General features: G+C 61.3%; 47 protein-coding genes (1 of these 47 cut by a window edge). 21 read left to right on the forward strand and 26 right to left on the reverse strand.

What is annotated here, in order from left to right:
* Positions 1 to 153 carry the 3' end of a hypothetical protein gene (locus tag TSA66_RS16920; RefSeq protein ID WP_040040780.1) on the forward strand. It extends 387 nt beyond the left edge of the window, so 153 of the gene's 540 nt are visible here — the last part of the coding sequence; its start codon lies beyond the left edge, outside the window; it ends in the stop codon at positions 151 to 153.
* Between the two features lie 21 nt (positions 154 to 174).
* On the opposite strand, the gene TSA66_RS16925 is transcribed toward TSA66_RS16920, so the two are convergent.
* The 4 genes from TSA66_RS16925 to TSA66_RS16940 form a co-directional block, all read right to left on the reverse strand.
* Positions 175 to 576, reverse strand: coding sequence for a DUF2721 domain-containing protein (locus TSA66_RS16925; RefSeq protein WP_040040781.1), 402 nt, complete (start codon positions 574 to 576; stop codon positions 175 to 177).
* A 42-nt stretch (positions 577 to 618) separates the two neighbouring features.
* A complete protein-coding gene (fghA, locus tag TSA66_RS16930; RefSeq protein WP_040040782.1) occupies positions 619 to 1,464 on the reverse strand; it encodes an S-formylglutathione hydrolase in 846 nt (281 codons plus the stop codon).
* A 10-nt stretch (positions 1,465 to 1,474) separates the two neighbouring features.
* On the reverse strand, positions 1,475 to 2,581 hold the full coding sequence (locus TSA66_RS16935; RefSeq protein ID WP_040040783.1) for an S-(hydroxymethyl)glutathione dehydrogenase/class III alcohol dehydrogenase: 1,107 nt from the start codon (positions 2,579 to 2,581) through the stop codon (positions 1,475 to 1,477).
* Positions 2,582 to 2,684: 103 nt separating this feature from the next.
* Positions 2,685 to 3,686, reverse strand: coding sequence for a formylglycine-generating enzyme family protein (locus TSA66_RS16940; RefSeq protein WP_040040784.1), 1,002 nt, complete (start codon positions 3,684 to 3,686; stop codon positions 2,685 to 2,687).
* A gap of 246 nt (positions 3,687 to 3,932) precedes the next feature.
* Here TSA66_RS16940 and TSA66_RS16945 point away from each other — a divergent pair, with 246 nt between their 5' ends.
* The 4 genes from TSA66_RS16945 to TSA66_RS16960 all read left to right on the forward strand — a co-directional run bounded on the left by TSA66_RS16945 (position 3,933) and on the right by TSA66_RS16960 (position 6,127).
* Positions 3,933 to 4,355, forward strand: coding sequence for a nuclear transport factor 2 family protein (locus TSA66_RS16945; RefSeq protein WP_040040785.1), 423 nt, complete (start codon positions 3,933 to 3,935; stop codon positions 4,353 to 4,355).
* A gap of 87 nt (positions 4,356 to 4,442) precedes the next feature.
* Entirely contained in the window at positions 4,443 to 4,949 is a 507-nt protein-coding gene (locus TSA66_RS16950) for a hypothetical protein (RefSeq protein ID WP_040040786.1), read from the forward strand.
* A 78-nt stretch (positions 4,950 to 5,027) separates the two neighbouring features.
* Positions 5,028 to 5,546 (forward strand): membrane protein, encoded by a 519-nt coding sequence (locus tag TSA66_RS16955; RefSeq protein WP_040040787.1) that lies wholly within the window; start codon positions 5,028 to 5,030, stop codon positions 5,544 to 5,546.
* Positions 5,547 to 5,749: 203 nt separating this feature from the next.
* Complete coding sequence (locus TSA66_RS16960; RefSeq protein ID WP_040040788.1) at positions 5,750 to 6,127, forward strand: group III truncated hemoglobin; 378 nt, start codon at positions 5,750 to 5,752, stop codon at positions 6,125 to 6,127.
* Positions 6,128 to 6,151: 24 nt separating this feature from the next.
* On the opposite strand, the gene TSA66_RS16965 is transcribed toward TSA66_RS16960, so the two are convergent.
* From TSA66_RS16965 to TSA66_RS16975, 3 genes are all read right to left on the reverse strand, one after another.
* Positions 6,152 to 6,421 carry a hypothetical protein gene (locus tag TSA66_RS16965; RefSeq protein ID WP_157691719.1) on the reverse strand — a complete coding sequence of 90 codons (270 nt, stop codon included), beginning with the start codon at positions 6,419 to 6,421 and terminating at the stop codon, positions 6,152 to 6,154.
* Positions 6,422 to 6,519: 98 nt separating this feature from the next.
* Entirely contained in the window at positions 6,520 to 7,029 is a 510-nt protein-coding gene (locus TSA66_RS16970) for a DUF1993 domain-containing protein (protein ID WP_040040790.1), read from the reverse strand.
* Between the two features lie 44 nt (positions 7,030 to 7,073).
* The gene (locus TSA66_RS16975) at positions 7,074 to 7,640 is read right to left on the reverse strand and encodes a hypothetical protein (RefSeq protein WP_040040791.1); all 567 of its coding nucleotides are present in this window, start codon (positions 7,638 to 7,640) and stop codon (positions 7,074 to 7,076) included.
* 193 nt (positions 7,641 to 7,833) lie between these two features.
* Between TSA66_RS16975 and TSA66_RS16980 the strand changes: the two genes are divergently transcribed.
* The gene (locus TSA66_RS16980) at positions 7,834 to 8,034 is read left to right on the forward strand and encodes a hypothetical protein (RefSeq protein ID WP_040040792.1); all 201 of its coding nucleotides are present in this window, start codon (positions 7,834 to 7,836) and stop codon (positions 8,032 to 8,034) included.
* Here the strand turns inward: TSA66_RS16980 and TSA66_RS25700 are convergent.
* Positions 8,024 to 9,175, reverse strand: coding sequence for a GGDEF domain-containing protein (locus TSA66_RS25700; RefSeq protein ID WP_052452391.1), 1,152 nt, complete (start codon positions 9,173 to 9,175; stop codon positions 8,024 to 8,026). The genes TSA66_RS16980 and TSA66_RS25700 overlap by 11 nt on opposite strands.
* Before the next feature lie 377 nt (positions 9,176 to 9,552).
* Between TSA66_RS25700 and TSA66_RS25705 the strand changes: the two genes are divergently transcribed.
* The 3 genes from TSA66_RS25705 to TSA66_RS17000 all read left to right on the forward strand — a co-directional run bounded on the left by TSA66_RS25705 (position 9,553) and on the right by TSA66_RS17000 (position 13,418).
* Entirely contained in the window at positions 9,553 to 10,725 is a 1,173-nt protein-coding gene (locus TSA66_RS25705; protein ID WP_052452392.1) for an ATP-grasp domain-containing protein, read from the forward strand.
* A 310-nt stretch (positions 10,726 to 11,035) separates the two neighbouring features.
* Complete coding sequence (locus TSA66_RS16995; RefSeq protein WP_040040793.1) at positions 11,036 to 12,730, forward strand: methyl-accepting chemotaxis protein; 1,695 nt, start codon at positions 11,036 to 11,038, stop codon at positions 12,728 to 12,730.
* A 97-nt stretch (positions 12,731 to 12,827) separates the two neighbouring features.
* Positions 12,828 to 13,418, forward strand: a complete 591-nt coding sequence (locus TSA66_RS17000; RefSeq protein WP_040042698.1) for a chalcone isomerase family protein — start codon at positions 12,828 to 12,830, stop codon at positions 13,416 to 13,418.
* A gap of 82 nt (positions 13,419 to 13,500) precedes the next feature.
* Here the strand turns inward: TSA66_RS17000 and TSA66_RS26335 are convergent, their stop codons facing one another.
* Entirely contained in the window at positions 13,501 to 13,656 is a 156-nt protein-coding gene (locus TSA66_RS26335; protein WP_084199673.1) for a DUF3096 domain-containing protein, read from the reverse strand.
* Positions 13,657 to 13,979: 323 nt separating this feature from the next.
* On the opposite strand from TSA66_RS26335, the gene TSA66_RS17005 reads away from it, so the two are divergent.
* Entirely contained in the window at positions 13,980 to 14,813 is an 834-nt protein-coding gene (locus tag TSA66_RS17005) for a MipA/OmpV family protein (RefSeq protein WP_040040794.1), read from the forward strand.
* Positions 14,814 to 14,891: 78 nt separating this feature from the next.
* On the opposite strand, the gene TSA66_RS17010 is transcribed toward TSA66_RS17005, so the two are convergent.
* A complete protein-coding gene (locus TSA66_RS17010) occupies positions 14,892 to 15,749 on the reverse strand; it encodes a CHASE domain-containing protein (protein ID WP_040042699.1) in 858 nt (285 codons plus the stop codon).
* Between the two features lie 179 nt (positions 15,750 to 15,928).
* Between TSA66_RS17010 and TSA66_RS17015 the strand changes: the two genes are divergently transcribed.
* A complete protein-coding gene (locus tag TSA66_RS17015) occupies positions 15,929 to 16,114 on the forward strand; it encodes a hypothetical protein (RefSeq protein WP_040040795.1) in 186 nt (61 codons plus the stop codon).
* 34 nt (positions 16,115 to 16,148) lie between these two features.
* Here the strand turns inward: TSA66_RS17015 and TSA66_RS17020 are convergent, their stop codons facing one another.
* Positions 16,149 to 16,913, reverse strand: coding sequence for a YdcF family protein (locus TSA66_RS17020; RefSeq protein ID WP_040040796.1), 765 nt, complete (start codon positions 16,911 to 16,913; stop codon positions 16,149 to 16,151).
* 155 nt (positions 16,914 to 17,068) lie between these two features.
* Here TSA66_RS17020 and TSA66_RS17025 point away from each other — a divergent pair, with 155 nt between their 5' ends.
* Positions 17,069 to 17,539, forward strand: coding sequence for a cache domain-containing protein (locus TSA66_RS17025; RefSeq protein ID WP_040040797.1), 471 nt, complete (start codon positions 17,069 to 17,071; stop codon positions 17,537 to 17,539).
* A 72-nt stretch (positions 17,540 to 17,611) separates the two neighbouring features.
* Here TSA66_RS17025 and TSA66_RS17030 read toward each other — a convergent pair whose 3' ends face one another.
* Positions 17,612 to 18,340: a P-loop NTPase family protein gene (locus tag TSA66_RS17030; protein WP_040042700.1), complete on the reverse strand. Its 729-nt coding sequence runs from the start codon at positions 18,338 to 18,340 to the stop codon at positions 17,612 to 17,614.
* A gap of 491 nt (positions 18,341 to 18,831) precedes the next feature.
* On the opposite strand from TSA66_RS17030, the gene TSA66_RS17035 reads away from it, so the two are divergent.
* Positions 18,832 to 19,038 carry a hypothetical protein gene (locus tag TSA66_RS17035; RefSeq protein ID WP_198358832.1) on the forward strand — a complete coding sequence of 69 codons (207 nt, stop codon included), beginning with the start codon at positions 18,832 to 18,834 and terminating at the stop codon, positions 19,036 to 19,038.
* On the forward strand, positions 19,035 to 19,682 hold the full coding sequence (locus TSA66_RS17040) for a DsbA family oxidoreductase (protein WP_040040799.1): 648 nt from the start codon (positions 19,035 to 19,037) through the stop codon (positions 19,680 to 19,682). The genes TSA66_RS17035 and TSA66_RS17040 overlap by 4 nt, the downstream gene beginning before the upstream one ends.
* A 61-nt stretch (positions 19,683 to 19,743) precedes the next feature.
* Here the strand turns inward: TSA66_RS17040 and TSA66_RS17045 are convergent, their stop codons facing one another.
* From TSA66_RS17045 to TSA66_RS17055, 3 genes are all read right to left on the reverse strand, one after another.
* Positions 19,744 to 20,511: an EAL domain-containing protein gene (locus TSA66_RS17045; protein WP_040040800.1), complete on the reverse strand. Its 768-nt coding sequence runs from the start codon at positions 20,509 to 20,511 to the stop codon at positions 19,744 to 19,746.
* Positions 20,512 to 20,692: 181 nt separating this feature from the next.
* On the reverse strand, positions 20,693 to 23,260 hold the full coding sequence (locus TSA66_RS17050; RefSeq protein ID WP_052452393.1) for a sensor domain-containing protein: 2,568 nt from the start codon (positions 23,258 to 23,260) through the stop codon (positions 20,693 to 20,695).
* Positions 23,261 to 23,405: 145 nt separating this feature from the next.
* A complete protein-coding gene (locus tag TSA66_RS17055; protein WP_040040801.1) occupies positions 23,406 to 24,755 on the reverse strand; it encodes an esterase/lipase family protein in 1,350 nt (449 codons plus the stop codon).
* A gap of 497 nt (positions 24,756 to 25,252) precedes the next feature.
* Between TSA66_RS17055 and TSA66_RS17060 the strand changes: the two genes are divergently transcribed.
* The 3 genes from TSA66_RS17060 (at position 25,253) to TSA66_RS17070 (ending at position 31,645) form a co-directional block, all read left to right on the forward strand.
* Positions 25,253 to 28,414, forward strand: coding sequence for an error-prone DNA polymerase (locus TSA66_RS17060; protein ID WP_040042701.1), 3,162 nt, complete (start codon positions 25,253 to 25,255; stop codon positions 28,412 to 28,414).
* Positions 28,415 to 28,562: 148 nt separating this feature from the next.
* Positions 28,563 to 30,941, forward strand: coding sequence for a penicillin-binding protein 1A (locus tag TSA66_RS17065; RefSeq protein WP_052452394.1), 2,379 nt, complete (start codon positions 28,563 to 28,565; stop codon positions 30,939 to 30,941).
* A 50-nt stretch (positions 30,942 to 30,991) separates the two neighbouring features.
* A complete protein-coding gene (locus TSA66_RS17070) occupies positions 30,992 to 31,645 on the forward strand; it encodes a HugZ family pyridoxamine 5'-phosphate oxidase (RefSeq protein WP_040040802.1) in 654 nt (217 codons plus the stop codon).
* Here the strand turns inward: TSA66_RS17070 and TSA66_RS17075 are convergent.
* Positions 31,642 to 33,792, reverse strand: a complete 2,151-nt coding sequence (locus tag TSA66_RS17075; RefSeq protein ID WP_198358834.1) for a TonB-dependent receptor — start codon at positions 33,790 to 33,792, stop codon at positions 31,642 to 31,644. The two genes, TSA66_RS17070 and TSA66_RS17075, sit on opposite strands and share 4 nt — an antisense overlap.
* Before the next feature lie 297 nt (positions 33,793 to 34,089).
* Here TSA66_RS17075 and TSA66_RS17080 point away from each other — a divergent pair, with 297 nt between their 5' ends.
* Genes TSA66_RS17080 through TSA66_RS17095 form a run of 4 tightly spaced genes read left to right on the forward strand, consistent with a single transcriptional unit; the run spans position 34,090 to position 36,137 of the window.
* The gene (locus TSA66_RS17080) at positions 34,090 to 34,290 is read left to right on the forward strand and encodes a (2Fe-2S)-binding protein (protein ID WP_040040803.1); all 201 of its coding nucleotides are present in this window, start codon (positions 34,090 to 34,092) and stop codon (positions 34,288 to 34,290) included.
* Between the two features lie 9 nt (positions 34,291 to 34,299).
* Positions 34,300 to 34,983 (forward strand): energy transducer TonB, encoded by a 684-nt coding sequence (locus tag TSA66_RS17085; protein ID WP_040040804.1) that lies wholly within the window; start codon positions 34,300 to 34,302, stop codon positions 34,981 to 34,983.
* Positions 34,984 to 34,992: 9 nt separating this feature from the next.
* Positions 34,993 to 35,721, forward strand: coding sequence for a MotA/TolQ/ExbB proton channel family protein (locus tag TSA66_RS17090; protein ID WP_040040805.1), 729 nt, complete (start codon positions 34,993 to 34,995; stop codon positions 35,719 to 35,721).
* Positions 35,721 to 36,137: an ExbD/TolR family protein gene (locus tag TSA66_RS17095; RefSeq protein ID WP_040040806.1), complete on the forward strand. Its 417-nt coding sequence runs from the start codon at positions 35,721 to 35,723 to the stop codon at positions 36,135 to 36,137. Before TSA66_RS17090 ends, TSA66_RS17095 begins: the two co-directional genes overlap by 1 nt.
* Before the next feature lie 285 nt (positions 36,138 to 36,422).
* Here TSA66_RS17095 and TSA66_RS17100 read toward each other — a convergent pair whose 3' ends face one another.
* The 10 genes from TSA66_RS17100 to TSA66_RS27390 all read right to left on the reverse strand — a co-directional run.
* Positions 36,423 to 36,695 (reverse strand): DUF6587 family protein, encoded by a 273-nt coding sequence (locus tag TSA66_RS17100; RefSeq protein ID WP_052452395.1) that lies wholly within the window; start codon positions 36,693 to 36,695, stop codon positions 36,423 to 36,425.
* Positions 36,695 to 38,581, reverse strand: coding sequence for a ferrous iron transport protein B (gene feoB, locus TSA66_RS17105; protein ID WP_040040808.1), 1,887 nt, complete (start codon positions 38,579 to 38,581; stop codon positions 36,695 to 36,697). The genes TSA66_RS17100 and feoB overlap by 1 nt, the downstream gene beginning before the upstream one ends.
* Before the next feature lie 21 nt (positions 38,582 to 38,602).
* Positions 38,603 to 38,902, reverse strand: a complete 300-nt coding sequence (locus TSA66_RS17110) for a FeoA family protein (RefSeq protein WP_040040809.1) — start codon at positions 38,900 to 38,902, stop codon at positions 38,603 to 38,605.
* A gap of 143 nt (positions 38,903 to 39,045) precedes the next feature.
* Positions 39,046 to 39,528 carry a hypothetical protein gene (locus tag TSA66_RS17115; protein WP_052452396.1) on the reverse strand — a complete coding sequence of 161 codons (483 nt, stop codon included), beginning with the start codon at positions 39,526 to 39,528 and terminating at the stop codon, positions 39,046 to 39,048.
* 3 nt (positions 39,529 to 39,531) lie between these two features.
* Positions 39,532 to 40,347: an FAD:protein FMN transferase gene (locus TSA66_RS17120; protein WP_040040810.1), complete on the reverse strand. Its 816-nt coding sequence runs from the start codon at positions 40,345 to 40,347 to the stop codon at positions 39,532 to 39,534.
* The gene (locus TSA66_RS17125) at positions 40,344 to 40,880 is read right to left on the reverse strand and encodes an FMN-binding protein (protein WP_040040811.1); all 537 of its coding nucleotides are present in this window, start codon (positions 40,878 to 40,880) and stop codon (positions 40,344 to 40,346) included. Before TSA66_RS17125 ends, TSA66_RS17120 begins: the two co-directional genes overlap by 4 nt.
* 15 nt (positions 40,881 to 40,895) lie before the next feature.
* A complete protein-coding gene (locus tag TSA66_RS17130) occupies positions 40,896 to 42,179 on the reverse strand; it encodes a porin (RefSeq protein WP_040040812.1) in 1,284 nt (427 codons plus the stop codon).
* A gap of 22 nt (positions 42,180 to 42,201) precedes the next feature.
* Complete coding sequence (locus TSA66_RS17135) at positions 42,202 to 43,425, reverse strand: cytochrome-c peroxidase (protein WP_084199675.1); 1,224 nt, start codon at positions 43,423 to 43,425, stop codon at positions 42,202 to 42,204.
* Between the two features lie 270 nt (positions 43,426 to 43,695).
* On the reverse strand, positions 43,696 to 45,141 hold the full coding sequence (gene ccoG / locus TSA66_RS17140; RefSeq protein ID WP_232429485.1) for a cytochrome c oxidase accessory protein CcoG: 1,446 nt from the start codon (positions 45,139 to 45,141) through the stop codon (positions 43,696 to 43,698).
* 251 nt (positions 45,142 to 45,392) lie between these two features.
* A partial coding sequence (locus tag TSA66_RS27390) for a uroporphyrinogen decarboxylase family protein (RefSeq protein ID WP_040042707.1) occupies positions 45,393 to 45,976 on the reverse strand: 584 nt, incomplete at its 5' end.

The raw sequence follows: 45,976 nt of genomic DNA on the forward strand, positions 1-45,976 counted from the left end.
ATGATCAGCTTGCTGTCGCGCATACGCAATCCGATCATGCAGGAACACCGGGCTCCCAGCCAATCCGCATTCGACAAGTTCACGCAGGAGATGTCGGATGCGATCAATCATTTCCATGAAGAGCTGGCCAAGCTCTACGAGGGGATCACCTGAGGGTGGCAAAGGCGCATCGCCTCAACGGAATTTCTTCCAGTTCCTCTCGATCTCGCCCAGCTCGATCTCGATCGCCCGGGTGCTGATCATGATTTCGTACAGCGAGAACAGCAGGGATACGACCAGGAATAGCAGGCTGAGGCCGAACACGTATTGCGCGAGCGGGATCACCTCGATGAAAACCAGGAACATCGACAGCGCGCACAGCAGAAAGCTCGATACGCCCATCGCCTGCATGCGGCGGATCAGCGTGACCCGCGTGCGCAGGTTGGCGATCTGGCCGATCACGGCATCGGTCAGGTTTTCCTGATTCTGGCTGTGCAGGTGCCGGATCAGTTGCGTGAGGACGATGAAGCGGTTGGTATAGGCCAGCAGCAGCAGTGAAATGGCCGGGAACAGCAGGGCGGGTGTGGTCAGGGTCATGGAAGGGCAACGGAAAAACGGAAATCGCGCTGCCGCCGCATTTTACCCGCCTAGTATCTTCCTGTGAAACGCCAGATGGTCTTCGATGAAACTGGCGATGAAATAGTAGCTGTGGTCGTAGCCCTCGTGCAGGCGCAGCGTGAGCGGCTGGTTGGCTTGCAGGCAGGCTTGTTCGAATGCCAGCGGCAGCAGCTGGTCTTTCAGGAATTCGTCGCCCAGTCCCTGGTCGATCAGAATCCCTTCGGGGAAAGGCGTGTTGCGCTTTTTCATCAGCTCGCTCGCGTCATGCTCCTGCCATGCCTGCATGCGGTCGCCGAGGTAGTTCGAAAACGCCTTGTGCCCCCACGGGCAGCGCATCGGCGACGAGATCGGCGCGAACGCCGACACCGAGCGAAAGCGGTCCGGGTGGCGCAGCGCCAGCAGCAGCGCGCCGTGCCCGCCCATCGAATGGCCGAAGATGCCGACCTTCTGCTCGTCGGCATTGAATTCCCGCAGGATCAGGTCGCGCAGCTCGATAGCGACATACGATTCCATCTTGAAATGCGCACTCCATGGCGGCTCGGTTGCATCCAGATAGAAGCCGGCGCCGTGGCCGAGCTGCCAGTCGCCGTCGGCACCGGCGACGCCGGTGTTGCGCGGACTGGTGTCAGGCGCCACCAGCATGATGCCGTATTGCGTAGCGAGCCGCTGCGCGCCGGCCTTGATCATGAACGTCTCTTCGTTGCAGGTGAGTCCGGCCAGGTAGAACAGCACCGGCACCATCTGGCTTTTTTCGCCCGGCGGATGGAATACCGAAAACTGCATCGGCAGCCCGATCTTTTCCGAATCGTGCCGGTAGAACGCCTGCACGCCGCCGAATGCGCGATGTTCGCGTAGAACCTCCAGCATCACTCTCCCTTCAGTAGAGAACAACGGAGCGGATCGATTCGCCGCGCTTCATCAGGTCGAAGCCGTCATTGATCTGATCGAGCGACAGGCGGTGCGTGATCAGCGAGTCGATATCGAGCTTGCCTTGCATATACCAGTCGACGATCTTCGGCACATCGGTGCGCCCGCGCGCGCCGCCGAACGCGCTGCCCTTCCACATGCGGCCGGTGACCAGCTGGAACGGCCGGGTGCGGATTTCCTCGCCGGCGCCGGCTACGCCGATGATGACCGACACGCCCCATCCCTTGTGGCAGCACTCCAGCGCCTGGCGCATGGTGATGGTGTTGCCGATGCATTCGAAGCTGTAATCGACACCGCCGTCGGTCAGCTGGACGATGGCATCGACCACGTTGCCGTCCTGCTGCGGGTTAATGAAATGCGTCACGCCGAAGCGGCGTGCGATATCCTCGCGCGCCGGATTGAGGTCGATGCCGATGATCTTGTCGGCGCCGACCATGCGCGCGGCCTGTGCCACGTTCAGCCCGATGCCGCCCAGTCCGAAGATCGCCACGTTGGCCCCGGCTTCGACCTTAGCCGTAAACAGCACGGCGCCGACGCCGGTGGTCACGCCGCAACCGATGTAGCACACCTTGTCGAAGGGCGCGTCGGGGCGGATCTTCGCCAGCGCGATTTCCGGCACCACGATGTGGTTGGAAAAGGTCGACGTGCCCATGTAATGGAACAAGGGCTTGCCGTCCAGGGAAAAGCGGCTGGTACCGTCCGGCATCACACCGCGACCCTGGGTGGCGCGAATTGCCTGGCACAAGTTGGTTTTGCGCGAAAGACAGAACTTGCACTGACGGCATTCCGGTGTGTACAGCGGTATGACATGGTCCCCGGGCCGTAACGAGCTCACCTGCGGCCCGGTTTCGAGCACGATGCCGGCGCCTTCATGTCCCAGTATCGACGGAAAGATTCCTTCCGGATCGGTGCCGGACAGCGTGTAGTAATCAGTATGGCAAATGCCGGTGGCCTTGACCTCGACCAGCACCTCGCCCGCGCGCGGTCCCTCCAGCTCCACGTCGGCCACTTCCAGCGGCGCGCCGGCTTTCCATGCGATGGCGGCTTTTGTTTTCATCAGGCACCTCGTAATCGGATGCCTGATTGGATGGCATTTGCACCGATAGATTCCGATGCGCGGATAGACGGCGATTAAGGTCGATGCATGCCGGCTATGGTTGCTACTCCGCTTCGCGCAACAGCCGCATGCCGACCAGCGTGTAGCGCGTATCGGGATTGTTCCAGTTGCGATACGACGCGCGCGCATACAGTGCCCAGGTATGCCACGAACCGCCGCGCCGCACGCGCACGCTGCCATCGGCCGGGCCTTGCGGATCGTCGAGCGGCGAACCGGCGTAATAGTGTTCGTCGTACCAGTCCGCCACCCATTCCCATGCATTGCCGTGCATGTCATACAGGCCGAAGGCATTCGGCGCGAAGCTGCCGACCGGCGCGGTGAAGGCAAAGCCGTCGTGTCCGGCCAGGGCAAACTGTGTCCACTGCGGCCATTTCTTTTGCGTATCGGCATCGAAGGTGTTGGCGACTTTCAGGAGCGACTGCGGAGCGTCGCCGCTGCAATAGCGTGTACGGCTGCCGGCGCGGGCCGCGTATTCCCATTCCGCTTCGGTCGGCAGGCGGTAGCGCACGCCTTCCCGCTTGCTCAGCCACTCCGCCATGGCCACGGCATCATTCCAGGTGATGTTGACGACCGGATGGTTGTCGTCTTGAGGAAATCCCGGATTGCGCCAGGAATACTTCGGATGGCGGCCGTCGAAGGCATCGCCGCGCGGCGAGGAGCGCGGATCGTAATCCGGGTTGTAGCCATAGCCGCCAGTGCCGTCGGCCACCGACTGCGGCACATAGCCTGACAGTGCCAGGAATTTCTTGAACTGGCCGACCGTTACCTCGTATTGGCCGAGATAAAACGGATGCGTGATGCGCACCCGGTGCACCGGCGCTTCATCGGACAGCTCGACGAAGCGCCGGCGCTCGTACTGCGGATAATCCTTTGCCAGCGCCTCGGGTGTTTCATCGCTTCCCATCAGGAATTCGCCGGCTGGCACCAGTACCAGCCGCATGCCCAGCACGTTATTCCGGTGCGCAGGCAATGCCGCCGGTTCGCCGGCACCGGCGGACGCGGCGATCAGGAGGGCGAGAACGAAGCTGGAAAGGCATTTTTGCATGATGGATCGCAACCGGAAAAAGGGGGAGGCCGACTGGCCGGGAAAGCATACTTTAACGTAAGTGTTGCACTGGAAAACAGGAGATTGGAAAGGTCTGTCTTCAGCCGCTACATAGCGGGTAATGCACCGCTGCATGATAGCGCGCTCCACCTCCGTATTTGAGATTGCGCAAGCGTTGCCATGCCTGGTGTCCTATGTTGAACCGATCGGGAGGCCCACGCGGCGGCACAACGACAGGAGGCGATCATGAACGAGCAGGAGAACGTGCAACTGGTCAGGCAAGGCTATGACGCCTTCAAGAAGGGCGACATTCCGGGACTGCTTCAGCTGTTCGCCGACGACATCGCGTGGACGCTGGACAAGATCGAACAAGTGCCGTTTTCCGGCCAGCGCCGCGGCAAAGACCAGGTAACGGAATTCTTCAAGCTGCTGGATGAAAACATGCATCCGCTGCAATTCGACCCGCAACAATTTATCGCGCAGGATGACAAGGTGGTGGCCTTGGGGCACGCCGTATGGAGCGTCAAGTCGACCGACCGGCGTTTTGAAAGCGACTGGGCGCATGTGTTTTCCGTTCAGAGCGGAAAAATCACCAGCTTCCGGGAATACACCGATACCGCCGCGAGCGCCGCCGCCTTCCGCGAGCCGGGGCCGGATGTGGCAATTTGATTGATATGCGGATTGCATGTCGGATGGCGCTGCCTATACTGAAAGCCGGCGATGCAACGCCGGTTTCTGCAGCGAGAGGAGCCCGTCATGAGACACCGACTTTATTACCTGCTTCCCGATATTGAATGCGCGCGTCGCACGCTGGATGATTTGTTGCTGAGCAGGATAGAGCAGCGATATGTCCATTTCCTCAGCCTGGGCGCGCCGCTTCCGTCCGACCTGCCCGAAGCCAACATCCTTCATCGAACCGATGTGGTGCATGGGGCCGGCAACGGCATGCTGATCGGTGCCGCGCTGGGCCTGGCCCTCGGGGCCTTGCTGGCTATGAATGTCGACCTCGCGTCGCCGTCGGCGGTGGTGGTGGGCACGACGCTGCTGGGCCTGATCTTTGGCGGATGGGCTGCCAGCATGGTCGCGGCCGCCTTGCCCAACACGCGCCTGAAAGCCTTCTACCCCGAAATTGAAAAAGGCAAGGTGCTGATGATCGCGGACATCCCGGCGAGTCGCATCAAGGAAATTGAAAAAGTGCTGGAGGAGCGCCATCCCGAAATGCGCTTCAGCGGCGAAGACCCGCGCATTCCGGCATTTCCGTAACGCTGTCCGGCGCCAAGGGCCGGGGTCGCCGCCGACTCCGGTGGCGGCGTCTTCGAGTTTGCATTGCTGGAGACCGACATGGAACTACACATGCGTTCGCACCGCTGGGATGCGCGTGCGCCGGACTGGACGGCAGCGGTTGCCGCCGGATTCGTCGCCGGCGCAGTCCTGATGGTGCTGGAACTGCTCTGGACGACCAACCTGATGGGGGCCACTCCGTGGACCATTCCGCACAAGATCGCTGCCATCGTGATGGGGCCGGAGGTGGCGCGCACGCACGACTTCAGCATTGCCGTCGTCGGCGTGGCCTTGGTCACCCATTACGTGCTGGGCATCGTGTTCGGCCTGATCCTGGCAGCGGTGATGGCACCGTTTCGTTTCGATTCCAGCTTGGGCATGGCAGTCGCCGTTGGCGCGGTATTCGGGCTGTTGCTGTACCTGCTCAATTTTTACGCGATGGCCCGCGCCTTTCCCTGGTTTATCGACCTGCGCGGCTGGCCGAACCTGATCGGGCATTTGATCTTCGGCATGTCGGCCGCCTTCATGTACTGGAAGCTGGAAGGCGCGCGGTCATCGGCCCGCATCGACGCACTGTAAAAACAACGCGACAAGACAACAAGCAGCGGGCATGACCGTGAGTCGGTAAAACGCAGGCTGCATGCTGCGGAATCTTTCCTTGCTTGCGGCAAATGCAACGTTGCAGTGGGGGCTTCACGCTTGATTTGGATCATTCAACTATTCATAATCGCCGAATAGTCAGAAGGGCTAGGTCATCCCTGGCAGCAACAAGCGAGAAGCAAATGGAAAACGGGAATGCGGTAAGCGAAGCATCGATCAAGGTCATGGTCGACAGCTTTTATGCAGAAGTGCGCAAGGATGAGGTGCTGGGGCCGGTGTTCGAGCACGCATTGCACGGACAATGGGATGCGCACATGCCGCGTATGTATGCATTCTGGTCCACGGTGCTGCTCGGCAGCGGCAGTTTTCAAGGCAACGTGTACGGCAAGCACATGGCGCTGCCCGGCATTACCAAGGAGCACTTCGTTCGCTGGCTCGCGCTGTTCAAGGACACGGTCAACCGGCTCTGGGCACCGGAGGCAGCGCAGGAAGCCATGCTGGTCGCCGACCGTATCGCGGGCAGCCTGCAATACGGATTCTTCGGCAAGCGGCTGGCTTGATAACATAGGCGCCGGCAGCGCCGCTTAACCGGGCGGCGCGTCCTCGTCCGGTTCCTCCGGCTCCTCGTTGTGCAGGTATGAAAAGCGCGGCTTTTGTTCTTCCGCCGAAGGGCGCCGGTCCGCGTACTCCTGTTCCTCGACCACGTCGAGATACTGGCTGCCGTCGATCGGGTGCGTCCTCAGCGTGCCGTCGACGGCGGTTGTGTCTTGCGTTATGTCTTGCGGTGTTTCTTGCCGGGGCGACTGCGTATGTTCATGCTTGTCGCGCAACGGATGCCTGGTCTGCTGTTCCATGACGTCCTCCTTTTCCATCCGACTGCGCACACAGGAAAAGTTCCTTCATTCAGTGCAGGCAGAATAATCCGGCATGCGCGGGAACTGGCAATGTCGCCCTAAAACGTGCCGACGAAGTCGCGCTTGCCAATATTCACGCCATTGTGGCGCAGGATCGCGTAGGCGGTGGTGACGTGGAAAAAAAGCTGCGGCATTCCATAGTGCAAGAGATACGTCATTCCGGAAAACTGTTTTTCCCGCGCCGTGCCGGCGAACACGACGATGTCGCGTTCCTCGCTGCCGTCGATCTGCTCCGGCGTCAGGCTGTCGACAAAGGCGAGCGTCTTGGCGATGCGTTCGCGCAGTTCGGAAAAACTCTGCTCCGTATCTTCATGCGACGGCACCTCGACGCCGGCCAGCCGCGCCGCGATACCCTTGGCAAAATCGGATGCGATCTGGACTTGCCGGGTCAGCGGAAACATGTCTGGGAACAGGCGCGCGCCCAGCAGCGCATCGGGGTCGATCTTTTTTTCGCTGGCATGGCTTTCCGCCTTGTGCAGGATTTCGATCAGGCTGTGAAGCATTTGCCGGATGACGGGAACGGATGCGGTATACATCGAAATGGCCATGGTTTCTCCTCAACGTAGACGATCAGCGATTATAGGCGGACGCTTCAGCGGGCGCTGCGCAAGGTGTCGCGCTGCGCGGTGGCTTGCCTGAGTGCGGCCTCCGCCTGCGCGACTTCCTTTTCCAGCGATTGCTGGCGTGCCCAGTAAGCCTCGTTCAGTCGCGAGCCGCCGCCGACATTGCCGGTGCGTTCACCCGGCAAGGGCTCGATGCCGGCTTGGCGCCGCTTGCGTGCATCTTCCACCAGCATTTCCGCACGGATCACATCCGACGTCGCTTCTTCGAGAGTCTTTTGGCGACCCGTCGCCGGAACCGAATTCACCCGGTTGATCGGCGTCGGCTTGACTTGCGGAGGAATGGCCGGCTTGTTGCGCGATTCCGTGGTCCACGGATTACCCTTGACCGGCGGCTCGACCGTGATCGTCTCGTCGAGCTTTCCGCCCTTGAGGACCTTGTCGGAGTAGACGATACGGCCGTCCGGCATCACCTGGCGATACACGGTAGTGCCGCCTTCCGCGTTTCGCGCCGGTGTCGCGCCGCTGTCGGCAAGGGCCGGCGCGGCGGCGCAGGCGGCAACGATTGCAAGGATGGCGTGCAGGCAGGGTCGTATCATGGGAAGCTCCTTGTCGGTGCAGTGACGGACGGGGTCTGCATAGCATGGCAAGGACCGGCATAGGCGTATTGAAGGCGGTCACGAAAACGTCATTTGGGCGCTACTTTTGTGCGCCGCATTGCCGTCATCATGCTGTCATCTCACCACCGTAGCATGACGATCTCGCATCGACTGATGGAGCGGGGGAACTGAGATGAGCCCAGATATATTGATCATTCGGGATGGCAATGGTTATCGCGTGCTGCACGGGCACCTGCGCCTGGCCAGCGAGCTGAGCCTGCGCCAGGAAATCGTCGTCGATGTGCCAGGCGAGGGGCGGATAAGGGTGGTGCGCACGCGGCAAGGCGATTTCGCCGCCGCCGGCAGCCAGCGCTTGCCCATCCTCAGGCACTGAGACTGTCGTGCTGGTGGCCGGCTTGCTCGACCACGCAGCGATTGCGGCCGCTTTCCTTGGCGCGGTACAGCGCATCGTCGGCCTTCTTGAAGGTGGCCGCCGGCTCAGTCCGGCGCACATGCTCGGCGATACCGATCGAAATGGTGACCCGCAGTTCGGCGCCGATATCGGGAAAGGTCAGCCGTTCCACTTTTTTCCTCGTCCGTTCCGCTGTGATCAGTGCGCCTTCGCTCAAGGTGTCGGTCAGCACCATGACGAATTCCTCGCCGCCGATGCGACCGAAGAAGTCGGTCTGGCGCATGCTTCCCGCCACCGTTGCGGCGACGCTGCGCAATACTGCGTCGCCGGCCGGATGGCCATAGGTATCGTTGATTTGCTTGAACAGGTCGATGTCGACCATGCAGATGCAGAAGACTGAGCCATTACGCAGGCAGCGCTGCGCTTCTTCTGCAATCCGTTCCATCAGGTAGCGCCGGTTGTAGACGCCGGTGAGTTCGTCGCGGATAGCCATGTCGCTGATGCGTTGCAGAGCCACTTCCAGTTCCATATTGCGCTTGGCTAACTCCTGATTGTTGACATGCACCTTGTGCCGCAGGCGGCCGATGTAGCCGGCCAAAAAAGTGAACTGGGCCAGCGTCACCAGCAGCGCCATCCATTGCAGGATCTCGACCTTCAGCACCACGTCGTCGGGACGCTGGCGCAGCAGCAGTGCGATCAGCACCGTGTAGCCGCACAGGATGAACAACGCGAGATAGGCGAAGTCGCGGGTCTTGAAGCGAAACAGGCCGAACAGCAGCATCGACAGCAGCAGCACCAGGTAAGTATTGCGTGCGTCGCCTGAAAAATACATCAGGTTGAACACCACTAGCGTGGCCGCCGCCATCTGCGGAAAGGTCAGGCTGGGGTCGGCCAGGCGCTTGTTCAGTCCGCTGCGAATGATGCAATAGAACATCAGGTTGAGTGTCACCATCAGCGCCGCGTAACGCGTCACGATAGTCGTGCTGAAATACCCCATGCGCCAGCACACCAGCACGAATACGGAATTCATGAGATAGGCGGCAATCCCAAGGAAAAAGCGCTTGAGCCGCAGCTCCTGTTCAGGGTCGTTGCGGGGATAGATTCCGAAGCTATGTGCAGCCATGACGTCTCCCTCGTTGCGCTGTCTGCCGCAGCGCCGAGCGCTCGTCGCGGGCCAAAAGTGACATGCGCAGGTTAACTTTTGGTATGGATTTATTTATATCCAAATGGTAATCCATTAGACACTATTCAGTCTGCAAAGAAAGCAGCCATTTCCCACCCATCTCCGCGCGTTGCCGCGCTGCGTCGGCATGTCTTTCATGCACGCTAGCCTGTGCAAGGGCGATCATTCTTCTTTCCGGAAAAATTTGTCCTTCACTTCCAGTTACATGACGCTGTGCACCTTGCGTGCGCTCAACGCGGCAAAACGGCTGCGGCGTACATTAGTTCCATGCCCGGAAAGGTTGTTTGACATTCATAAACAAAGACAGGCGGATAGAGATGATCAACTTTATCGTGGTGGGGAAATGCAAGCGCGTCGTATCCGCAGTGCTGCTGGCGCTGCGCAGTTTTACCGATGCCAAATGCGTCGTAATCGGATCGGAAGCGACTGCGGTATTGCGCTGGTCGTCGCTATGCAAACGGCAATTCACCATGGATATGCAGGGAAGCGACGACGGACGTTTTGTGCAAACCGTCCATGCCATCGTCAAGCGCACGCCGCACGTGGTGCTAATCCCTGCCGATTGCGATGCCATCCGGCTCGTCAACCGGGTGCGCAGCCAATTGCCGCTGCGTGTGACGCCGATCCCGGACCTGGCCACGCTCGACATGTTCGACAATAAATGGCTGTTTTACCAATTCTGCACCCGGCATGGCTTGCCGGTGCCTGACACGCGTTTCGTCAGCGCGAAGTCGGCCCTTGATTACGATGCCATCGCGGCGGAATTCGGCGTGCCGTTCGTGGTCAAGCCGCTCAACCAGGCTGGTTCGACCGGCGTCCAGATCATTCGCAGCAAGGCCCATTTCGAGACTGCCATCTTGCATGATGACGGCTACGACTACGGTCCGCTGATCGTGCAACGCTACATCGACGGCAAGGATATCGACGTCAGCTTTTTGGCCATCGGCGGGCGGCTGTGCGCCTATGCGGTCCAGCAAAGCGCGCCCTCGGAAATCGTCTTCGTATCGCATGCCGAACTGGAGGCCCTGACTGCAAAGCTGTGCCATGCCGGCGCCTACCACGGCGTCATGCACGTCGATGCGCGCATCGATGCCGCCAGCGGCAAGGTCTATCTGATCGAATCCAATCCGCGCTTCTGGGCCACCTTGACCGCGTCGGTCTGGTGCGGCCTGAACTTTGTAGCGGAAAGCATTGTGCAGGCGCCGCGCACCAATGGCGTGCTGTGCCTGACGTCGGGCGCCGCCAATACTCGCCATCCGCTGCTTCGTCCGGCCGCATGGCGACAGCTCGTCGGCGATGTCGGCTGGCGCGGCAGGTTGTTGCGCGCCGTTGCCTTCGACTTGCCGACCTTGCGGGATTTTGTGCGGGAACTGCCCGTGGCGGGCATGCGCTTCCTGTCTAGGCGGACAAGCATGCTTCTCAAGGGGCCGGACTCCATGACGGCAATAGCGGAGTTGCACGGCAACCCAATCGACGGCGCGGCGCGCTGATCAGCGGATTCGCTGCGCCGCAACACGGCCATTCCAGTATTTTCATTTCATTATCCGCTACGGCTGCCTTGGCAGTCGTAGCCGGCATCCCGATCGATCGCCAGATCGTCATTTTTCTATTTGTGGGAATGTCTGTCGTTTTTCTTACGATTAGAGTGGTTTACCCACAAATGAAACAAAGAGATTGTCACAAATTGCAACACTGCAATACTATGTGTTAATTGGTACACTTGGTTGCAAAAGCGTTGCTGATTTTTTCAGAGTTTTATGCTCGCGTGCTAACAGTACCGTTTGGGTGGGAGACGAATTAATGAATATTAAAAAGATCCGTATTGGACAACGGCTTGCCCTCGGTTTTGGCATAGTCATCGCCTTGTTGATCATGCTGGCGGGGCTGGCGTATTTCCGCATCATGAGCCTCAACAGCGAAATGAATTTCATGGTCAAGGATCGCTATCCGAAGACCGTGCTGGCCAACGGCATCAAGGCCGATGTCAGTGAAACCACGCGCAACATGCTCAACGTACTGGTCATGACCGATCCGGGCCAGATGAAAAAAGAACTCGCCAACATCGAGCAAAAGAACAAGAGCATCGACGAGTCGATCGCCACCTTAAGCAAGATCATCACCACGCCCAAAGGCGTGGAGTACGTCAAGGCCATCACCGAGCTGCGGGACAAGTTCGTGCCGGCACAGACCAAATTCGTCGCCCTCGTCAACGACGACAAGAAGGACGAGGCGATGGTGAAACTGATGTTTTCGATCCGGCCCCTCCAAGCCAAGTACTTCGAGCAGATCGACGGCTTCATCAAGTACCAGAATAGCGAGATGGAATCCTCCGGCGCCGAATCATCGGAAGCGGCCAAGCGCACCGAACTCCTGATCATGGCGCTGGCAGTCGTCGCCAGCGCCATCTCGGTACTAGTCGGCTTTCTCGCTACCCGCAGCATTACCCGCCCGCTCAATGAAGCAGTCGACGTCGCCAAGCGCGTGGCTGATGGCGACCTGACCAGCGACATTCAGATCAAGACCCAGGACGAGACCGGCGAGCTGATGCAGGCGCTCAAGGACATGAATGAAAGCCTGGCGCGGATTGTCGGCGAAGTGCGCGGCGGCACCGACAACATTGCGATGGCATCGAGCGAGATTGCCAGCGGCAATGCCGAACTGTCCGCCCATACGCAGGACCAGGCTAGCTCGCTGCAGGAAACGGCGACCTCGATGTCGTCGCTGACCGACACGGTGCGCCAGAACGCCGACAACGCGCGCCAGGCCAATCAGCTGGCCGCTTCCGCATCGGAAGTGGCGGTCAAGGGCGGTGACGTGGTGTCGCAGGTGATCGACACGATGGGTTCGATCAACGCTTCGTCCAAGAAGATTGTCGACATTATCGGTGTCATCGACGGCATCGCGTTCCAGACCAATATCCTCGCGCTCAATGCCGCCGTGGAAGCTGCACGCGCCGGCGAGCAGGGCCGCGGATTTGCGGTGGTTGCCGCCGAAGTGCGCAATCTGGCGCAGCGCTCGGCGTCCGCCGCCAAGGAGATCAAGACCCTGATCGGCGACTCGGTGGAAAAGGTCGAGGTCGGCAGCAAGCTGGTCGGACAGGCGGGCATCACGATGGATGAGGTCGTCAACAGCGTCAAGCGCGTGACTGACATCATGGGCGAGATCACCGCCGCCAGCCAGGAGCAGAGCCTGGGTATCGAGCAGATCAACATGGCCATCAACCAGATGGATGGCGTGACGCAGCAAAACGCCGCTCTGGTGGAAGAGGCGGCCGCTGCGGCGGAATCCATGCAGGATCAGGCAGCCACGCTGGCGCGCCTGGTCAGCGTGTTCAAGGTCGGTGGCCAGCATGCGGCCACCCGGCCGTTACCGGAGCAATCCGTGCCATCCGCAACGGCAAAACCGGCTGCGGTTCGAATTGCTGAATCGGCGTCCGGCGCACTGCAACAAGTGCGCGCCAAGGCGGCCAGCAGCGACGAATGGGAAGAGTTTTAAGGTAGTTCGTTCGGCACAGTTGTGACAAAAAAATTTGCAGGAAGACGGGTCAGACGTCGATTCAGCGAATTCACTAAATAGACTAATGGGAGGCAAGATGAAATTCGGTATGCGTATCAAGCAGTTGTTGATTGTGGGTGGCCTTGTGGCCGGTTTTTGCCAGGGAGCGTCGGCAGCGGAAGTGGCCGGCGTCAAGTTCGAAGACGCCGTCAAGGTCGGCGGCAAGGAACTCAAGCTGAACGGCGCCGGCACGCGCGCCTGGGCTGGTCTCGTCAAGGTGTATGCCATCGGCATGTATCTGACGGAAAAGAAAAATACTCCTGCCGATGTCCTGGCAATGACGGGGCCGCGCCGTATGAAACTGGTCCTGCTGCGCAAGGTCAACAATGAAGAATTGGGGCAAGCCTTCATGGACGGCCTGAACAAGAATTCCGACAAGGCTGAAAAATCGAAATTCGTCGATCAGACGGTCAAAATGGGCGAGGTCTTTGCGTCGATCTCCGACCTGGACAAGGGTTCGGTCATCGTCACCGATTACATCCCGGACGTCGGCTTGCAAGTGTATGTGAACGACAAGAAGCTCGGCGAGCCGATGACCGGCCTTGCATTCGCGAACGCGTATTTCAAGATCTGGCTGGGCGACAAGCCGGCCGACAGTTCGCTGAAGGAAAAGCTTCTCGGCAATTGATCGCGGCGGAGCGCCGCGCCAGGCCGAAAGCCGCACAAGCCATCCTGCACAACGGGATGGCTTTTTTCTTTTGGGGCGCAGCTTAATGAAAGCGTATGTTCCCCATGCCAAACAAGCCAATCAAGCCGATCACGATCAGGTACAGCGCAACGATGTAGTTGAGCAGCCGCGGCATGATCAGGATCAGGATGCCAGCGATAAGCGATGTCAGTGGAACGATGGACAGATGCAATGACATGTTGTTCCTTTCTGCAGCCGGATGGGCTTGCGATTCCAGTATAGGCGACTAAAATAAATCCAAGTCAGTGTGTAGTTGCATCTGCGGGAGCGGATTCGGTGAAAGCTGATGGCCCCTGACAAAGGGCAGAGATCATGTTGAGGAACAACCCGTTGACGCATGATCACGAAGAGCCGCGATGTTGATTGTCGTCGGCTCCCGCGCATACAATCTCGTCGCTGGGCGCGATGACCGGCCCGATACCTGTACTGGTATCGGGCCTTTGTTTTTGGACAATCGCAAAGCGCGCAGTTCTTTGCAACTGAAAAAATGACAAGGCGTGAATGAAAAAGATGTGTCAAGCTGCAGCACTGCTTCTGCCGGGCGTGCTTGCATTCTCGTGTAACGCGGCACCGCTGCCGTTATGGGAAGTCGGTGCCGGGCTGGGTGTAATCAGCGTGCCCGATTACCGCGGCTCCGATGTGCGCAGCAATTATGTGCTGCCGGTACCGTACCTGATCTATCGCGGGAAAGTCCTCAAGGCCGACCGCAACGGCGTACGCGCCGCGCTGTTCTATAACGATGTACTGGAAGTCAATCTAAGCCTGAATGGCACGCTTCCCGCCAATAGCAAGGACAATCCGTTGCGGCGCGGCATGGCTGACCTGAAGCCGACGGTCGAAGTCGGGCCGACGCTGGATTTCAATCTGTGGCATTCGGACGACACCAAGAAGAAACTCGATTTGCGCCTGCCGGCGCGCGCCGCAATCACGCTGCAATCCTCACCCACGATCATCGGCTGGCTGTTCTCGCCTAACCTGAGCTTGAATGCGCGCGACCCGGCTGGCATGGTAGGCTGGAAGGGCGGTTTATCGGGCGGGCCGATTTTCGCCACGCGCCGCTACAACGGTTACTTCTATTCCGTCGCACAGGACGAAGCGATTACTGGTCGACCCGCTTACGCCGCGCCGGGCGGTTATGCTGGCACACAAGTGACTATATCGTTGTCGAAACGGTTTTCACGCTACTGGGTGGGCACGTTCCTGCGCTACGACAATCTGTCCGGTGCCGTTTTCAGCGACAGCCCGCTGCTGCAGCGGCACAGTACCCTGTCCGCTGGTATTGCCGTTTCCTGGGTGTTCGGTGCTTCATCGACCCTGGTGGAAGCACCGGAGTGAACTATCGCGCCCTTGACTGCGCCGGCTATGCGTGTCGGAAGCAGCGAAATCCCAGTGACAACGCTGCTTTGCTATCGCTTATTTCGCAACGAGGGTGCGCCAGGAGGCGGTGGCGAGCAGGGCAATGAAGAGTGCGATCGCCGCCTTCATCGCCAGCATGGCGGGACTGATCCAGCCGCCGCACGGTGCGACGCTCAGGGTCCAGCTGGCATTCGGCACTTGCACTGCGCGGTTCACCGGGTCGATCAGCGGAGTGCTAGACGACGACACAATCATCTGCCTGCGCCCGGTATCGGGATGAACGCGCCAGAGCGCGTAGTCGTATCCGCGTTCCACCAGTGCCGGCAGGCGCGCAGGGCCAAGCAAGCCGGGAAAATGGATCAAGACGATAACGAAGCCCCAGAACCGGCGCTGGCCTTTTTCATCGCGCAAATACACCGGCAGGCGGCCTGCTGCGCCTTGTCCGCCTTGCACCAGGTTGAACGGGCCGGCCAGGGTGAGCTTGCCGGTTTCGCGCGCCAGGAAGGCTTCCTTGTCGCGCTCCGGATCGGTCAGCAAGTTGTGGCCGAGCGCTTTTTCATTTCCAGCCAAGGGGGAAATGTCGCTGACCACGCCGCCCGGCGCCAGTTCCAGCGCTGCAATGCCGGGATAAAAGGAGCGCAATGCGGCGGCGGTGGTGGCGAAATCACGCCTGTTGCCATGATTCAGTTCGATCATGGTCGCCAAGGCATAGGTGGCGGACAAGGCATTTTCGATGTTCATCTGCAGCGCGAGGGCATATTCGCCCGCCAGGTTCGAGACGCGGCTGCGTTCCTGCTCGATGCGGCTGGTTTCGGTAAACCAGATGAGCACTGCTGCGGCCAGGGCGCAGACGATGAAGACGATAGCGGTACTTGTCGGCGATCGGCGGTAGGCGATACTGTTGGCAGGCTGCATGAAGCCCAATCGAAAAAGATGCGCCGGTATAAAAGCCCGCCTTATCGCAGGCAGGGCAGGTTCACCGGTCCTATGTTAACTACCCGTAGTGCGTGGTTGTGCGCGAGTGCGAGTGGAATCTTTCGCGGCGCGGCGATGTCTACTCCGGGTATTCCATTATCGGACAACCGAGGCAGATCATGGTGAATGTGAAGCATACTCCGGATAACCAGAGCAAGGCAGGCGAAAAGACCGAGGCTGAGGTCAAGTCGTTCGATGGCCAGGCCGGCCGCAGCAAGAAGAGCAGCCACGATACGATGAGCCACCTGAAGGCGAATTCGCACGAGGGGGCAGGTGGCGGCAAGAAGCAGCACCGCCACCATTGAGATCATTCGCGCGGCGCGCCTGACGAGGAGTAAGCTAGCGCGGCCTGATCGCATTCCATGCAAGGCCGATCCACTCGTGCAATGCGTAGTGGGCGCGGGATATCCCCTCGTCGCTGGGCAGGAAGTCGGTCGCCTGCAGCGGGCTGTGGCTGCGTAGCGAAGCGGGAGCGGCGACCACATCGAGGCCGGTTTGTGTGAACAGCGTTTGCGCACGCGGCATGTGCATGGCATCCGTCACCAGCAGAATCCGTTGCACGCCTGCTGCTTGCAGGATGGCTGCCGAGAGCACAGCATTTTGCCGCGTATCGTCGGAGCCGCCCTCGACCCAGCGCACTGGCACGCTGAAATCCTCGCGCAGGCTGCGTGCCATGATGGCCGCTTCCGATTCGGCTGCGCCATCCGGTGCCCCGCCCGACACCAGCACCGGCAGCCCCGTTTCGCGGTACAGCTGCGCGGCGTAGCGCAGCCGCACGAGAGGAATGGGCTTCGGGGTGTCACGACCGCCATATTCCGGCGCATTCCTGATGCGGCCACCGCCGAGCACGACGATCGCCTGCGCGCCGGCGTGTTGTGCCGACATCAAAGAGGAGCTGCGGTGTTCGAGCGGTGCCACCAATAACAGCGCGCCGGCGGGCGTACTGATGACTGCCAGGGTAACCAGCGCGAAGGCGCTTATAGCGCGGCCTAGGCGCGGCCGACGAGTGTGCAGCAGCAATCCAATCGTGCACAGCAGGATCAGGTTGAGCGGGGGCAGCAACAGGGCACTTACGGTCTTGGTGACAATCAGGCTGAGATTCATCTTCAGTTATCAAATAAACAGGATTTGCGGCAGGGAAGCGACAGGCCACTGCCTGCCTTCTATTTTATTGCTTATGGGCAATGACGCTTCAGCTGGTCAAAGGTACAATCGGTTGACCCGGAATCATTCGGGGATTCAGATTTTACGGAGACTACATGAAACACTTGCTCAATCGCCTGATTTTTGCCGCTGCAGCGTTCATCGCCGTGGCCCCCGCCATGGCCGCTTCCGACAAGGGTTCGGCTGAAGAAGCGACCGCGCTGGTCAAGAAAGTGATCGCTTATTACAAGGCCAATGGCAAGGAAAAGACATTCGCCGCCATCAATGCGCAAAACCCCGATTTCAAGTTCAAGGACCTGTATGTGTTCGGCAGCACCGCGAAGGAAGGCATGCCGCTGAGCGCGCACGGCGCCAATCCGAAGATGGTCGGCAAGGACATGGGCATGCTGAAAGATGCGGAAGGCTTTCCTTTCGCGAAGCGGATTATCGAAATCGCGACCTCGAAAGAGGGCAAGGGCTGGGTCGATTACAAGTGGCCCAATCCGGTGACCAAGGCGATCGAGGCGAAGAGCACTTATGTCGAACGTGTCGACGACGTGTATTTTGCGTGTGGCATCTACAAGTAAGCGTCTAGGGCGTCATTGGCCCTTGAAAAAGCCGCATGTAACAGACATGCGGCTTTTTTTACGTCCGCGCACTCACCATGCGATGCCGTCGAGCTGTTCGAAGATGTCGCGGAAGATGAGCTTGACGCGCTGCTTTTCCATCACGTTGAATTTGTCCGATTGCAGTACTTCATCGAGCGTCAAGCGCGCGGTATTCATTTTCTTGAGATCGGCGCCAAAGGTTTCGGAGCTGCGCTCGGACAGCTTGACGTGGCCCCTGACCTTGTCGGCGTGGTCCGTATAGGTTTGCGATTCGGTGAACAGGCGGCCCGACGGCGTCTGCAGCAGGCCGAAGTGTTCGTTTTCCCACAGGATGATCGGGGCATTGGTTTTTTGCGCGGTGGTGGCAAAACCGGATGCCGTGTCATGCAGGGTATCGCCGCCGCCGACTATCGAATGGATGAACACGCGCCGGCCGGATTCGCGCAGCAGATCGAAGCAGGCATTGTCGATCAGGTAAGCCATCAGCGGCGAAAAGGTGTTGGCGCCGTTGTCGACCACGCAATTGCCATCCGCTTCCAGGATATCCATCATCAGCGCATCGAAGCGCTTCGGCTCGATGGTGCGGGCCTCGGTCATCACCGCAATATGCTTGACGTTCAATGCCTTGTAGCGCGAAAACGTCGTGTTTTCCTGGTCCGTGTCATAGCAGCGCAGCGCGTCGGGCGCCTTGGCTTTGACCCATTGTGCAAGGATAGTTGAAACCAGCGTCTTGCCGACGCCGCCTTTGCCTTGCAGCACGAAATGAACGGTGTTTTGCATGCGGTTATCCTCGGTCTGCGACGTGGGCTGCCTGGAGGCGGTTTCTGCCGCACTGGGCGCGGAAGGCGTATCGTCTTGCTGCGAAGCAGGATGATCAACAGAATCTTCTTGCGGGCGGCGCAGAATCGATTTCAACATTGATATTTTCATATCAAGAAGACCTCCCTTTAGGCAACGAAATGAGCAGTAAGAAGGGCATTGTGGCGGGAGTAATTCCAAGCGTCAACGCCGCCGTCGGGACGAAGGCGTTAAGGAATGGATTTAGAGGGTTTGTTCCTAAAAATAAACCTCGCTGCAGGGGTTACCGGCATGAACTAGCGGTCTGGTTTAAGTACTAATATTTGTCAACGTGTCATCCGGATAACCAGCATCAGGCGGGAGCAGTCATGCACAGGGAAAATCCATCTACGCTACACTCATTGCCAGCCAGTCACGGGCTGCACGATCTTTCTTTTGATCAGCAGTCAGCCGACGAGCCGCCGGCGCCGGATATGCCGGATATCTCCAGCGAGGCCGGGAGCATGTTCGGCAAGCACAAGGGCAAGCTGGCCGTCGGCGCGGCCGCGATGCTGGGCATTGCCATCTTCTACAAGTGGCGCGAACACCGGCTGGCCAAGGATGACCCGGAAGAATACGCGCGGCTGCAGCGCCTGAAGCAAGCCGTCAAGAATGAAGAAAGGACGCACCAGGAACCATGAGCAAGCCACTCAAGATTGATTTTGTTTCCGACGTATCCTGCCCGTGGTGTGCCATCGGCTTGAAATCTCTCGAGCACGCGTTGCAGCAAGTCGGCGACGGTATCAGCGCCGAACTGCATTTCCAGCCGTTCGAACTCAATCCCCAGATGCCTGCGGAAGGGCAGGACATCGTCGAGCACTTGACCGAAAAATACGGCATCACGCCGGAGCAGGTGCAGCGCAACAGCGACCTGATACGGGAACGCGGCGAATCGGTCGGTTTCGAATTCCGCATGGAGCGGCGCAACAGCGTCTACAACACCTTTGACGCGCACCGCCTGCTGCACTGGGCCGAACTGGAGGGGCGCCAGCGGGAGCTCAAGCATGCGCTGCTGCGCGCCTACTTTACCGAGGGCGACAATCCCGCCTCGCACGAGGTGCTGGCGCGGCTGGCCGGCGAAGCCGGGCTGGATGTGGAGCGCGCCCGTGACGTGCTCGCCTCCGGCGCCTATGCCGAGGAGACGCGCGCGCAAGAGCGCTTTTACCTGGAGCAGGGCATCCATTCGGTGCCGGCGGTAATCATCAACGACCGCTACCTGATTTCGGGCGGGCAGCCGGCCGAAGTGTTCGAACAGGCCTTGCGGCAGGTGGCGGCGCAGGCGTGACACGCTGAAGCACTAGCCGGAGTCACGGCAATCGGCATGCGTACGCGAGCGTGCCTCTGTATCAGGCCAGCGCCAATGTGCCTGTCATCGGTTTCGCGAACAGATATCCCTGCTGATACCGGATGCCGAATCCGTACAGCGTATCCCGTTCCCCTTCCGTCTCCACGCCTTCGGCGACCAGGGTAATGCCCAGCTGCCCCGCAGTGAGCGCGATGCCGCCGACGATGGCTTGCCGCACTGGGCTTGCATGGATATTGCGCGTCAACTCCATGTCGATTTTGAGCACATGCGGTTGGAATTGCGCGAGCAGGTTCAGGCCCGCATAGCCTGCGCCGAAGTCATCGATCGCCGTCAGGAAGCCGCGCTTGCGGTAATCATTGAAAATCCCGATCAGATGATCCGAGTCGTCCACCCGCTCGCCTTCCGTCACCTCGAACATCAGCCGGTCCGATGGAAAGCCGAAACGCTCGCACGCTTCCAGCGTCGACCGGATACAGGCTTCCGGCCGATAAATCGCATTCGGCAGGAAGTTGATGCTGAGGCGGCACTGGTCCAGCTTCTGCAACCCGAGCCCCGCCGCCAGTTCGATTGCCTTGACGCGGCACGCCTGGTCGAAACGATAACGGTTTTCGTCGTTCACCTTGGCGAGGATATTTCCCGCTCCTTCGCCATTGATGCCGCGCACCAGCGCCTCGTAAGCGAACGGGCGCATGGTGTCGAGGTCGAGGATGGGCTGGAACGCCATGGTGAAATCGAAGCCCAGCGTCTTCGGGTTGCGGCACTCTTCACAGCCGGCGCTGCGAAACGGTTGGGGGAAGGTGACGGGCATGATGTGGATTTTTAATTCATTGATTGGCAGCGGTATCGCATGCCCACATCGTAGCGGAGATCGGAAAGGTGGATCTCGCAAGAAGAAGGCCCGATTGGCCTTTAATCGCATTTTTAGGGCGGCGCAGGAAAACGCAGAACTACCGCCCCTTGCTGCATCCGGCGCATGGCATCATGCACGGTTACAGGGGCAGCCAGTCGGCCTGCATGCGCTGCGCAAATGCTTCGGAGGTGAGCGGCTTGCCGTAGAAATAGCCCTGCGCCATGTGGCAATTGCGCATCGTCAGGTAGGCGGCCTGTTCTGCGGTTTCCACGCCTTCGGCGATCACTTGCAGGTGCAATCCCTTGGCCATGCCGATGATGGCGTCGGCAATGGCCATGTCGTCCTGTTCCTTGCCGATGCCGCAGACAAAGGAACGGTCGATCTTCAGCACATCGACCGGAAACCGCTTCAGGTAGGACAGGCTCGAATAGCCGGTGCCGAAGTCGTCGATCGACAGGCGCACGCCCATGTCCGACAGCCGCTGCAGCGTCGCCATGTTTTCGCCGCTGGGCTGCATCAGGATGCTTTCGGTGATTTCCAGGTCGAGCAGGTCGGCGCGCACGCCGTACTCGCGCAGGATTTGCTCGACCATGCCCGACAGGCCGAGCTGGGACATCTGGCGCGTCGACAGGTTGACGGCCATGCCGAGGTCGCCCCAGCCGGCCGCTTGCCAGCGCTGCAGCTGCGCGCACGCTTCGCGCAGCACCCACTCGCCGATCGGCAGGATCAGTCCGGTCTCTTCGGCAATCGACACGAATTCGAGCGGCGACACCAGCCCGTGATCGGGCTCGCGCCAGCGCAGCAGCGCCTCGGCCGACAGGATGCGTCCGCTCGCCATGTCCACCTGCGGCTGGTAGTGCAGCTCGAACTCGCCGCGCGCCAACGCCTGGCGCAATTTGTTTTCCACCGTCAGCCGGCGCTGGATCGCCACGTTGAGTCCCTGGGTAAAGAACTGGAAGTTGCCGCGCCCGCTTTCCTTGGCATGGTACATCGCGGTATCGGCGGCGCGCATGAGCGTATCCGCATCCTCGCCATCGGCCGGATAGATGCTGATGCCGATGCTGCCGCCCGCATGCAGCTCATGCCCCTCGACTTCGATCGGCGGCGCGAATGCCTTGAGGACCTTATCCGCCACCAGCGCGGCTTCGTTCGGCTGCGCTACCGGCGACAGGATGATGACGAACTCGTCGCCGCCGATACGCGCCAGCAAGTCATCGCGCCGCAGGCAGGACTGCAGCCGCCTTGCCACCTTCTGCAGCAGCACGTCGCCGATATGGTGGCCGAGAGAATCGTTGATGCGCTTGAAATTGTCGAGGTCGATGAACAGCAGCGCCACCAGGCCCTGCTGGCGCTGCGCATGGAGAATCGCCTGGCTCAGGCTGGAGCGCAGCAGCAGGCGGTTGGGCAAGCCGGTCAGCGCGTCGTGATGCGCAATGTAGCTGATGTGCTCTTGCGCCTGATGCCGTTCGATCGCGATGCCCGCCATATGCGCGGCCACACCGGCCAGGTACAGGTCGCCCGACTGCGGCTTGCGCGGCTCGCGGTAATACATCGCGAACGAGCCGAGCACCGTTCCCCGCGACGAAAAGATCGGCGTCGACCAGCAGGCGCGCAGGCCGAACTGTGCCGCTGCGGTACGGTAGCCGGCCCACAGTTCGTCTTGCATGATGTCGGTGACGATCACAGGCTTGCCGAAGTACATCGCAGTGCCGCAAGAGCCGGCCTGCGGCCCGATCGGCTCGCCATTGAATGCGTTGATGTAGTCGAAAGGCAGGTTGGGGGCAGTGCCCTGGCGCACGTGCACGCCCTCTTCGTCGAGCAGCAGGACCGAGCCGTACATGCCGGACGTTTGTGATTCGATCAGGCGGATCAGCTTGTCGAGGATGCCGTCCAGCGGCGCGCCGGCGGCAATCATTTCCAGCACTTCGTTTTGCCCGTGGCGCAGCAAGTCTGCTTTCTTGCGCTCGGTGATGTCGCGCGCGATGGCCGTGAAATAATAGCGGTTTGAAAGATGGAACTGGCCGATCGAGATTTCGAGCAGGAGCTCATGCCCATTCCGATGGAGGGCGTGGGCTTCCAGGCTGGCTTCGGAAGGGGACTTGTCGCTGCTGTTTTGCATCAGCAAGGCCTTGCGCCCATGCCACAGGCAGTCGGGAATCAGCGTGCTTAAAGGCTGGCCAAGCAATTGCGCTGCCGGGTAACCGAAAATTTTCTCGACGGAAGGATTGACGTAGACGATCATGTTGCTTTCGTCAACGGTGACGATGGCATCGCTGGCTGCCGCCGTGACGATGCGATAGCGTTCCTCGCTTTCGCGCAATGCCTGTTCCACCCGCCGGCGTTCGCTCAAGTCCACTACGAAGGCGATGCCATTTTCTTGCGACCCGGTGAAAAATGTCCCGCCGATCAAGACTTGCACGCGTTCGCCGCTATCGCGGATGAACTCCTTTTCGTAGGGCATCGCACTGCCGGTGCGCATCAATTCATCCATCGCCTGCCGGTCGGCATCGAGATATTCCGGCGGCGTGAAATCGCACCACCTGATCATCTTCGACAGGAGGGTATCGCGGGAATGGCCGATGATGCGGCAGAACGCATCATTCGCATCGGTAACATAGCCATGGATATCCCAGCAAAATATTCCGATGACGTTCGAATCGGCAAGACGTCTGACGAGGGCTTCGTTTTCGCGCAATCTGGTAATCACAGACTTGCTCCATGCGTGCCCGCAACAGTCCGCAAGATCGGACCGCCGCAGACACTCAGTAGATTATAGGCCGCCTGCAGGACATCTGAATCCGATATTGTCGATGCCGAAGCCGCCAGGCGGCTCCGGCATCGCGGTTAATCGATTACAGGCCGAACAGGATCGTCGAGATGTAATCGTAGATTGGATAGACTGCATAGCCCGGTAATTGCCAGCCGATCACGTCGAAATGGTCGTACTGGTTGTAGTAGCCGAGATAATTCCAGGCGCCGCGCACCGAGGTGCCGTCGTAGTAGCGCATCGGCTGTCCGGCCGGCGACTTCATGCTGATCGTGTTGACCACGCCGTCGTTGGCGAACCAGTTGCTGTCGATAATCACGCGGCTCGGATCGGTCTGCGTATACGACCCCATGCCGCGCACGAAGAGCGACGGCACTACCCATTCGCCGGCCGTGTTCTTCATAAAGAAGATCATGTCGTCGCGCGCGTACTGGTAGCTGGAGCTCTGGAACGGCGCAATGAGGCGGTCGGTCGAGTTGCAGCACCAATGCCCCTGCTCGGTCGCCTTGCTGCCAATCGAGTAGTAGTACACGTTGGACGAAGTCTTGACCCAGTTGTTCAGCTCCTTGGCGCCATCCGGGCCAAGCTCCCACTGTGCCGAATCGCGGTTGGACAAGGACCAGAACGGCGCGCCCTTGATACGGTCGAGGAATTGCCAGAAGGTTTCGGTCGGCTTTTGCGCCAGGCCATACTGTTCCAGGCGGAACTTGTAGATCGGATTACTGCTGCCGCCCAGTCCGGCCACTTCGACGATCTTGCCGGCCCATTCGGATACTCTAGGCACATAATCGATGATCACGTCGCGCAAGGTGGTACCGTTTTGCGGGGTGGAGATGGTGGTGGCGCTTTTGACCCAGCCGATCTTGCCGCCGGTATAGAGTTCGCTGCCGCCCTCGTCGCCGTTGGGCGAACCGTTTTCCAGCAGCTGAATCAGGGTGCGCACGGTTTGCCCGCCCTGGCTGTGCGACACCAGATGGATTGGGTGGGCCGCATCCCACTGCGGATACAGTGCGACCGGGTAGTGGTTCGGGTTGTTGTTGGGATCGGCGGCCCAGCATTTCCCGGCCGGCTTCTGGATCTTGCCGTAGGAGGCGAATTGCGCGGTGCGCTTGGCACCGTAGTCGGCGCAGCCGCCCTTGATCTGGTAGTACAGCTCGACGGCGCGGTCCCAGTTCGAGCTGACCGGGCCGACGGCAGCGGTATACACCTGGTGGCTGCCGTTGTACGTCTTCATGTGGGCTTCGACATCATTGAAGCCGCCCCAGTACTTGAAGCCGGTGCCCTGCAGGTCATCAGGACCGAAGCCGAGGAAGCCGTGCACCAGCACGACAGGATCATTGTTGGCCGCGAACGCCGCATGCCCCGCCATGAATGCGGATATGGCAACCGTTACTTGCGCAAGTAACCCGACTGCACGCTTGAATGCAAACGCCATCTTGCTCTCCTTGATTGGGATAAATGCTGCTTTGTGCAGCCGGCTCTGTTGACCGAGCCTTTATCAACGCCCACTTGCAAACAAGATGCTTTCGCTATCCCGGTTGTCGAGTGCGGAAGAAAGATGGCGATGTGCAAGGGGGCTGCAAGGATGGCGCGAGGACTCGTGCAAGTCTCATGGTGTTGTCTCCTGAGTGAATCGGCGATGGTTTTATTATTTTTTTAACAGCTACGCACTTGAACGAACGCTTTCCACTGCACACGAACAAGTCTGAATGATTTCACCATATCTAGAGTGCATCCTCGACATCTCCTGCCGATTCACCAAGCCAACGCATTGACATCGCAAGCCAATATTACTTGCATAGCAACAATGACATAAAAAATTGTGTTATCGGAATTAATTAAAAAACAACTTATTTCCTTTAATTAACGACGCCGTGGCAAAGAGGCATGCCTGTCGTTATACTGTTTTTATATACAGTATTTCATAACACCATGCCCACCGCATCCCCACCGCCGCAAGCCCTACCGGACTACGCCGAGCTGCAGTGCGTAACGAATTTCACCTTCCTGCGCGGCGCCTCGCATGCGGAAGAGATGGTCATCCGCGCGGCTGCCCTCGGCTACACGGCACTGGCCATTACGGATGAGTGCTCGCTGGCAGGCGTGGTGCGGGCGCATGTCGCAGCCAGGCAGATGGCACTGCAGCTGATCATCGGCAGCCAGTTCCGGCTGGTGGACGAGGACGGCAACCCGGCCTTCTCGCTTATCGTTCTCGCCCAGAACCGCAACGGCTACGGCAACCTGGCCGAGCTGATCACGCTGGCGCGCACGCGCGAAGACGTGCGCAAAGGGTTTTACCGCCTCACGCCGGCGGACATCGCCGCGCCACAGGCAGAGTATGCGCATCTGCGCGGAATGCCCGACTGCCTGGCCATCCTGGCGCCGGAGCACGGCATTGACGTCGACAGGCTCGCAACGCAGGCGCAGTGGCTGCAGCAAACCTTCCCGCAACGCGCATGGCTGGCACTCACGCTGCTGCACCGGGCCGGAGACGAACAGCATCGCGCAACGCTCGAACAAGCAGCCCAGGAACACGGCTTGCCGCTCGTCGCCACCGGCGATGTCTGCATGCATGTACGCTCGCGCAAACCGCTGCAGGACACGCTCGCCGCGATCCGCCTGCGCATGCCGATTGCCGAATGCGGTTACGCGCTTGCGCCGAATGCGGAACAACATCTGCGTTCGCGGCTGCGGCTGGGCAACATCTATCCGCCGGCCGCGCTGGCCGAAACAGTGCGCATCGCGAAGCTGTGCACGTTTTCGCTGGACGAATTGCGCTATGAATACCCGGACGAGCTGGTGCCGCCGGGCGAGACGCCAGCCAGCCATCTGTGCAAGGAAACCTATGCCGGCGCGAACATTCGCTACCCCGCCGGCATTCCGCCCCATGTATGCCGGCAGCTGGAAAATGAGCTGGCACTGATCCAAGAGAAGCAATACGAGCCGTATTTCCTGACGGTGTACGACATCGTGCGCTTTGCACGCAGCAAACGCATCCTCTGCCAGGGCCGCGGCTCCGCAGCCAATTCCGCGGTCTGCTACTGCCTGGGCATTACCGAGGTCGATCCGTCGCGCAGCCATACCTTGTTCGAGCGCTTCATCTCGCGCGAGCGCGACGAGCCGCCCGACATCGACGTCGATTTCGAACACCAGCGGCGCGAAGAAGTCATCCAGTACATCTATGAAAAATACGGCAGGCTGCGCGCCGCGCTGACCGCGGTCGTCATCAGCTACAAGCCACGCAGCGTGTTGCGCGATGTCGGCAAGGCGCTCGGCGTGGACTTGGGCATCGTTGACCGGATCGCCCAGTCGCACCGCTGGTGGGACGGCAAGACCGGCCTGGCGGCGCGCTTTACCGAATGCGGCATGGACCCGGATACGCCGCTGGCGCGGCAGTGGGCCGATATCGCGGAAAAACTGATGCGCTTTCCGCGCCACCTGTCGCAGCATCCGGGCGGTTTCGTGATTGCGCGCGGCAAGCTGTCGCGCCTGGTGCCGATCGAGAATGCCGCAATGGAAAATCGCAGCGTGGTGCAATGGGACAAGGACGACCTGGACGCGCTCGGCCTGCTGAAAGTCGATATCCTCGCGCTCGGCATGCTGTCCATGATCCGTCGCGCGCTCGACATGATCGGCGCGCGGCGCGGCCAGCCCTTTGCGATGCAGGATATCCCGCGCGAAGACCCGGCCACCTATGACATGATCAGCAAAGCCGACACCATCGGCGTGTTCCAGATCGAAAGCCGCGCGCAGATGACCATGCTGCCGCGCCTGCGTCCCAACAAGTTCTACGACCTGGTGATCCAGGTCGCGATCGTGCGCCCCGGTCCGATCCAGGGCGGCATGGTGCATCCGTATCTGAAGCGCCGCCAGGGACTGGAGCCGGTCACCTATCCGAAGGATGAAATCAGGCCGGCGCTGGAGCGCACCTGCGGCATTCCGATCTTCCAGGAACAGGTGATGCAGATCGCGATGCTGGCCGCGGATTTCAGCGGCAGCGAAGCGGACCAGCTGCGCCGCTCGATGGCGGCTTGGCGGCGCAAGGGAGACCTTGCGCGGTTTCAGGAAAAGCTCAGGCAAGGCATGGCGGCCAAGGGTTACGAACCACCGTTTATCGACACCATCGTGCGCCAGATCGAGGGCTTCGCCGAATACGGCTTCCCGGAGAGCCACGCGGCCAGCTTTGCCCTGCTCGCATATGCGAGTTCATGGATCAAGCGCCACGAACCGGCGGTGTTTCTCGCGGCCTTGCTCAACAGCCAGCCGATGGGCTTTTATTCACCGTCGCAACTGGTACAGGATGCGCGGCGCCACCAGGTTGACGTGCGCCCGGCCGATGTCATGCTCAGCGATTGGGATGCGACGCTGGAGCCGGCGGCCGGCGCGCAGCCGGCGGTGCGGCTGGGCCTGAACATGGTGCGCGGGCTGTCGATTGATGCCGGCTTGCGTATCGAGCAGGCGCGCGTGCAGCGTCCTTTTTCCGACCTGGCGGATTTGGCGCTGCGTGCGCAGCTGACACGCCACGACTTGCAGATGCTGGCCGACGCGAATGCGCTGCAGGCGCTGGCCGGCAACCGGCGCCAGGCGTTGTGGCAGGCAGTGGTGAGCGCAGCCGACAAGGGATTGCTGAAACAGGCGCCGGTGCGGGAGGATGCGCTGCAATTGCCCCCGCCAAGCGAAGGCGAAAGCATCGTCGCCGACTATCGCTCGCTCGGCCTGACGCTGGGACGCCACCCGCTGGCGCTGCTGCGGCCGCTGCTGGCGAAACGGCGTTTCCTGCCGGCCGAGGTCTTGAACACCTTCGCCGACCGCCAGCTGGCGCGCGCCTGCGGCATCGTCACCGTGCGCCAGCGGCCGCAGACGGCCAGCGGCACCGTGTTCGTCACGATCGAAGACGAGACCGGTTTCGTCAACGTGATCGTGTGGCCGGCCCTGGTCGAACGTTATCGCACGGAGCTGCTCGCCTCCCACCTGCTGGGCGTATACGGGATATGGCAATGCGAGAGCAATGTTCGTCACCTGGTGGCGAAACGGCTGGTCGACATGTCGGCGCTGCTGGGAGACCTGGCCACGCGCAGCCGGGATTTTGCGTAAAAGCAAACAAGCATGCCGCAACCGTGATGGCGAGGTAACGAGTTGTTTCGATTTGAAACATGGCTTCGGCTTTTTCCGCAGCGGGGCTTAGAGTCCGGTTCAACATGAGACATGGGGGATCGCAGTGCGACGGGCTTCACTGCTTTTATTGCACATAAGGAATTGGCGGCAGCGGCCGCTGAAGCGCCGCATCATCGAGGCCGTGCTGGCGCTGTTCGCCTCGGCCGCAGTGGGCGGCGTGCTACTGGCTGCCTATGCGCTGCTGATCGTCGCGCCTAGCCTGCCGCCGCTCGATGCGCTCACCGATTACCGGCCCAAGATTCCGCTACGCGTCTATACCGCCGACCTGGTGCTGATCGGTGAATTCGGCGAGGAGCGCCGTGATTTCGTGCCGATCGCCGAAATGCCCGCAGTAATGAAGAATGCGCTGATCGCCATCGAGGACGAGCATTTCTACGAGCACAGCGGCGTGGACTACACCGGCATTCTGCGCGCCACCCTGGCCAACCTGTGGCGCAGCCGCTCGCAAGGCGCCTCTACCATCACGATGCAGGTGGCGCGCACGTTTTATCTCAGCCGCCAGAAAACCTATGCGCGCAAGATCCAGGAGATCATGCTCGCGCGCAAAATCGAACAGACGCTGTCGAAAGACCAGATCCTCGAGCTGTACATGAACCAGATCTATCTGGGGGAAAAAGCGTATGGCTTCGGCAGCGCCGCGCGCATCTATTTCGGCAAGACCGTGCAGGAGCTGACCATCGCCGAAGCCGCGATGCTGGCCGGCCTGCCGAAGGCGCCGTCGAGCGCCAATCCGGTGGTCAACCCGACGCGTGCCGCGCAGCGTCAGCAATACATCCTGAAGCGCATGCGCGACCTCGGCTACATCACGCCGAAGCAGCATGCGCAGGCAGTGCAGGAAAAGCTCGCCCTACGCGACAAGGGTTACCGCTTCGAGACGCATGCGGAGCACGCGGCGGAAATCGTGCGGCAATACATGTCCTCGCAATACGGCGACGACATCTACACCCATGGCTATACCGTCTATACCACGCTCAACAGCGCCGACCAGGACGCCGCCTACAGCGCCGTGCGGCGCGGCGTGCTGGAATACGAACGGCGCCACGGCTACCGCGGCCCGGAAGCCTTTGTCGCGCTGCCCGAGGACGAGGACGAGCGCGAACAGGCCATCGCCGACGCACTGCTCAAGCATCCCGACAGCGACGAACTGCGCTCGGCGGTGGTGCTGACCGCATCGACGAAAGCGGTGAGCGCCATGCTGCTGTCGGGCGATGTGATCAATATCGGCGCCGACGGCCTGCGCTTTGCAGCGCCCGCGCTGTCGACCAAGGCGCGCAACCGGATCAAGCCCGGCGCGGTCATCCGCGTGGTGCGCGACGCGAAAAAGCACTGGGCCGTCACCCAGCTGCCGGAAGTCGCGGCCGCTTTCGTCGCGCTCAATGCGAAGGACGGCTCCTACCGCGCCATGGTCGGCGGCTTCGATTTCGCGCTCAACCAGTTCGATCACGTCACGCAAGCCTGGCGCCAGCCCGGCTCCGGCATCAAGCCCTTCATCTATTCGGCCGCGCTGGAAAAAGGCTACTCCCCATCGACGCTGATCGATGATGCGCCGCTGACCATCAATGTGTCGGCCGGCAGCCAGGCATGGACGCCGCAAAACGACGACGGTCGCTACGACGGCCCGATCACCATGCGCACTGCACTGAAGAAATCGAAGAACATGGTTTCGATCCGCCTGCTGCAGTCGATCACCCCGCCCTATGCGCGCGAATACCTCACGCGCTTCGGCTTCGACGCGAACCGGCACCCGGACAATCTCACCATGACGCTCGGCACCGGCACGGTGACACCGCTGCAGATGGCCTCCGCCTATGCCGTATTCGCCAACGGCGGCTACCAGGTCGCGCCCTACCTGATCGAGAAAGTGCTCGACAACCGCGGCAACGTGCTGGTGCAAAGCACACCGGCCATTGCCGGCGACGAAGCGGCGCGCGTGCTCGATCCCCGCAATGCCTTCATCATGGACAGCATGTTGCGCGACGTGGTCAATTCCGGCACCGGCTACCTGGCTAGCCAGCGCCTGGCACGGCATGATCTGGCAGGCAAGACCGGCACCACCAACGACGCCATGGATGGCTGGTTCGCCGGCTATGGTGGCGATATCGTTGCGGTCGCCTGGATGGGTTACGACAAGCCGCGTTCGCTGGGCAACCGCGAATTCGGCGGCACGGTGGCGCTGCCGATCTGGACCGACTACATGCGCAGCGCCCTGCGCGGCGCGGCGCCCTTCCAGCGAGCGCTGCCGGCAGGAATTGCACAGGTCGACGGTGACTGGATGTACAACGAGTATGTCAGCCGCCATGACCCGGTGCGCGCGGTAGGCGATGCGGTCAAGAGCTTCTGGGACCGCCTGTTCGGCGACCGCCCGGTCGAGCCGGGCAACCAGGGCAACCCTAACAACAATATGCGCCGCAAGGATCCGATCGATGACCTGTATCGCGGCGGCTGAAAGCCGGGTCGATTAAACTGCAAGGATTGCCCATCCTCCCGGTCCTTGCCATGAAACCCAGCCTGACCACCGCCCTTCATCTGCTGCACGGCGCATCGTCCGGTGCACTGGCCACGCATTCGACGCAGCTGCCGGACTATCCGTTCGCCTCGGCGCTGCCATTCGTTCCGGACCAAGGCCATCGTCCGGTATTCCTGCTGAGCGGCCTTGCCGAACACACCAAAAACCTGATTGCCGATCCGCGCGCCAGCCTGCTCGTCACCGGGACCGACGCGCAAAATGTGCTGACCGGACCGCGCATGACCATCATGGGAGACGTAATTCGCGTCGATCCGACACCGGAGTTGGCGGCGCGCTATGTACGCTACCAGCCTGATGCGCAGCAGTATCTCGAACTCGGCGATTTCGCGTTTTTCCGTCTGCAGCCGAAGCGCACCCGCTATATCGGCGGCTTTGCGCAGATGGGATGGATCGAGGACGCGGAATGGCCGCAAGCAGCGGCATTTCCGTGGGCTGACGAAGCGGCGTTGCTGGCGCGCTTCGAGCATGCCTTGCCGGCTGGTGCCAGGCTGCTCGGTATCGACTGCTACGGCGCCGACCTCGAGCGCGATGGCAGGCGGCTGCGGCTGCCGTTTCCCGACACCTGCCGCAGCACGGAGGAAATCGCCAGCCGCATGGAATCCATGCGGCTCCACACCGTTTAGAACGCGGTTGCCAGCGTCAGGCGCGCATTGCGCGGCGCACCGGGGCTGATGTTGTTGTCGCCATTGGAAGTCGGGAAATACGTCCGGTTGAACAGGTTCTCGACATTGAGCGCCAGGCGCGTCTTGCCATCGGCGAAGGTGTAGTAGAGCGCCCCGTCCGTTCGGGTGAACGCCGGCAGTTTCACATCGTTGGTAAACGAAGCATAGCTATCCGACTGATAAACCACGCCCAGGCCCGCGCCCCAGCCATTGCCCAGGTTGAACTTGTTCCAGATCGACAGCGCATCGTCAGGAACCAAGCCGATCTTCTTGCCTTCCGCGCCGGAAGACGTGGCCTTGGTGATGCGGCCATTGAGGTGCGCGTAGCCGGCGAACACTTGCCAGTTGCGCATCACGTCGCCCTGCAAGCCCAGTTCCACGCCATCGGTACGCTGCTGGCCGGTCTTGACGAAGAAACCGGGGTTGGCCGGGTCAGCTGCGCGCACATCGTCGCGGTCGAGGCGGAATGCGGCGGCCGAAAGCGTCAGCTTGGGCAGCACATCCCAGCGCGCGCCGAGCTCGTAGTTCTTCGCCTTTTCCGGCGCGAGGTCCGCCGTGTTGGGCGCCAGACTCAGCTGCTCGCCCGACGGGAGTACCGCGTAGCTGTAGCTGGCGTAGTAGGTGGAACGCTCGGTCGGCGTCCAGATCAGGCCCAGGCGCGGGCTGAAGGCATTGTCGGTGCGCGAGAGATCGGTCGGCGTGGCGCGCTGGTCATCGAAGTCCACCTTGAAGTGGTCGTAGCGCACGCCAGCCAGCACCTTCCATTGCTTCGATAATGCCACCTGGTCCTGCAGATAAGCAGCGGCGATATCGGCCTTGACGCGGTTGTTGGCATCGCTGGCGCTCTGGCGGAAACTGCTCACGGCGGCAGTCGGATTACTCGCGGACACGGTAATTCGCGTGGCGTTGCCGAAGTAGCCAGTGTTGCGCACGCTGGTGCTGTCCTGATGGCCGAGTTCCACGCCCGCCAGCAGCGTATGCTCCAGGCCGGCACCGAGGAATTTCTTTGTCACATCGGTCTGGTTGAACACATTGGTGCGCTTGTTGGCATTGTTGTAGGCAGACAGTTCCACCTTGCCGGCAGCGTTGACCGGCCCGGCAGCCAGGACATTCTGGTAAAACTTGTCGTAGCGCGTCACCCGAAAATTGTTCCTGATTTCCAGGCCACCGCCGAAATCGTGCTCCAGCAGCGCCGAGAAACCGTCGACCGTCGACCTCGCCCGGTTCTGCTCTTCATTGCCGAAGAAAGTGTTAAGCGGCGCATCGAACGGCACGCCGTTGAACGACGGGAAGCCGCGGTCGGCGGTGCGGTCGTCGCGCAGGTGTTCATATCCCAGCGTCAGCACGGTGTCCTGGCCCGGCACCAGCGTCAGCGTCGGATTGATTGCATAACGCTTCATCTCGACGCCGTCACGGAAGCTGTCGCCGCGCTCGCCCATCGCATTCAGGCGCCACGCTGCGGCATCGTTGATCTTGTTGCCGACGTCGACCGAGCCGCGCACCTGGTTGTCGCTGCCGACCTGCAGCTCGGCAGCCCCGACATGGCCGAATACCGGACGCTTGGCGACGCGGTTAACCACCCCGCCGGCGCCGCCGCGGCCGAAGATCATGCCGGCCGGCCCTTTCAGGACTTCGACCCGCTCCAGGTTATACAGGTCGCGGAAGACCTGCCCGTCATCGCGAATGCCGTCGATATAGAAGTCGGCCGTGGTCGAATTTCCGCGCAAAACCAGCTGATCGCGATTGCCTTCCCCGGAATGCGCTGTCACGCCGGGCACATAACGCACCACGTCGGCAATGCTCTTCATCGCCTGGTCGCGCATCAATTCGGCCGGCACCACCGTCAGCGACGCCGGCACTTCCTTGAGCGGCGTATCAGTCTTGGTGAAGGTGGCCGAACGCTCGGCGCGATAACCCTGTACCGGACCGTCGGCGCGTTCCATCTGGGCACGCACGGTAATGCCCGACAAGGTGGATTCCTCCGCGCCATAAGCCAGCACGGGCTGGACGAATTGCGCCAGCGCCGCGAGCGTCAAGGCGGTCAAGGGGCGCAGGCGCGGCGCAACTGTGGTGGTGCGCAATGTGCGCCGGTGAGCCATCTGAGTCATGGTTACTTCTCCTGATTAATGTCGACTGGCTGGCTGACGGCGATGCCGCGGGCTGGCGGGGGTTAAGAAAACGTGGGGTGCGCTCTGAACGCAGCCTTTCCCGGGCGTATTCCTGCGCTGTTTTACTTTTCAACACTTAAGAAAACAGTGAAAAGGCTTTTGACGCCGGCTGCAGTACATATATAATAATGCGAATCATTATCATTTACAATCAGTTCGTTGATTTTCCGACATATCTAAGCCGTACCGGAAAACCCGGACCGAATCGATATCCCACCGGCAAGAAAAGGTAGAACCATGATCGTTTGTGTCTGCAACAACGTCTCGGAACGCAAAATCCAGCACGCTGTAAATGCTGGCGCCAGATCCATGCTGGCACTGCGCGCGTCGCTTGGCGTCGGCAACTGCTGCGGCAAGTGCAATTCATGCACCAAGGACATCCTGCACGAGTGCCTGCAAGCCCAGTCCGAGCGCGCTCCGGTTGCTCTCGCGGCGTAGGCGGACACGATGAACCGGACCGCCCCCTCCCCCGTTGCCACGCTTGCCACGTTTGCCGGGCAGGTTCGCCGCATCGGACCGCTCGGCCTGATCGTGCTGCTGCATATCGGCTTCTTTTATGCGCTCCAGAGCGGCTTGCTGCGCAAGGCCGGCGAAGCGTTTCCGCGCGAAGTTATCGCGACATTCATCACGCCCGAACCGGCGCGCGAAGAGCCGCAGCCGGCGCCACCGAAAACCGTTCCAGTGGTGAAAAAGGCGATGGCACCGCCAAAACCCGCGCCAGCCGCCAATTCCGCGCCGTCGCCCAAGGCGATCAGCGTCGATCCCAGCCCGCCCGCCCCCGATGCGGCAGCAATTGTTGCGTCTGCCCCGGAACTGGCCGCAGCGCCGGCCCCAGATGCGCCTGCGGCACCGAAAACCGTTACGTCCGGCATCGAATACCTCCAGCCGCCGCAACCCGAGTACCCGGCGATCTCAAAGCGCATGGGCGAGGAAGGCAAGGCCGTGCTGCGCGTCCTGGTAAACGAGAAAGGCAGGCCCGAGCGCGTCGAGCTGCATAAATCGTCCGGCATCGCGCGTCTCGACGAGGCTGCCCGCAAGGCGGCGCTGCGCGCCCTCTTCAAACCCTTTATCGAAGACGGCAAGGCGGTGCCCGCCTACGCCATCATCCCCATCAACTTTCAACTGGATTAAGGAACAATCATGCAAGGAAGCCCGTACGGACTGGAAACGCTGTGGATGCAAGGCGACTTTGTCACCAAAGGCGTCGCGATACTGCTGGTGTCGATGTCGATCGCCTCCTGGTACGTAATCGTCACCAAGGCGCTGCAACTGCTACGCTTCGGCCGGGCAGGCAAGGCCGCGGGCCATCAGTTCTGGGACACCACCAGCGTCGACGAAGGCCTGGCGACCCTCGGCAGAGCCAACCCGTTCGCCGACATCGCGCATGCCGGCGTCGGCGCGATGCGCCACCACAATGCGCACAAGGGGCACCTGCACGACCAGCTGTCGGTCTCCGACTGGGTCACGCTGTCGCTGCGCCAGGCACTCGATGAAGCCTCCGGCAAGCTGCAGACCGGCATGGCGGTGCTGGCCTCGGTCGGCTCCAGCGCCCCGTTCGTGGGACTATTCGGCACCGTATGGGGCATCTATCACGCGCTGGTGTCGATCGGCACCTCGGGCCAGGCCAGCATCGACAAAGTGGCCGGTCCGGTCGGCGAAGCGCTCATCATGACGGCGCTGGGCCTGGCCGTCGCCATCCCCGCCACCTTCGGCTACAACGCGCTGGTGCGAGGCAACAAGGCGATCATCGCCAAGCTCAACAAGTTCGGTTTCGACCTGCACGCCCTGTTCGTCACCGGCGCCCGTACCGAGCTGCCCGCCAACGACGGTGCCAACGGCGCCAGGCTGGCCGTCGTGGGAGGTGTGTGATGGCAATGGGCTCCCTGTCCAACTCGGACGACGATTTCAACCCGGAAATCAACACCACGCCGCTGGTCGACGTGATGCTGGTGCTGCTGATCATTTTCATCATCACCATCCCGGTTATGAACCACAGCGTCAAGATCGACCTGCCGCGCGCGACTAACCAGCCGAACGACAGCAAGCCGGAAAACATCAATCTGTCGATCGACGCCGAAGGCAAGGTGTACTGGAATGCCGATGTCGTCGATCCCGCAGAGCTGAACGCGCGCATCGCCGTCGCGGCGCAAAAGACGCCGCAGCCTGAGCTGCACCTGCGCGCCGAGCGCACCACGCAGTACGAAAAGGTGGCGCAGGTGATGGCAGCCGCGCAGTCCGGCGGATTGTCCAAGATCGGCTTCGTTACCGAACCGCAGGGTAAATAGTCTTTTTCATTGATCGGCCAGCAACGCCTCGATCCGATGCCCCGGCAAGCAATCAATCTTAGAAAGGAAGAAATCGAGCGGAGATGGCGGCCTGATCCTGCTATCGCTTACCGGCCTGCGGCTATGGGGGCTGCTGCACACGCCACGTACAGCCGGGGTATTGAACAATTGCGGCGCGCTATGCGCGGCGCTCTGATTCCGGTGGTCGAGCTGCCGCTGATGTGAAAGGTGGGTCGGGCAGGATGCCCGTGTCTCGCCGCACGGAATATTCGCAGGCGAAGCGTTCTATTTGACAGTCTTCAGCTTGATCACAAAACGCTCGTCGGTAACCGGTTGGGCATCGTCCGTCCCGCACCCGCCACATGAGCTGCAACCATCGCTGCATGCCGCCGCCTCGTCGGAGCCGGCCAGGCGGCGTGCGAGTCGTTCCCAGCCCAGGCGTCGTGCCAGCAGCTCCAGCCGAATGCGCAGTGCCCGGCGCCACACCTTCGGCATGTAGCGCCTGACGACGGCCAGGAACGCAGCCGCCACGATCACTCCGACGATCCATTCCTGCATCACGCGCCTCCGAGCAGCATGCGGCCGATCTGGTAGGTTGCGAATGACGCCAGATAGGCCAGGGTGAACATATATCCCGTCATCGCCAGCGGCGGAATCCAGGAGTTGGTCTCGCGCCTGACAATGGACAGCGTGGAAATGCATTGGGGTGCGAACACATACCATGCGAGCAGCGACAGTGCGGTCGGCAGGCTCCAGGTGGCCGCGATCATTGGCGTAAGCGCAGTCGCCAGTTGGTCGCCGGTGGCAGACAGCGCATAGACGGTGCCGAGGGCGCCGACGGCAACCTCGCGCGCCGCGAGGCCGGGAATGAGCGCAATGGCGATCTGCCAGTTGAATCCGATCGGCGCGAATACCACTTCCAGCATGCGGCCGAGATGGCCGGCCAGGCTGTACTGGATCGCGGGTCCGGTAGCGCCGTCGGGCGGCGCAGGGAAACTCGACAGGAACCACAGGATCACCATCAGCGCCAGAATGATGGTACCCACCCGGGTAACGAAAATCTTGGCGCGCTCCCACAAGCCGAGCGCGAGGTTGCGCAGGTTCGGCCAGTGATAATTCGGCAGTTCCAGCATCAGCGGCGTGTAGCGATTCTTGCCGAAGGTGCGCTTGAATGCGTAAGCCACGGCCATCGCCGACACGATGCCGGCCAGGTACAGGCCGAACAGCACCAGTCCCTGCAGGTTGAAGATGCCGATCGTGCGGTCCGGGATGAAGGCGCCGATGATCAGCGCATACACCGGAAGGCGCGCCGAGCAGGTCATCAGTGGCGCGATCATGATGGTGGCGAGCCGGTCGCGCGGATCCTGGATGGTGCGCGTGGCCATGATGCCGGGTACGGCGCAGGCGAAGCTCGACAGCAGCGGAATGAAGGCACGGCCGGACAGGCCGACACTGCCCATCAGACGGTCCAACAGGAAGGCCGCGCGCGGCAGGTAGCCGGACTCTTCCAGCGTCAGGATAAACAGGAACAGGATCAGGATCTGCGGCAGGAATACCAGCACGCTGCCGACGCCGGACAGGATGCCGTCCACCAGCAGGCTGCGCAGCACGCCGTCGGGCATGATGTCTTGCACCGTCTTTCCGAGGCCCTCGACGCCGCTCTTGATCAGCTCCATCGGCGCGGCCGACCAGCTGAACACGGCCTGGAAAACCAGGAACAGCAGCACTGCCAGAATGACATAGCCGAGCACCGGGTGCAGCACGACCGCATCGATCCTTTCGCCGATCGTATGCTCTTCGCCATGCCGCGTAATTACCGCATCAAGGATGCGGCGCACTTCCCTTTGCGTTTCTTCCAGCGAGGCGCTGTTGTCGGCATTGAATTGCGCATGCGCCCCGACGGCACTCACATCGGCGCGCGGCTGGCGCGCCAGCGCATCGAGCTGCGCGACCAGCGAAGTACTGCCGCCCGGCTTGACCGCTACGGTTTCTATTACGGGGATGCCCAGCTCCTGCTGCAGCTTCGCGGTGTCGATCTCCAGGCCGCGCTTCCTTGCCACGTCCATCATGTTCAGCGCCAGCATTGTCGGGCGCTTCAGTCGCAGCACTTCCAGCACCAGCCGCAGGTTCAGGCGCAGGTTGTTGGCATCCGCCACCAGCACGATCACGTCCGGCGGCACCTCGTCGGCGCGCGTGCCGAACAGCACGTCTCGCGTGATCGCCTCGTCCGGCGTCATCGCGTTGAGGCTGTAGGCACCGGGCAGGTCGACGATCTGGTACGAGCAGCCGGCAGCCGAGGTGAACTGCCCTTCCTTACGCTCGACGGTCACGCCTGCATAGTTGGCGACCTTTTGCCGGGCTCCGGTCAGGCGGTTGAAGAGCGCAGTCTTGCCGCAGTTGGGGTTGCCGACCAAGGCAAGGCGCAGCGGCTTGGCAGTACTCATAGACAGGATTGGGAAGGGTCGTTACGCGACGCTACGGTCGGCGGGTGCAATGTGGATCAGTGCCGCCTCGTGCCGTCGCAAGGCGAATGTGGTGTTGCCGAGCTTGACCGCCATCGGGTCGCGGCGCGGGAATGATTCGGCCACGACGCGAATCTGCTCGCCTGGCGCAAAGCCGAGTTCCAGCAGGCGGGTTTTCAGTGCCAGCTGTTCGGCATTGTGGGTATGCGCGAAACCGCGTACGACTGCGCGTTCGCCTTTCCTGAGCAAGCCGAGGTGAGGAATTTCATCTTGCAACGACTGATCGGTGAGGGCGGCAGACATGGTTCGCTTTCAAGAGTGAGTCAGAAAATGGCCGGTTGACACTTACTTTACCGCTCTTGAATATAGTATAGCACGCGAATGATAATTATTCTTAATAACATTCGTGCATTTAGTTGCCCAGCGGATACAGCAAGTTGTCACGATTATAGAGACCGCCTTCTGCCCAAAACTATGTGCAAGATCAATAAAGCCGGAAACAGCAAGCCAACGATCCAGTGCACCGCCGACCACAGCGGCCGGTTCTGCTCGGTAGCGAGGTAATACAGCCCGTAGCCGCTCAAGGTCAGCGCAGCTAGGAAGGCGATCATCGACCAGCCGGAAGCAAGGTTGCTTCCAGCCTTGATCGCCCGACGCAGATGGATGTTCAGGAGGCTGCCAACGAAAAACAGTGCAGCCATCGCGCCGGCACCGTGCAGTTTCATCGACCACGGTTCCAGCGGGTGGATGCCCTCCCCGAACTCGGTGACCGGCCGCATGAAGTAATGGGCGACCAGCCATAAGACGCCGCTGCCGGCTAGCCAGGCGGCGACGCCGTAAATGCAGAAACGGTGCCAGCGTTCGATGCGCAGGCCAACCGGGCGCGGGCCATTGGAAAGATGATGCAGAGATTGTTTTCGATGTCGCATCGCTCAGATTATAAAAGCGCAGGCGCCGAAACGTGCCACTGCAGGATGATTTGCATCTTGCGTGGCGGCGACGACCTTGGTCAGCGCGTCGGCCAGCATGCAGCTCGGCGCCCGTACCGTGACGCTAAAGTCGCCCGCACATGCCCGTCCGTTGCGGCCATCGATCAGCACGCTGCCCGCCGCGGCGTCGCGACCAGAGAAGTAATTGGCGGAAGTCGCCAAGGATTCGTCCTGCAGCTCGACTTGCATCGCCATGTCGGTTGGCGCGCGCGGGTTGCGGATCAGTACCGGATTCGCGCCCAGCACACGCAAATCACCGCCGGCATTGACGCAGGCCGAGCGCACGGCGCGCCGCTGCAGCACCTGGATGGCGAGGTCGACCGCGTATCCTTTTGCTATTCCGCCGAGATCGATCCACAGCGGACCGCTCTTCAGCGCATGGAGTCCTTCATCGAGCGACAGCGCACGACTGCCGGGAACATGATCGGCGCGCTTGCCGCCCGGTGGCGGCAGGCAGCCGGCGTCGACCAGCCGCGGTGCACAGGAGATGTCGAAAATGCCTTCGCTCGCGCCGTACACTCCCAGCGCCGTGCGCAGCACTTCGCGGGTATGCGCATGCACCGGCACCGCTTCGCCAGGCTGCGCGCGGTTGAAGCGCGACACATCGCTTTGGGGATCGTGAAAGCTCATCAGGCGCTGCACTTCGGCGATGGCGGCAAACGCGTCGTCGAAGCATGCCGCCAGTTCGGCGTCGCTAAGCGGATCGGCAATCGTGATGTCGACCAGCGTGCCCAACCAGGGCTGGGCACGGCGTTTCATTTCTTCAGTATTACCTGGGCGATGGCGGCAATGCGCCGCACGCCATCGGTCACGTGGTTGCACGACAGGGTCGCGCCGCTGATATTGGCGATGCCCTCGCCTACCACCAGCCCCGATTGCACAGTCTTGCCGGCGAATTGCCTGCGCCACGCCGGGCTCTTGATTTCGAAGCCGTGGCTTTCGCGGTAGGTGAGGATTTCGACCTGCTTGATGCTGGCGTCCGGATTGACGCCGACGGCGTACGAAATCAGTTCGAATTTCCCGATCACGTCGTCCAGCACCATGTGGCCCAGCAGCGCGTCGCCGCGATAGGCTGCGAATACACGCCAGTTCACCGAACGCGCCGGAAGCCCGGCCAGTTTCTCGACCTGCCGCATCTGTTCCGGCGCCAGCTGCAGATTTGCGTCGGCAAAGCGCGTGGCGTCGGGGAAGATGGCGTGCTGCGCCTGTTCCACCGTCAGGTACTGGGTTGCGAATGCCGAACCGCTGGCAGCAGCAGCGGCCGCCAGCGTCGCCAGATGGAGCGATTTCATATGCGACTGGAGAATTTAAAATGCGAAGCCGAGGCCGAGGTTCACGCGGTTGCGTGTCGTGTCCTCATAAAACTTCTGGTAATCGGCCTTCAGTACGACACCCTCACCCACCCGGAAGTTCGCGCCAACCGTGACGACCTTTTCATCCGGCCCGGTCGCCGCACCCAGCCCCGCCGGCACCGGGGTATAGCTCTTGGCCGTATTGAAGCGCTCGTAGCGAACGAACGGTGACAAGGCGTAATCGCCCGACTTCCAGAGCTGATAGGCCGCTTGCGCATACCAGCCGGCGAAGGACGACGGAACCGGCGTCGGATTGCCTGCGAAGGTGAGGTTCAGTGCGTCGACGCCGCTGATATGGCCACGCGCATAGACAGCCGAAAGATCCCATCGGCCCGGCGTGTAACGCGTATGCAGATCCCACAGCGTCAGGCGCGCATCCGTGGCGGCAAAGCCGGCAGTGTTATGGCCCATCTTGCCGGTGAATACGGAGCCGCCCAGCAGCAGCCCCGGCACGCCGCGCCAGTTGAGCGCACCGTGCACGCTCATGTCGCGCGATTTGGCAAGCTGGCCTTCCTGATGGATCGCGCCCAGCGGCGACTCGCGTCCTTCTTCGGATGCGGCATCCCACTTGGTGAGGTCGAAACCGGTGGTGACGCCAGCATCCCAGCTCAGGCCGTTTTCCAGTGTGGACGACAGTCCCACGCCGACTTCGCGCCAGGTCGACGGGATAATCGCGGTTTCCACGAAATTGCGCTCGACGCCATAGTAGGCGGTCGGCTCATGGTTGGTGTTCAGCAAGCCGGCAGGAATCAGGAACAGGCCAGCCTTGGCGCGCAGGCCGTTGTCGAATTCGCGCTCGACGTAGAGTTGTTCTACCGCCACTTCGCCCTGGTCGTCCTTCGAGGTCACCGAGTGCTCCAGTTCGAACTCCGACACCAGCTTGGTCTTGTCGTCGAAGCGGTGCTGGATGCCGATCACGGCGCGTCGCACGTCGGTCTGCGCCTTGCTGGCGTCCTTGGTGGGATGGTTGTAGTTGATTTCACCGTAGCCTGTCACCACCGTCTGCGGCGCGCCGGACGCGGCTCCCTGGCTGGCCGGAGCGGCGGCTGCCATGGTTTCCTGGCGCTTTTCGACCGTATCGGTTTTCTGTTTGGTTGCCGCCAGCTCGGCCTTGACCTTTTCCAGTTCGGCGGCCAGTTTTTCGATGCGCTGCATTAGCTCGGCTTCGCTTGCAAACGCCGCTGCCGGCGCCATCACAAAGGCGGCAAGGATGGCTTGCGCCAGGATATTTTTCTTCATTACTGCTCCGGTAGAGTAAAAATCATTGAGCCTGATAGCCGTCATTCAGGGTGCCGAGGAACTGCATCACGTCGTCGATCTCATTCTCCGTCAAGGCCGGCGCCATGCCGGGCTGACGGTTGTACGGTGCTTCGCTGGTGTTCACGTTGGCGCGGTATTGCGGCGGCAGATCGTCGAACTTTTGCACGACACCGCCCACCGTCGGATACCACTCTTCCGGGTTGGTGTCGCGCCGCACGTAAAAGCGCAGCGCATCGCGCAGATTGCCGAAGCGGCCGTTATGGAAGAACACCTTGCGGGTGGCGACATTGCGCAGGGTTGGCACCTTGAACGCACCGCACAGCTCGGCGCGCGACGCGAGGTCGGTGCGATCCGGACCGCACAAGCCGAGATCGAAGTAGCTGGCATCGGCAGTGGCCGGAATGGCGCTGTCGCGCGGAACGCCCAGGTTGTCGAAACTGAAGTCGGTAAACAGTGGCGGCGAACCGTCCGCACCACGCGCGCTGGTGTGGCAGGCGGCGCAATTGCCCTTGGCGGGGTTGTTGAAAAGAGCCAGGCCGCGTAGTTCTGCCGCGTTCAGCTGCGCCTTGCCGGCCAAAAACAGGTCGTACTTGGAATCGAACGGATGAAATCCGCTGTCCTCGATCTGGTAACGCTGCAATGCGAACACCGCGCGGTCGAACGCTTCATCCGTGTTGTCGAAGACCGCAGCGCCGAACACTTTGCGAAACTCGTCCACGTAGGAAGTCTGCGTCAGGCGCGCCACTACGTCCGCCTTGCTGGCGTTGGCCATTTCATGCGGGGCCAGGAACGGCCGCTGGGCCTGCTCTGCCAGCGATTGCGCACGGCCGTCGCGGTTGAATCCACCGATCGGCGTGCCCTCGGCATCGAAGGAAAATACGGGATTGAAGCTGAGGTAGCGCAGCGACGGCACAGCGCGAAAACCCGATATATCGAGATTGGGCCCGCCGAGCTGTACCGAGAAAGCATTGTTCTGCGCATGCGCATGAGCGGGATTGTGGCAGCTCGCGCACGATTGTCCGCCGGATGCGGAAAGGCTGGCGTCGCTGAAAATCTTTTCGCCAAGCGCTGCGACCGCGCTCAACCCGGCTTCCTGAGCGGCGGCGCCGCTATCCGACCCGCCGCCGCATGCACTTAATACACAGGCGGCCAGCACCGCCAATGACCAGGCAAGCGCGCGCACTGCGCGCGAAGGGCCATGGCCTCCGACATTCGACTTGTTCATCCCGGTTCCGTGACAAGATCCGCTGGCTGTCACTGCCCTGGCATGTCGCGGCAGTCGAACTGGCTTGCGAGAAGAGAAAAACAGATTTCCACCGCAAAGGGAGACGTTGCGAATGCGTAAATCTGCTGTAAATAGCAACCTAAATGAGAATGATTGTAATTAACCACGGCACTTAATTCAATAGGCTTGTTGCTATAAGGCAGCTTTCAACCTGAAAAAAGATGCACTCACGGTGCCATCGCCACCGGGATGTGATCCGCCGTGCAAGCGTCACCGCTCGTGCGAGACAACAAACACTGACCGCTCGCTAATGTGCAGCGCAGGTCCCTCCACCGCCTCGAGCGTGAACAGGATTCGATGGGACCCGGGCCGCAGCCCCGCCGGCAAGGCACGCACGCGCAATGGGATACTGCGCGAAGCCGCGGCATCGATGTCGTACTCCCCTCCCTCAAGCGACCTGATCGCATCCAGCCCGGTCACTGCGATCCTCACCCGACGGGGCCGCTCATCCATATTCATGACCTGCAGCCGGAATACGTTTTCAACCGCGCCGTCCTCTGCCAATCGCGCTGCGGCACGATCGGGAATCACGTTCAGCCTGATCGGCGGGCGCAATGACAGCGCGGCGACATACAACAAAAGCCCGCCGGCCAGGATGCCGGCGTAGCCCAGCACGCGCGGGCGCAGGAATCCGCGCCACAGCCGCTGCACCGGTTGGGCCTGCTCCGCTGCGGTCAGTGTGGAGTAGCCGATCAGGCCGCGCGCCATGCCGAGTTTGTCCATCACCGCGTCGCATGCGTCGATGCATGAAGCGCAGTCGATGCACTCGTACTGGAAGCCGTTGCGGATATCGATCCCGGTCGGGCATACTTGCACGCAGATCGTACAATCGACACAATCGCCCTGCCGTGGCGCGCCCGGGTCGCGGTGCTTGCGCCGCAGTCCGCGCGGCTCGCCACGCAGGCGGTCATAACGGATAACCAGCGTATCGCGGTCGAACATCACGCTCTGAAAGCGCGCATAGGCGCAGATGTACTTGCAGAACTGCTCGCGCATCCAGCCGGCATTCAGGTACGCCAGCCCGCCGTAAAGGCAGATCCAGAAACTCGCCCAGGGGCCGGCAGAGAACGCTATGAGTTCGCCCAGCAGTGTCCGGATCGGCGTGAAATAGCCTACCAGGGTGATCCCGGTCCATACCGCCAAAAGCAGCCAGGCGCCATGCTTGGCGAGCTTTTTCGCTGCTCCGGAAAGCGACAGCGGCTGTGTGTCGAGCCGCATGCGGGCTGCGCGGGTGCCCTCGATCCTGTTCTCGATCCACATGAACATCGTGCTGTAGACCGTATGCGGGCAGGCAAAGGCGCACCAGACACGCCCGGCCACGGCGCTGGCGAGGAACAGCAGACCGGCGCACAGCGCAAGCAAACCGGCGAAAAAGATGAAATCCTGGGGCCACAACACCAGCCCGAACACGTTGAACTTGCGCGCGGCAAGGTCGAACAGCACAGCAGGCCGGCCGTTCCAGCGCAGCCACGGCAAGCCGTAATACACTAGCTGCGTCAGCCACACGCAAGCCCAGCGCCTGCGGGTGTGGCGTCCCTGCGCCTCCCGTACATACAGCCTGTGACGCGCCGCATCGACTTGCACGGGCCGCGATCCGTGTCCGCCGCTGCCAGAGTACGGATCGTGAAGACGCTCAGTCGACATGGCTGTGCCCATGCTCCCGAATTCGCTCCAGCGTCGCATGGTTGTGATGGGCTACATATGTTTTGGAAAAATCCAGCGGCTGCGTCGAGTGCATGACCCCGTCGAACCGGCGCACGCTACAGGTGGCAGGCAGGCTCCGAATTCGGCTACGCCGAAAATGCCCACCACAATCTTGGCCCAGAAGGGCTCCCCTTCGATGCAATAGGCCACTTCGTTGCGCGCCCATCCGCTCAACAGCAGCAGCCATCCAAACTAACAGCAAATCAAGCTGAGGCGGCGCATGCTTGCCGCCGCATTTCCCGGCTCATGGCATGCACGGCCTCGACCAGCACCGCGACGGCGTCGGGCGGCGTGAATTGCGAAATGCCATGGCCAAGGTTGAAGACATGCCCGGCCCCGGCTTGCGGCTGGCCGAACGATGCCAGCAGCTTGCGCACTTCCGCCCGGATTTGCTCGGAACCGGCAAACAGCACGTTCGGGTCGAGGTTGCCCTGCAGCGCCACCTTGTGCCCGACCTTGGCCCGCGCCGCCCGCAGATTCACCGTCCAGTCCAGCCCCACCGCGTCGGCGCCGATGTCGGCAATTTCCTCCAGCCACAAGCCGCCGCCCTTGGTGAATACGATCGCCGGAATCTTGACGCCGTCCTGCTCGCGCTTGAGCTGGGCCACGACCTCGCGCATGTAGGCTAGCGAAAACTGTTGATAAATGCCATCGGCCAGCGCCCCGCCCCAGGTGTCGAAAATCATCACGGCCTGCGCTCCGGCGTCGATCTGGGCATTCAGGTACGCCGCCACCGCTGCCGCATTGGTCTTCAGGATGTGGTGCATCAGGTCGGGCCGGTTGTACA

Source organism: Noviherbaspirillum autotrophicum (genome assembly GCF_000818395.1).
In the GTDB taxonomy this organism is placed as follows: domain Bacteria; phylum Pseudomonadota; class Gammaproteobacteria; order Burkholderiales; family Burkholderiaceae_D; genus Noviherbaspirillum; species Noviherbaspirillum autotrophicum.

Bases quoted from the DNA above. Each gene is read 5' to 3' on its own strand.
- TSA66_RS16925 (WP_040040781.1), bottom strand. From the start codon at position 576: ATGACCCTGACCACACCCGCCCTGCTGTTCCCGGCCATTTCACTGCTG.
- fghA (WP_040040782.1), bottom strand. From the start codon at position 1,464: ATGCTGGAGGTTCTACGCGAACATCGCGCATTCGGCGGCGTGCAGGCG.
- TSA66_RS16935 (WP_040040783.1), bottom strand. From the start codon at position 2,581: ATGAAAACAAAAGCCGCCATCGCATGGAAAGCCGGCGCGCCGCTGGAA.
- TSA66_RS16940 (WP_040040784.1), bottom strand. From the start codon at position 3,686: ATGCAAAAATGCCTTTCCAGCTTCGTTCTCGCCCTCCTGATCGCCGCG.
- TSA66_RS16945 (WP_040040785.1), top strand. From the start codon at position 3,933: ATGAACGAGCAGGAGAACGTGCAACTGGTCAGGCAAGGCTATGACGCC.
- TSA66_RS16950 (WP_040040786.1), top strand. From the start codon at position 4,443: ATGAGACACCGACTTTATTACCTGCTTCCCGATATTGAATGCGCGCGT.
- TSA66_RS16955 (WP_040040787.1), top strand. From the start codon at position 5,028: ATGGAACTACACATGCGTTCGCACCGCTGGGATGCGCGTGCGCCGGAC.
- TSA66_RS16960 (WP_040040788.1), top strand. From the start codon at position 5,750: ATGGAAAACGGGAATGCGGTAAGCGAAGCATCGATCAAGGTCATGGTC.
- TSA66_RS16965 (WP_157691719.1), bottom strand. From the start codon at position 6,421: ATGGAACAGCAGACCAGGCATCCGTTGCGCGACAAGCATGAACATACG.
- TSA66_RS16970 (WP_040040790.1), bottom strand. From the start codon at position 7,029: ATGGCCATTTCGATGTATACCGCATCCGTTCCCGTCATCCGGCAAATG.
- TSA66_RS16975 (WP_040040791.1), bottom strand. From the start codon at position 7,640: ATGATACGACCCTGCCTGCACGCCATCCTTGCAATCGTTGCCGCCTGC.
- TSA66_RS16980 (WP_040040792.1), top strand. From the start codon at position 7,834: ATGAGCCCAGATATATTGATCATTCGGGATGGCAATGGTTATCGCGTG.
- TSA66_RS25700 (WP_052452391.1), bottom strand. From the start codon at position 9,175: ATGGCTGCACATAGCTTCGGAATCTATCCCCGCAACGACCCTGAACAG.
- TSA66_RS25705 (WP_052452392.1), top strand. From the start codon at position 9,553: ATGATCAACTTTATCGTGGTGGGGAAATGCAAGCGCGTCGTATCCGCA.
- TSA66_RS16995 (WP_040040793.1), top strand. From the start codon at position 11,036: ATGAATATTAAAAAGATCCGTATTGGACAACGGCTTGCCCTCGGTTTT.
- TSA66_RS17000 (WP_040042698.1), top strand. From the start codon at position 12,828: ATGAAATTCGGTATGCGTATCAAGCAGTTGTTGATTGTGGGTGGCCTT.
- TSA66_RS26335 (WP_084199673.1), bottom strand. From the start codon at position 13,656: ATGTCATTGCATCTGTCCATCGTTCCACTGACATCGCTTATCGCTGGC.
- TSA66_RS17005 (WP_040040794.1), top strand. From the start codon at position 13,980: ATGAAAAAGATGTGTCAAGCTGCAGCACTGCTTCTGCCGGGCGTGCTT.
- TSA66_RS17010 (WP_040042699.1), bottom strand. From the start codon at position 15,749: ATGCAGCCTGCCAACAGTATCGCCTACCGCCGATCGCCGACAAGTACC.
- TSA66_RS17015 (WP_040040795.1), top strand. From the start codon at position 15,929: ATGGTGAATGTGAAGCATACTCCGGATAACCAGAGCAAGGCAGGCGAA.
- TSA66_RS17020 (WP_040040796.1), bottom strand. From the start codon at position 16,913: ATGAATCTCAGCCTGATTGTCACCAAGACCGTAAGTGCCCTGTTGCTG.
- TSA66_RS17025 (WP_040040797.1), top strand. From the start codon at position 17,069: ATGAAACACTTGCTCAATCGCCTGATTTTTGCCGCTGCAGCGTTCATC.
- TSA66_RS17030 (WP_040042700.1), bottom strand. From the start codon at position 18,340: ATGCAAAACACCGTTCATTTCGTGCTGCAAGGCAAAGGCGGCGTCGGC.
- TSA66_RS17035 (WP_198358832.1), top strand. From the start codon at position 18,832: ATGCCGGATATCTCCAGCGAGGCCGGGAGCATGTTCGGCAAGCACAAG.
- TSA66_RS17040 (WP_040040799.1), top strand. From the start codon at position 19,035: ATGAGCAAGCCACTCAAGATTGATTTTGTTTCCGACGTATCCTGCCCG.
- TSA66_RS17045 (WP_040040800.1), bottom strand. From the start codon at position 20,511: ATGCCCGTCACCTTCCCCCAACCGTTTCGCAGCGCCGGCTGTGAAGAG.
- TSA66_RS17055 (WP_040040801.1), bottom strand. From the start codon at position 24,755: ATGGCGTTTGCATTCAAGCGTGCAGTCGGGTTACTTGCGCAAGTAACG.
- TSA66_RS17060 (WP_040042701.1), top strand. From the start codon at position 25,253: ATGCCCACCGCATCCCCACCGCCGCAAGCCCTACCGGACTACGCCGAG.
- TSA66_RS17070 (WP_040040802.1), top strand. From the start codon at position 30,992: ATGAAACCCAGCCTGACCACCGCCCTTCATCTGCTGCACGGCGCATCG.
- TSA66_RS17075 (WP_198358834.1), bottom strand. From the start codon at position 33,792: ATGACTCAGATGGCTCACCGGCGCACATTGCGCACCACCACAGTTGCG.
- TSA66_RS17080 (WP_040040803.1), top strand. From the start codon at position 34,090: ATGATCGTTTGTGTCTGCAACAACGTCTCGGAACGCAAAATCCAGCAC.
- TSA66_RS17085 (WP_040040804.1), top strand. From the start codon at position 34,300: ATGAACCGGACCGCCCCCTCCCCCGTTGCCACGCTTGCCACGTTTGCC.
- TSA66_RS17090 (WP_040040805.1), top strand. From the start codon at position 34,993: ATGCAAGGAAGCCCGTACGGACTGGAAACGCTGTGGATGCAAGGCGAC.
- TSA66_RS17095 (WP_040040806.1), top strand. From the start codon at position 35,721: ATGGCAATGGGCTCCCTGTCCAACTCGGACGACGATTTCAACCCGGAA.
- TSA66_RS17100 (WP_052452395.1), bottom strand. From the start codon at position 36,695: ATGCAGGAATGGATCGTCGGAGTGATCGTGGCGGCTGCGTTCCTGGCC.
- feoB (WP_040040808.1), bottom strand. From the start codon at position 38,581: ATGAGTACTGCCAAGCCGCTGCGCCTTGCCTTGGTCGGCAACCCCAAC.
- TSA66_RS17110 (WP_040040809.1), bottom strand. From the start codon at position 38,902: ATGTCTGCCGCCCTCACCGATCAGTCGTTGCAAGATGAAATTCCTCAC.
- TSA66_RS17115 (WP_052452396.1), bottom strand. From the start codon at position 39,528: ATGCGACATCGAAAACAATCTCTGCATCATCTTTCCAATGGCCCGCGC.
- TSA66_RS17120 (WP_040040810.1), bottom strand. From the start codon at position 40,347: ATGAAACGCCGTGCCCAGCCCTGGTTGGGCACGCTGGTCGACATCACG.
- TSA66_RS17125 (WP_040040811.1), bottom strand. From the start codon at position 40,880: ATGAAATCGCTCCATCTGGCGACGCTGGCGGCCGCTGCTGCTGCCAGC.
- TSA66_RS17130 (WP_040040812.1), bottom strand. From the start codon at position 42,179: ATGAAGAAAAATATCCTGGCGCAAGCCATCCTTGCCGCCTTTGTGATG.
- TSA66_RS17135 (WP_084199675.1), bottom strand. From the start codon at position 43,425: ATGAACAAGTCGAATGTCGGAGGCCATGGCCCTTCGCGCGCAGTGCGC.
- ccoG (WP_232429485.1), bottom strand. From the start codon at position 45,141: ATGGGCACAGCCATGTCGACTGAGCGTCTTCACGATCCGTACTCTGGC.